Source organism: Dysgonomonas sp. Shenzhen-Wh21, from assembly GCF_043392705.1.
Taxonomy (GTDB): Bacteria; Bacteroidota; Bacteroidia; order Bacteroidales; family Dysgonomonadaceae; genus Dysgonomonas.
Genome location: NZ_JAIXHZ010000229.1, coordinates 1 through 43496, shown reverse-complemented (window position 1 = coordinate 43496; position 43496 = coordinate 1). Strand labels below are relative to the sequence as shown.

Below are 43496 nucleotides of genomic sequence, written 5' to 3'. Positions count from 1 at the left end.
CTGTGTTCATCCGGAATATCGTCCATTGTTAAGAGAATATCTAGCACGCAGCGAACAAGGACAAACTCCTGTTGACTTATATGACGGATTTGCTTTCCACGAAGCTTTCATGGAAACCGGCGATATGCGCAACGTGAAATGGACTAAAGAAAAGAAAGCTTGATCTCGATAGATTAAGTACTACAATATTATAGGAAATCCTGTGCTCAACTATTGAGTACAGGATTTTTTATTTATAAACATACATGATGTCCGTTTATGAACACAACAAGGCTTCCACGAATTAACATAAACAACTAATACACTGCACATTAAAAACAATGGCACAGTAATTGATTTTATAGTAGTAAAATAAAATGTTTTACTATAAAGCGTACAATTATGAAAACAATAAAACTTATCACATTAGCAATCATCTCATTTCTATCTATCGGAATATATGCACAGAGGAAAGTTGAGGTAACATTAAAAGAAAGACAACCACAAGAGAGAGAATCTTTAATATATAAGAATAATGAGATTACCTCCAAAATTGTATATGAATATGATTGCAATGGATACAGAACAAAACGCACATCTTATGAATGGAACAAAACCCTTGGATGGGTAGCCCTATCATTATACCAATTCGAGTATAACACCAACGATCAGATAGATAACATTTATTACACGAAATGGGACATCCGAAAAGAAAAATGGACTGATATTTCTGATCTGATAACATATAAATATGATTCGGATGGCAATCTGGCAACCATAGAGCGAACAAAAATAAGCGGTAAACCTTTAGAGTTGGTATCATTATATTAAGGAAGTGCTTGTAAGAAAATCCTGATTTGCTAGAAACAAGTCAGGATTTTTACATTTCTTATAATCTAGTTTTTATTTTAACCTTTTAAAATTAAGGTTTTATTATCTATCTCCTATCTTTGTTATTCAATAATAGAAAAGTATTCAATGGAACACGTAAAAAAACCAGATTGGTTAAAAATAAAACTTGGGGGAAATAATAATTTTTCACAAACCAAACATATAGTAGAATCACATAACCTACATACAATTTGCTCGAGCGGAAGATGTCCTAATATGGGAGAATGTTGGGGACGAGGAACGGCCACGTTCATGATCGGGGGCGATATATGTACCAGGTCATGTAAGTTTTGTAACACAAAAACCGGAAAGCCTCTGGCATTGAATCCAAAAGAGCCTCAAAATGTAGCAGAATCCATCCGATTGATGAATCTGAAACATGCCGTTATCACATCCGTAGACCGGGACGATCTGCCAGATCAGGGTGCTATGCACTGGGTAGAAACAATCACGAAGGTGAAGGAAGTAAATCCGAATACAACTCTGGAGGTTCTGATCCCCGATTTCCGAGGTAATACCGAGTTGATTGATATGGTTTGCAAAGCCGCACCGAATGTTATCTCTCATAACATGGAAACAGTACGAAGCCTGACACCACAAGTGAGAAGTGCAGCTAAATACGATGTAAGCCTGTCTGTATTGAAACGGATTGCAGAAAACGGATTAAAGGCAAAATCGGGTATGATGGTCGGACTTGGAGAAACAAGAGAAGAAATCTATCAGCTGATGGACGATCTTTTGGAGGCAAACTGCTCTGTACTTACTATCGGACAATATCTTCAACCAAGCAAAAAGCATTTGCCTGTAGTAGAGTATATTCACCCGGACGAGTTTAAGAGATTAAAGAGTATTGCTTTGGAGAAAGGATTTTCTTATGTAGAAAGCGGTCCACTCGTACGATCTTCTTATCATGCCGAAAATTGCCTGTAATATTCAAACCTTACGGCAAATAATAAGGACTTTTTTCTCATCAGATAGTGTGGTGGCGAATATATAAATATCTCCACCTTCACTTATTCTTGTCTTTTTTCTGATCTCTTGAACAGAAACAGGAAAATTGCGTGTAGTTATATTCGCTTGTTTTATAGCAGATAAGTGCTGTTTTATATCTTTCTTATTGAAAGAGCATACCGTTTCAACAACAAACTTGCGCCCCTGAAATTCAGAGATCAGATCAGTAGACGTATATAAATGGCTGCTTGGGTTCAACTTCTCTAATTTGTAAATATCCGCTACGGATTTGTACATCCCCGCTTTCAATATTGAAGCATTGGGCTCGTATAGGTATTGTCCAACAGATGAAGCATAATTAACATGAGCTAAATCTTCGTCCTCTTTACGAAATGACAGTATATCAGTCTTATCCTTTTGTATATTCACACAATGAATATGCTGATCTTTCTTATTCCTGTCTTTTATAAAAAGTAATTCCTTGCACTCGTTTGCTACGCTTACAATATAAATATCAGATACGTTCCTCAAAGACTTTAGAGCTAATGAAATATCAAGCATCGGTGATAGTTTTATCATTATCCTCTCGCCCTTTGCGTCCAATAAATCTTCTATTTCAATTATATTAGGGGTACAATCTTCTATACGGAATATCTTTCGCCCTTCACTACTACGTCTTGCCGGATCAATATATATGAGATCAACAGGTAATAATTTTTCAAGATATGCTATTCCATCGGTACTTTCTACTCGAACATTTTTGAGACCCAAAACATCTAAGTTATATTTTGCAACTTCAGCCAGCTCTTCCTGCTGCTCTATATAAATAGCCTCTTTAAATTTTGCAGCTATGAAAGAGAAATCGACACCAAAACCTCCTGTAAGGTCTATCATAGAATTTCCTTCCACCAAACCCGCCTTATATCGGGCGGTCTGCTCCGAAGAGCATTGTTCCATTGAGATATGCTTCGGATATAAAATGAAATCGATATGATACCACGAAGGAACTTTCTCTTTTGCAATCTTTCGCCCTGAAATCTGCTGTACTGCCAATTGGATATCTATATCTGGATATCGCTTTGCAGATAAAGCAAGCTCATGAATATCATCACACTCATGCTCTTTTATAAAATCTATTAGTGAAGGACTTAGCATTATTTTTTCATTCTGATAAATCGGCTCAACGAACTACCTCTTTTTGTGGAGTCAGGTAATATAGGAGTAACCGTATCTCGAACAGACTTTGTCTTTAATGTAGGGAATCCAAACAGGTCTCTGAGGTTATCAAAGTCTTTCTTATATATAAGACCTACCCCTTGAGACTGCGATGTTTTTCCGGTATAATAGAATTTCTCGTTATAGTGGTTGTATGCTTTTACGCGCCATGTTCCGGCATTATTGAGCAAATATTCGATATCAACATCACTAATCATGGCTTCTTTGCCGTTATTGATATTTACATCATTGCGATATCCAAAGTTACCATTTATCAATAGCCGGTCATTCATCAAACGACTAGACAATATGAGTTCTACTTCTGTACTTGTGAAATCTTTATCACTATAACGTATATTCGTTCCGAGCTCCCATCTACTATCTATCTGGCTGACAATTTTGGTCAACTGATTCGACAGTGTAGCCGAAGCCACGGCCGCAAAGTCTGAAGTTTCGTAAGGGGTATTTGATCCTTTAGGGCTATCAAACTTAGACAAGAGCAGCAAATATGCAACTTGCCAGTTGATCATATCAGGAGTATTTATAAGACTCTTCACCTGCCGTGCCACTTCTGGATCGGCAGCAGGGAATTGTATATCAAGCCCCACGGTAGGTTGTCTCAACGGCCCTGTGAGATCCAGAACACAGTTTACCGGAATAGTAGTCTGCCCGGTTGTTTCTATTAGAGTTTGATCGAGATCTCTTAAACTAGCTGTCAGCTTATAGATAGCTGTTACATCCAAAATGGCTTCGAACGGATCACCCTTGAATTGCACTGTACTTCCATCCTCTATTGTAAACCGCCTTTCCATCAATCGTTGGAAAGTAAAATTGTAACTTCCTCTATTTATAGTATATGTTCCAAACAAGCGAGGCGCAGATTTTGAACTCCATTGAAATTGCATCGCACCACTACCCGTTCCGCTAATTACATCACCGCCCACAGGGTCCATTAGAATTTCTACTGTAGCGTTAGGAGTGGCATCAATATAAAAATTCATATTTATTTCCATGCCGGAGCTGGCTTGTATCGGCGGAGCAACCTCCGCTATATTTGGAGTGGTTATAGAATCGGTCTTCTGCTTCGACTTATAATTGATAAACGAATATTCATTTATGATATTCTCCATAAAATTCATACGGACGAGTGTCTTGTCCTCAGTTCTCATGCTAATATCTATATCTACGGCTCGTTCGTCACCCCCAATAGTCCCTTTCCCGCTACCGAATACCTTTCCATAAAAGATTGGATTTTGTTTTTGGGTGGCATTATATACAAGGAAATGATCGGCTGAGAGATCGACTAAATACATGAAATCCTTAAAGTAGTCGTGAGCCACCTTCCCGCTGGCTAAAGACTTATTATTGTATTCATCGATGAGAGTGATGTTGGTAAAGTAGATAAGATCTTTTTTCATGTAGATCGTATCCGAAAACTTATAATTTGTATTCAGAAAGTTAATCCCTATATTCCCGTCCTTAATGTAAGCCTTGCCCTCAACGGTAACATCCGAAAAGTCTCCGAACAAATGAACTTTACCTGTACCTCTACCGCTTATATTCTGAAAAACAGCCTCTGCATACCTATTCAGGAAACTGATATCGAGACTATCCGCATCAAAATTTATAGAAAGCCCCTGATGTATCGGATCTATTTCTCCGTCTACCTTTGTTTTCTTATTCTCTTTGCTGACAATCATCCCATCCAACATTATTTTGTTGGTTTCGTCATCCAGCTCACTGAATATATTTAACCGCCCAAGCTCTGTTCCATTAAACTTAAAGTCAGTGATATCTAAACGTGTATTCAGATATGGCTTGTTCTCGATGCTAGACATAAACAAACTACCTGTAGCCGCTCCACCAAACCTCAACACATCGATTGCTAATGTCTGGAATACATATTCTAAGTTGATCTTCTTCAGCTCTACCTTCAATATATCCGAAGAACTGCTTGGCGAGTAACTGCCGTTTATCTTTATCTCTTGACTTTTGTCACTTGTATATACCGAAAAATTATTAACAGCATAATGCCCATCCTGTATTTTAATATGAGATTTTTCCATCTTCCAAGTCGTATTGTTCAGCATTAGCTCGCTTGGTAGTGTTTCAATATCAATCATCAAAGGCCTTCTGTCTTCTTTGGTAAATAACGTGGAAATAGAAAAATCACCTTTAGCCTTCTGCATTCCATCATTAAGAAGAGAAATATTGGTATTTATCTTGTTGTTGGCTAATGTAGATTTTACAGAAATTTCATTTGTCACTTCTTTTTTCCCAATTATAGAGGCATCTATGCGAGTGTTGACAACATTGTCTGAATTCTCATTTTCGGCAAGGATATAGCCTGATTTTATGTTCATTCCGGCAGCTTTGATCGCCGGAGTGAAAACTTCCACTTTAAATTTATCCAAATGATTATCGTACCGTCCTACGATTTTAGCCTGATTTATGACCGTAACAGGCAGTTTAAATACAGAGCTGAATGTCTCCGTATTATTGATAGCAAAATCGAATGTGAAATTATTATTAACTACGCTTTTCTCTACCTTCTTTCCATTTACTTTTATCAATGCAGGCAAATATGGATGTAGTGTTTCTAAAATACTATTCGCCATCGTAGAGAAAGAGTAGTCACCATTGACATGTCCGTTAAGTATATCAGAGTTTATGCTTAGTGTATGTCCCAAAGAATCTATTGTAGACTTAACAAGAAACTCGTCCATCTTGAAAACTTGATTTTCTCGAAGAAAGTCTACCGAATCGATACGTATATACCCTTGCGCATTATCTATATCCTTACCCACAAAGTCTGCATCTATATTAAACGATAAATAAGAATAAGGCATATTCTTTACCAAATGCAATTTATCTAATTGGATGTCTGTCGCCTTTGCCTTGAAAACGAGTTCGGGCATATTCTTATCTGTAAGATCAAACAAACCCGCTATATCAAGCTTTCCGTTCGGGTCGTCAACCACTAACTTACCATCAATGCGCAAGCCATCATATCCGGCATCAAGCTTTATATTTTTATATGAATATTCTTTATAATCGAAGTTTGGAATAATCCCTTCGGCTTTACCTCTCAGCTTACCATTTTTTGGTTTTTCAAGATCCACTGTTAAGCTTAAAGAAGCCTTATTGAGATCTTTATTATCCAAGAATGTTCCCAAACTGAAATCGGTAGTATATACTTTACCTTTTACGTATGTTTCGATGCCCGGCTTCGGATTATTAACTCCGAAAAGCACATCTGTTTTAACCACCCCCAAATCAGTTTCTACACTACCAAAAGCGACAAGTTGATCGAGATAGCCCGAAATATCTCCTCTGAAAGATATTGCCCCAAGTTTTTTTAATTGAGCAGGCAGTTGCCCCTTTTTTGACGAGAAGTTGTCAATAATACTCGACAATTCAGTATGGGTTAACGATAATTCATCGACACTACCTAGTACATACGTCTTCGATGGGTCTCTCATGTCTCTGATTTCTGCATTTGCAATCAAATGCATCTTTTTCCCGTAATCTAAAGATAAACCCGATACAGTAAGATCATCAATCTTACCCTTGACTTGCCCGCTGATAATGATCTTATCATCAAAGTCCTTCAAAATAGGTACTAATGCAGAAACATCCTTCGGTAATATATAAGATGTAGCAACAACACAATCGATACTGGCGTAGTCCATTATCTTAGCGGTATCACTGGTAGGTGTCAGATCTATTTCACAACGACTTAGCTCTAACGAGGATGAAGGCAAGTCGAGCTCAAAATTTCTTATAGAAACTTTCTTTCCTTGAGTGATTATACGAAAGGTAAGATCAGATATATCCAGTCCGCTTTTCTCCCTAAGAGCAAACTTTTTGACTTGAATGTTCAACGAATCCGAAGTTAGAGATTTCATCGCCAACTTTGCATTCAAGTCGGATACGGCTATGTGGTTTTTGTCAAAATGATGAACAACTAAAGGCTTATCTTTTATATCGTAATAGAATTGACCATTCGTAATATTTACAGCATTCAGCTTGACTTCTATTTTCGATTTGGGCTTATCATCCTTTGGTTTAAAAGCATCGATAATATACTGTATATTCAGAGGCGAATCATCAGATTTTTTAGAAAGGTGAACCTCGAAATCGGAAAGCCATGCAGAGGTTACCACTATTTTATTTTGCATCAAAGAGATGAGATCGACACTGGCTGATATCTTATCGGCCAACAGCACTTTCTCCTGAAACTGATCATACAAGTAAACACTGTCTAACTGAACAGTATTGAATGGCTGAAAATGCAATTTACCGATACCTAGTTCAGTTCCTATTTTTGCTTTTAGTTCATCTACAATAATACCTTTAGCATATTCCTGCACAGCAGGCATATTCAACAGTCCAAATAGCAGGGTTACGAGTCCAACTATTATACCTAATACAGTGAGAAATATTTGCTTAAACCGTTTAATATCGCTTCCTTTTTAGAGATACAAAATTACCAAAAAAAGTGATTCCCTCTTACTCCTAAAACAGTTATCTTGCACTTTTAGTGTACTATTAAGATTAATTATGGAAAACCTTTTGTAAACACACTTACAAGACAGAAAGCTTTCAGATACTACGCTATAATCTATCTCCGAAGCAAGTCGGTTATCATCAAAGGATTTGTTGTCTTTATTTCGTCTAAGACTTTCTTCACCTCATCATAAGCCGAGTTTGCCGATGTAATCCGATCCATTTCATTTGCAGTAAGCCCTACCATTTGCAAGAAGGACACTTCTCCGTGCGGAGTTTGTATCTTTCCCAATTCAGGATCGGAAACAAAAGCAACCCCTACAATATTAATTTCGTCTGTAGAGTTCAGGCGAATAGGGCCATTTGCGGGTATGACATGATATTCTTCAAACCACTTACCGCTCTTTATTACATAGCGAGCAAGATTATTCATGAGGTTGACTACCCAAGTAGGGTCGTCACCATCTTCGTCAAAAGGTTTGAGGCGGAATGTAAATTCAAATCCCCATTTACTGAATTCACCTCCGGCAGCCTCTTCATTATAATAAAGTTCTGACATGCCATAGCTTACTAAGTGGCGATGAAATATATCTTTTTGCGAATCGTATATACTCACACCATCTAACGGGTCTTCCCCACCCACCATGTAATGTAGAGGAGGAGCATAATGGCGAGGTTTTTGATCTCCATAGATACCTTCCACTACCTTATCTATCTCCAGCCATCCTACAGGATCATCTTCATCGAATAAATTCTTATATTCTTTTTGCGTCATTTATGTACTATTCTATTCTTCTAAATTACCTATTTTGTTCCGAGCACTTAGCTCATAACACTCCAATATCAGTACGATACATACAAATATAATCTTTTTAGCAAATAGGAGCTGACGATATGCATAAAAAAGTGCCGGCACATGAAGGTACCGGCACATCTCTTACATTATATATCTAGTTACTCTATTGTGTATTACTTAAAATAAGTCTCATCCATGTAACTGAATTCCGATTGATCTGCCTTACGGATACCTACATAGATATCTTCCCACTGGGTAGGCCATCCGCCAAATATAGCACCTAGTCTAATTAGCTTGAATGCATGCGCACCTTTGGCCAATGCAACCGACTTATCGCTACGTGAAAACCTACGCGCTGTTCCGTTGTTATCTTTTTCGTTAGATATCAACAATTTGCCATCAATCCACAATTCATAGTCTGTACTGAAGTAGTAAACACCATCTTCAGGAATATTCATGTATCCGGTAAGAATTGTAGAATAATAGTCGTCGGCATACGGTTCTGTATAATTCGGTATTCTATGCTTAGACTTCTGCGGAGCGGCTACATACTCGGTTTCGGCAGCAGTCTTGCCTTCCAATTCTGCCACTGTTCTTGTATATCCTTTGTAGTATTCCGCTTTAAGTCCCGGCTTAGCATCCTTTTCCTTCTCTACAGGGGGTGCATACGATTGCTTTTCGATAGTAATAGTACGCACATCACTCATCTTGTCAGACAAGAGTACCGAACGTATTTTCAATGTTGTATTTTCAGTAAATGTCAACGGTTTATCATAAACCTGTGACGTCAATGCAGGCTCGCTGCCATCGGTAGTATATACCATTTTTACAGGTTCTGTTGTTTTAAATTCGAGTGTAACCTGATCTGTGAATGCTACAAAGTTACATGACGGCGCTCCCTTTTGCTCAGGTAGCGGTATATAATAATTGATATTATGCATATCAAGTCGCACACGCTGATTGTCGATACGACGTTCAAAATCTTTATAGTTTTTCTTGTCTTTCGGAGTCCAATTCAGTTCAGCCAATGCAATAATACGGGGGTAAATATCATATTCCATACCATTGCCATTATACTTATATTCAGTCCAAACATTAGCCTGCGCTCCTAAGATATGATGTTTCTTATCTTCGGCAATCTTCTCCGGAACAGGCTCATAACCATACACTTTCTCTAAATCCAAGAAGCCACCTATCGTTACCGGAAGATTTTTAGCATCACCTTGGTATTTATCCAGATACATCCATGCCCCCGGTGTCATTATCACATCATGCCCCATATTTGCAGATGCAATACCGCCTTCTTCTCCTCGCCAACTCATTACAGTAGCTGTTGGAGCAAGTCCACCTTCAAGTATCTCGTCCCAACCGATCATCTTCTTATTGTGCTTCAACAAGAACTTTTCGATGCGTTGTACAAAGTAGCTTTGCAGTTTCTCTTCAGCAGAGTGAGTCTTATCTGCCTTCAAGCCAAGTTCTTTTATACGAGCCTGACACTTAGGGCATACTTTCCATCTGTCTTTCGGACACTCATCGCCACCAATATGGAAGTATTCGCTTTCGAACAAAGGAATCACTTCTTCTATTACATTTTCCAAGAACTGGAATACAGAATCGTTTCCGGCGCAATACACATCGTTTGCCACACCCCAGAAACAACGCACATCGATTGGCTTTCCTGTACAAGACAGCTCGGGATATGCAGCTATTGCAGCTACACCATGTCCGGGCAATTCTATTTCGGGTATAACTTCTATAAAACGTTCCTTAGCGTATGCCACAACCTCTTTCACTTGATCTTGTGTATAGAAATAAGGGCCATATTCGTTTCCTTCACCCTCTGTTCTCTTTGCTCCTATCTCAGTAAGCTTAGGGTATTTCTTTATTTCGATACGCCAACCTTGATCTTCTGTCAGGTGCCAGTGGAATGTATTGATCTTGAACATAGCCAACACATCCAATTGCTTCTTAATAAAGTCTACATCAACAAAGTGACGGCAAACATCTAGGTGCATTCCTCTGTATTTGAAGCGAGGTTCATCTTTTATTGCTACTCCGGACACCTTCCATGCAATATTTTTCACAAGTGTAGGACTTTCTATTTCGGCAGGAAGCAACTGCATTATAGTTTGCATTCCGTAAAACAAGCCATGCGGTGTTTTAGCCTGAATATCTATCCCCTTTTCGGTAACGTCGAGTAAGTAGCCTTCTTCGTTAACCGGAAGATCTGCGACAATAGACAAATTAATATAATCTGTTGCAGGTTTAGTTTTTTCTATACTCAAGTTGTATCCTGTAGATGCCTTGATTTTTGCAGCAAAATAAGCAGCAACTTTTTCCACATCTGCGTTGTCCGCTACAAATACAACACTTTTTCCAAGCTTAAAAGTATCTTCTTTTTGCGTCAACTCGAGTGGTAGCGGTGTAATATTTATACCTTCATTGTATGGTTTATGAACCGTGGGTTCACTTCCTCCGCATGAAAGCATTAAAATTGTCACCATAAATAAAATGATTGGCGTAAGTTTTTTCATTAGTTTTTACAGGTTTAAAGTTTAATGATTATGGTACTTTAAGTTGATTTTACAAATATAACCATCGTTTATTGCATATCACCCATCGAATAGTTAATTAACATTTAAAAAAGTAAGCTTCCCTTCCCTTTAAATAATACTGCAACGCAAGGATTCATTGCTAATAATAAATGACATGTATCTAAAACGAATCCGAGTTATTTTGTAAACTTTTGTTCAATACCTAAAGATTTTGCTTATGCTTATGAGGCGCTAAAAGCGTAAAAAGAAGAAAAAGTATCAATTAATTATTTCAAGATATTGTGTAAGACATAAATTATCTACCGTTACACTTCTTGTCTATTTGTCGAGGCGTATATATTTTAATATTCTCAGGTTTCTTTTATTGATCAAATCTAAAGTATGATTCTTGTATTGCCGATACTCGCCAATAGTCTGAGGCAATGAAGGTCTGTTGAAATTATCAAACGGCAAAGAAAATTCGACTTGCCCTTGCTGATCAATAAAGTCTTGTAAATGAAAGAAGTCAACATAACCTTTGAAGCTAACAAACAAGGAAAAAAAGTCTTTGTAATTTATCAAAATCTTATAAAGTGGACTTTCTTCATCTCTATAAAAACGCCTAATACATTCCAATGTCAAATCGAATCTGTCACAAATCATTATACTTACACCTCTTGCTTGATTAATTGTGAAACCATTCTTTTTGTGAGCTGGAAAAATTATATGTCCGCCAATTGTCCGTACTTTTTGTTTTAGCTCTTCCCGTTCCAAATCTGAAAGCCAACCAGCAAACTTATTGCTATATTTTCCGTCAAAATGTGGACACATTCTGTCACTTGAAAAGTTCATACACAAGTTGTTTTTTATAAGCAATCTACCATAACTATCGGCTTTAATTACCAAAACAAGCATTTTTCCATTAGGCAATTCTTTACTCCATAATAACTTGTGAGCTTCATATAATTTGAGACTGTCGGTATCAGGATCACCACATTTGGTATCTTGCCGAAAGTCAAAATCTATGTTAATTAAGTTCATTTTTTAACACTCAATTTATGCTTTACTATTTTGTATCGTATCTGTCTTTACCCTCGCCAGTAACTTGATTGCTGCTGTTATTTTTTTTTAAGCTGCTTGAGTACTACCAATGGCAACTACCAACATAGCTAAAAAACTAAAGGTAAATGCATTTTACAAGGATCAAGATTTAACAATACATATTTCAATGTCACTTTTTCTGCCATAATTTAACAAGCAAAACCCCTATTATATCAGATAAATTTAGAAAAGAAAAATACCCCTACAATATAATAATAAAGGGACACTTCATATACATGAAGCATCCCTTCTCTTTTAGTCAAACTTTGCAAATAAGCGTTAGATAGCGTTTATTTCTTTCAGAACAGCATTTGTTTTGTGAACAGCTGCTGCTGATGCTTCAAATTTTTCTTTTTCGTCTGCTGTAAGTTTAAGGTCGATAACTTTTTCCCATCCGTTTTTACCTAAAACTACAGGCACACCAATACAAATATCATTTTGTCCGTATTCTCCTTCAAGAGACACACAACAAGTAACTACCTTTTTCTGATCGTGAAGAATAGCTTCTACCACATAAGCTCCGGCAGCACCCGGTGCATACCATGCCGATGTACCAAGCAATCCGGTAAGAGTAGCACCTCCAACCATCGTATCGGCAACAACCTTATCCAATGTTTCTTTAGACAAAAGGTCTGTTACAGGAATACCTTTGTATGTCGCTAAACGAGTTACAGGGATCATTGTAGTATCTCCGTGTCCACCTATTACCATACCTTCTACTTCATTCGGATTGCATCCCAATGCTTCGCTTAGGTAATATTTGAAACGTGAGCTATCTAATGCACCACCCATACCTACAACACGGTGTTTAGGAAGACCTGTCACTTTAGATGCAAGATATGTCATTGTATCCATTGGGTTGGATATGATAACAAGAACAGCATTCGGTGAGTATTTAAGGATATTTTCTGCAACACTCTTCACAATACCGGCATTTACTCCGATTAGTTCTTCACGAGTCATACCCGGTTTGCGAGGAATACCCGAAGTAATAACAACTACATCAGAGTTAGCTGTTGCTGCATAGTCGTTAGTCACACCTTTTACACGTGTATCAAATCCCAACAATTGTACAGTCTGGTTCATATCGATAGCTTTACCTTCCGATACACCTTCTTTTACATCAAGCATCACTACTTCATCAGCCACTTCATTAAACGCAAGAACGTTTGCACATGTAGCACCTACATTTCCGGCACCTACTACTGTTACTTTAGACATAATAATTTGATTTAATATATTAATTAATAATTTGATTCTTTCATATTGCAACAAGACTGAAACAGATACTAAACAATCTCGCCTAAAAGCCTAACAAATGTACATGCTTATTCTGAAATAAAGAAGATTTTGCTCGTCAAAAATACCCCTATTTTATTAAAAAAAGCGAAAGGTTTTTAAATGCCTTTTGTTCAATCTGTATAAATCCGTTATATTTGTAGTCGCAGATTTTTAACATCATCATGGATACAGAAAAAAAGAGTAATTCGAAAATATTAATTGGAATAATAGCCCTGCTTATTCTGGGAATAGGCATAGCCAGTTACTTTATATTCAACCAGAAGACTCAAATCGACGAACTGCAACAGGAAAGCGTTCTGAACAAACAGCAGTTGGAAGACGAGTACGAGAGCCTGTCGATGCAATACGAAGGGTTTAAGTTGAATATAAAAAATGATTCTCTTCTACAAAAGCTAACAAATGAACAAACTAAAGTTCAACGGTTACTTGAAGAGTTGAAGACTGTGAAAGCTGAAAATAAAGCTGAAATTTCCCGCTTGAACAAAGAGCTGGCAACGCTGCGCCAAATATTAAAGTCGTACATCACACAAATCGACTCTCTGAACAGGGCAAATGCTCAGCTCAGACAAGAAAAGCAGGAGATAACAAATAAATATCAGGAAACATCAAAAACACTGAATCAGGTAACTCAGCAAAAGCAGGACTTGACCGAAAAAGTAACCAAAGCCGCCAAGCTGGATGCCACCAATATAAGCGTGCAAGCCACAAATAGCAAAGGAAAAGTACAAAAGAAAATAAATAAAGTAGAGCAGCTGATAATCAATTTTACAATAACAAAGAATATTACTGCCGAGCCGGGTGAACGTACTATATATGCACGTATCATGAAACCCGATGACGATGTATTGACCAAAAGTAGAGCGAATACATTCGCTTACGAGAATGGAAATATCAATTACTCCATCAAGCGAGTTATAGAATACGGAGGCGAAGAAGTAGGTGTTACCATGTACTGGAATGTAGAAGAATATCTGATGCCGGGAACATACCGTGTAGATATTTTTGCTGATGGTAATAGAATAGGCAGTAGATCTTTCTCATTAGAAAACTAAAACCTTATTGATATATAAATGCAAATAGTAGAAGCTACTACAGACCATATTTATAATATCCAGGTACTATCAAATGTTATTTGGCCCGCTACATTTAGCAACATTCTTTCGCAAGAGCAGATAAGCTACATGATGGATATGATGTATAGCACCAGTGCGTTGGAAAAACAGATGAATGAGTTAAATCATCACTATCTATTAGCTGAGGAAGACGGTGAATATCTAGGCTATTTATCATACGAGCTGAACTACAAAGGCACGCCAATAACCAAAATACACAAAATATATGTACTGCCTTCTATTCAAGGCAAAGGTGTAGGTCGCTTGTTTATAGATGCGGTGAGTAAACTTGCCCTGAAGAATAACAATACGCTTCTTTCGCTGAATGTAAACCGATACAACAAAGCGATTGATTTCTATAAACGAATGGGCTTCGATTTTTTCGCAAGTGAAAATATTGACATCGGAAACGGCTTCCTGATGGAAGACTATGTGATGAATAAAGACCTGTAGCTAGTCGATGATAATATCAAATTGGTTTAGCAACCCCGCCAATCCATCTTTAGAAAAACGTGCTTTTTTGATCTGGTTCTGAGTCAGGTCTATTGAGTAATTATATGCAGTGGTAAAATCTACTTCTTGAAGATTGGTATTATAAAAGATCGCCTCGTCCAAATCAGCTTCCAAAAACTTTGATTGTTTGAGGTCGGCACTTCCAAAGTCGACTCCCTTCAATGAAGTATCTTTAAAACGAGTCTTACTCATTTTTCGCTTTTCGAAAGAGGCATAATCGAGTATGCAATTTTCAAAGTCGACATGAAAAATAAAATCGTGGCAATGATTAAATTTCACACCAAGCATTTTACAATTCTTAAAATGGATATTATTCAGAGTAGACTGGTTGAATTCCACCATCGACAAATTACAATCTATAAACGAACAGTCGGTAAAAGTACAAGCTATAAGCTTAGAGTCTGAAAAATCGCATTTCGAAAAAGTACAATTATCAAACGACTTTTTATGTAACCCTTCTACATAAGATTTACCTTCAAAGATTATGTCTTCACTAACAATCATGGACTCTCCTACTCTCTGATTATTTTCACTTCTCCGGTCTTACCCAATTTTATGATACTCGATGCTTTCGATTTACTTGTATCATCCTGCCTGTATTTTACGATATAATCTACACCTTGCTTTATCTCTTCGCTTATATCATCAAAGTTAGCCGGTGCAGGCTCCCCGCTGATATTAGCAGATGTAGAAACCAAGGCTTTCCGAAAACGCTTACACAGCTCTTGAGAAAATTTTTCTTTTGTGACACGGATAGCGAGACTACCGTCTTCTGCCATCAAATTAGGTGCAACATTTCGTGCTCCATCATAAATTATGGTCAATGGTTTTTCGGATAACTCTATCAGGTCCCACGCCAAAGAAGGAACTTCATCGATATAATAATCGAGCTTGATAGGATTATCGAGCAGAGTAATAAGGGCTTTACTATCAACCCTTCGCTTTAGTTCATATACACGATGTACAGCTTCCTCGTTGGTAGCATCACAGCCTATTCCCCATATGGTATCAGTAGGATACAAAATCAATCCTCCGGACACAAGCACTTCAAAAGCCTTCTTTATATCTTCTTCCATAATTTATTTATTATTAAGCAACTGAGAAAGGTAAACATCTTCAAACTCTTCACCTCTTTGCAGCCAGTCTTTCAAAATCCCGACAGACTGATACCCTGCTTTCTCAAACAAGCTGATACTATTGGTATTGCTTTGGGCTATATATGCATAGATTTGATGAAGGTACAAAAAGTCGAAAGCATAGTTGCTCATCAGTTCCAAAGCTTGTTTGGCAAAGCCTCTTCTGCGATAGTCGTCATCAATGAGGATGCCAATACCAGCTCTGCGGTTGTGGGCGTCTATATCGTAAAGATCAATGGTTCCGATAGTGACTTTCTCTTCTACGAGGTCTATCATCAGACGCAATTGTTTGCTTTGATATATATCCATCTCCAAAGAATCATTGATGTACTGCCTCAGCACCAGCTTGGAATACGGGGCCAAAGTATTGCCATGATACCACAAGACTGTAGAATTCTCCCAACGATATAAGATTTCTAAATCTTCGGGTTCTACGGCTCGCAAAACGATATCTTTGTTTTTCAATAGCATTTTGTAAAAGACTTAGTAGTTAATAACTTCCTCTCTCAAACATTTCACCCAAGCGTATAAAGAAATTCTTCTTTCTTCTCCTTGCTCTTTGGCTTTCTCCCGAAGACATCATTATATTTTCGAAGGAAACTTCTCCTCTTTCCATCGCTTTTATCGCATGATATATCACTCCCCAATCAGGAAGTCCGCCCAAATTGCGGTCGTCAATAAACAAATCTGCTGTTAATTTCCGAGACGCAGTTAACGAATCTTCCTCGGGATAATTCTTATTAGCTGCATAAAAATGCAACCCTTTATTTTTACAATAATCTACTGCTTCCTGCAACAGGCTGCCGTCTCGCACTGTCCAAAGAATAAGGATATGCCCATCTTGCTGCAACTGCAAAAGTGTTTCGATTGCAAAAGGAATGGGACGTCCGATTTTGGGATACTCATGTTCAACGATTGTTCCGTCAAAGTCTACTGCAATAACCATTTTATTTAATCTTTTATTTCTGATGTAGTATCGTTAGCTTCTTCTAAGGTCTTTCGGTTAGGATAACAAAAAAACAATGCAAATATAATTATAATTGTCATATACACAGAGTTCTTTGAATTAAACAGATACAGCCCTGCTATGTTTAATATAGCCGCCGCATCTAGTACAAACATCCGCAGAATATAGGCAGGAAGGTACTTCTCGAGAAACTTCTTGTGCTCCAGCTCTGCGATCCTCCGATACTGAGTATGGAATAGTTTCAATGCGATTGGAATACTAGCCAACGATATTAGAATCGTATATTGTTCAAACACAACATTCGTATTTGTAGCGGTACCAAAAGTTAAACCTTTAGAGAATAATATAAATGTTAAAACAGTCAACAGCAAAAGAATGTTCGCCCAGAATAACAACATTAATGTTTTATATAGCTTTCGTTCTTTATTCTCCATTATGATTTTTACAATTTATATGACTCATTAAACAATGTCCTGTTCAGGATAGAGCGTCCCAATGTTACTTCATCGGCATATTCTATTTCATCTCCGATAGAAATCCCGCGTGCAATCATAGAAACCTTTATGTCGAAAGATGATAATTTCTTATAGATGTAGAAGTTGGTCGTATCGCCTTCCATCGTAGTACTCAATGCCAAAATAATTTCTTTCACATCACCCTTGGCTACACGTGCCACCAGGCTTTCTATTTCCAGATCGGAAGGGCCTATTCCATCTATCGGGGATATAATACCTCCCAACACATGATACAAGCCTTTGAACTGCATTGTATTCTCAATAGCCATGACCTCTTTTATATTCTCTACAACACAGATCGTAGCTGCATCACGAGATTTATCCAAACAGATAGGGCAAATATCGTCATCACATATATTATGACAAACATTGCAATACTTTACTTCATGCTTCAATGAAACCAATGCCTGAGCGAAACCCTCTACCATAGCATTGTCCTGCCTCAACAGATGCAAAATCAACCTCAAAGCCGTTTTACGCCCTATGCCGGGAAGCTTTGCGAATTCATTTACTGCATTTTCTAATAAAGCTGATGGATATTTTTGATTCATGATGCCTGAAAATTTTCGGATGCAAAGATAAGAATTATTTAAGGGATTTTCTCACTGATTCAAGACATCTTAAATCTATTTAAATATTATAAGAAGGTATTTTTAATGCAATTAGAGAACAAAGCAGGCTACTTTCACTCTTTCTGACAACTCGGACAAAAGTAGATTGTACCACCCAGATATGCCTCCTTTACAATATCGCTTCCACAGATAGGGCATGGCTCTTTATATGTTTTTTTGGATAAAAGAGTTTTATATTTACCCCAATTACCATAAAAATCCTTTTCAGTGTCACGGCCTCCTTTATCGGTCATATTCCGCAAAGTAACCTTCAATGAATGGAACAGATCTCCTCTTTCGAGATCAGACATTGTAGATATTTTCCGTTTGGGATGTATTCCGGCTTTGAAAAAGATGTCTTGTAAAACGCCGTTTCCCAAACCGGGAATTCGTTGTTGAGTACCAAGCAAGGCCTTTACCGACATGTCTTTTTGTACACCGGCAAAGATTGAATCAAAATACGCCTCATCAAAAGCGTCGCTCAATGGAGAAATACTGTTCAAACTTCCGGCATGATATACATTTTGCAACTCTCCCTTATAGGCATATATGGCTCCATACATAGATACTGTAAAAGCAAGACATGTCATATCCTCGAACAGTATCAAGAGCTGGTGTTTCACCGGATACGTATCAGTTGCCGTATAATATTTCAGGTTTGTACCGTCACTTATCGAAATATAAGTATCCTTGTCGCAGATAATATCAACAAAGGCTCCATGCCCTCTTGCTGATTCTACTTCTCGCCCAACAAGTATATTACGATACAAAGCCGGGTTGCCATTGTACCATGTAAATTTGTGCGGACTGGTTGCCTGAATAACTTTTGCTATTCGTTTTCCTGTCAGGATGGTTTCAGCTTGTGAACTTATTGTTGCCGATTCGGGTATTTCTATCATACCTTCACTTATAGGTTAATAATATACTAGTCGTTTCAGGACGCAATCGATGATGCTTTTATATTTTCCTCAAACGAATTTAGTTTATTTTTCTCACCTGCCAACCATATTACGTCGCCTTCTTGGAACACAAAGCCGGAAGTGAAATTGATAATAGATTCATCTCCCCTATCGATACCGATCACCATACATTCTGTTTTTTCACGAATACCAGCATCTACAATAGATTTATCAATAAGCGGAGATCCGGGTTCTACAAGATACTGGGATAAGCATATATGATATTCGGCTTCTTCCTCCATGAGCAAATCCTGCTCTGTCTTTTCCTCCAAGTATTGAGACAGTTTTTGCATTTCCTCATCGGAGCCCGAAACAACTAATTTATCAAATGGATATATTCGTGTGTTCCCATCGGGTATATTGATCTTATTGCATCCTCTTACGATGGTTACAATATTTACACCCGTTCTTTGTCTAAAGTCTAACTCCCGCAAAGTTTTTCCAATATTTGAGAATGACTGAGAGATTTCAAATTCAGCGATATGTATATTCTTCGAACGGAGGTCATTCGCTACAGTTGGTAAAATAGCTGCATTTTTCTCTTTTAGTTTTTGTTTCAGGTTTAGATTTTCAAGAAATCGTGCCTCGATTCTACGAGACTGAGCCTTGAACCCTTGAGAGAATATAATCAACGTTACAACAACCAATGAGATAATAACCATCAATACTGTAAGCCTTGGGAATAGAGGAATCAATACCATTAACACTAATACAATACAAATAATAATACGGAACACAATCAACGAAACTAATGCACCTCTGTTGAGTCGGTTATCCTTCCACAGATTTTTGAACTCTTCGGAACGATTTTTCTTCATCATAATGGCACGTAAGAATGGAGCCATCAGAGTAAGTGTGATAATCGCTGCTAAAATCTGCCCCCAGATACTTCCGGGCACGTATTCTACAATATATGGCGTTATGAAATTTTGGAATACCAACAAGATAGCCAAAGATATAGTGAAATAAACAGCCACTAAAGTGAGTATACTTTTCAGTAGTTTCTTCCAGTCATTTTGCTTATTCACAGTATCGTATCCCGATGCGCCATATCCATCTTTAATCTTGGCGAATTTATCCGGAACCCTCTTTTCCAACCAGCCGTATGCCGTATCGGACAGCTTAATACAGTACGGAGTAGTGAATGTTGTAATCACCGACACTGCTACTATGATCGGATACAGTGTATCTGTAATAACACCAAGACTAACGCCCAAAGTAGCTATGATAAAGGAGAACTCCCCTATCTGTGCCAGACTGAATCCCGACTGCATCGCCACTTTCAAGCTCTCACCCGAAGCCATGACTCCTAATGTTGCAAAAATAATCCGTCCGATAAGCACAACCAAAGTAAGAATTATCACCAGCACGCCATATTCGGCAATAATAGCCGGATCGATCATCATACCCACAGATACGAAGAAGACAGCCCCAAACAGATTCTTCAAAGGTTCCATGAGGTGCTCGATATGTTTAGACTCGATTGTCTCTGCCAATATAGACCCCATTATAAAAGCACCTAAAGCAGCCGAGAAGCCAACAATAGAAGCAAAAAGAACCATACCAAGGCAAAGCCCGATTGCCACAATCAACAAGGTCTCATCATTCAAATACTTTTTCAGTTTTTTGAGTATTGTGGGTATCATATAAATACCTACAATAAACCAAATAAGCATAAAGAAAAACAGTTTTACAACACTATTTGCCAATTCACCGCTTTCTATATGCTGGCTCGATGCAAATGTTGTAAGCAAAACCATCATTATGATGGCTGCAATATCCTCAACAATAAGCATCCCGAACACGATTCCTGCAAACTTTTTCTTTTGCAGTCCCATATCATTAAAGGCCTTGATGATAATAGTAGTAGACGACATAGAGAGCATACAGCCGAGATAAATACTATCCATCCGAGTCCAATCATCTATTAGATTTACAATGAATAGCTGCCCCGCCAGGTAGCCAATTATTATCATAGAACCCAAGTTGATAAGAGTGGCAATAGAAGCTTTACCGCCAACGTCCATCAGTTTTTTGAAACTAAATTCGAGACCTAAAGCAAAAAGTAGAAAAATTACACCGATCTCTGCCCAGATGCCGACATTACTCATATCGGATATTTCAGGTAGGGTTTTGAATATAGATCTTACACTTTCATCCGATGCTCCCGATATATCTATAACGAGTTTCTCTATGAATTTTTTGAAGTGAAGACTTGCCAAAAATCCCGCAACAATGTATCCCAATACGACAGGTTGTTTTAGCCATTTGAATATAATAGTAACTATTCCGGCAGTTATTAATATAATTGCCAGATCACTTATAAAATCAGGAAGGTGAGCCATATAATTTTATTTTCTGCAATAAAAATTCAGTATAATTTGATATAAAAATATTCGTTCTTGTTAACAGAACGTACAAAAATGAGGTTTTTTCGATGTTTAAAATTATCAAAAAAAAATGATTCTCGAAAATAAATAACCAAAAAGTCATAAATTGCATCCTTCGCTACTTTTACTTATTTTATCATTTTTATTGCATCAATAATATATTTATGTTAGCTTTGGTGCTAGTTTTTTTAGGTTCGATGTAAAAAAAAACACTTACATAACATAATGATTCAAAACAATCCAGCTCTATTTTTACACTACAGACTGGAATTAAAACACAAAAAAAATGAAAAAGATTATTTTATTAATTGTTTCCGTCATTATAGCAGGAAGCTATAGTTTTGCACAAGAGAAGGCTTATGCCCCAACTTCTTTTTGGGATCATTGGTTTATACAAGGTCAGGTCGGAGGATCTTATACAGTAAGCGAATTCCATAGCAAAGCTAAGTTTGGAGATCTCATTACTCCTAATGTAGCTATATCGGCAGGGAAATATTTCTCACCTGTAGCCGGAGCGCGTTTACAAGTGGGTGGATGGCAATCGAAAAACTATCTTGAATATACGTTAAATAAACAAGCGAAAACCGGAACTTACAAAGTGGATTATATACAAACAAGCGTTGATGGTTTGCTTAATTTAACAAATCTATTCATGCCGTATAGCCCCGAGAGATGTTTCAACCTGATTGGTATTGCCGGTATCGGTTATGCTCATGGTTTTGGAAAAGATAATATCGAAGGACTGGGAAGCATAGGCAGGACGAACAGTATTATACCACGTGTCGGATTTCAAGGAGACTTCCGTATAAGCGAAGCGGTAAGCCTTAATCTGGAAGTAATAGGCAACCTATATCCTGATAACTTCAATGGCGTGGTAGCCGATAAAAAATATGATGGTATTGTAAGCGCTCTTATAGGTCTTACTTACAACTTCACCAAAGGCGGGTTTAAGATGGTTGACGAAGCAGACCCTGCTGCAATCAGGTCGATGAACGATAAGATCAACGAACTAAGAGGACAAATAGGAAGCAAAGATTCGGAAATCAGCAGATTAAAACAAGAGCTGGCCGTTAAACCTGAACCTCAGATTGTAATAGAAAAAACGAAAGAGATCAAGGAACAAACAGAAGTATTGATGAATGCTGTTGTTGTATTCCATATTGGTAGTGCTAAACTTGAAAAGAACCAAGACATCAACATTTACAATGCAGCTCGTTATCTAAAGGATAATCCACAGGTAAATGTTATAGTTACAGGATATGCCGACAAGAGCACAGGTACTGCTGCTATAAACCAAAGACTTTCTGAACAACGTGCTGAGGCTGTAGCCAACGTGCTTGTAGAAGAGTATGGTATCTCAAGAAGCAGAATAACAACCAAAGCCAGCGGAGATAAAGAACAACTATTCCCTACAGATCAGTGGAACCGTGTTGTCGTATTTACTGCCGTTACAAAGTAAAAAGTTCCTCCAAAAAATAAACAAGAGGCTGTCTCACTTTCGATGAGACAGCCTCTTGTCATATAAGAACATTCAATTATTTTTCTTTTTCTACAATCTCCGAATCAATAAGCTTTACAGGCTTTGATTTTTTGCGAAGCTTCATATTCAGAAACTCTACCAGCAAAGAGAATGCGATGGCAAAATAGATATATCCTTTAGGTATCTCTCCCACCACTGATCCAAATATAGAAAGGTTAGATAAATGTGCTGCTTCTACTATTAGCATAACCCCTATCAATATCAGAAATGAAAGACCCAACATCTGAATAGTGGGATGCTCATTTACAAATCGACTTACCGGCCCGGAGAATAACAGCATTACCATTACAGCCAAAACAACTGCCGTTACCATTATCGTCATAGCACCCACATAGCCAAACTCACTGAAGCTGACAAGTCCAACAGCAGTAAGTACACTATCGAAAGAGAAAACAATATCAAGTGCTACGATCTGAGCAATAACTCCCCAAAAATTAGTTTTTGATTTAGCTGTAACCGAATCACTTTCACCTTCTAGTTTATGATGTATCTCGGTCACACTTTTGTATAATAAGAAAAGCCCTCCTACTAATATAATGATACTCTGCCCCGATATAGACCCATCAAACCATTGTGTATCAAAACTAATAATGGGATTGGTGAGCTTCATCAGCCACGATATACAAAACAGCAAGGCAATGCGAAAAAGCATAGCCAAAATAAGCCCTACAGTACGTGCCTTAGGCTGCTCTTTGGCAGGAAGCTTAGCTGATACTATAGACAAAAATACAATATTGTCTATACCAAGTACAATTTCCAGAAAGGATAAAGTCAGAAGTGCAATCCACGCACTAGGCAAAAAGAACGTTTCCAGAATTTCCATCTTTATTTTTTTGTGTCAAAATTAATAAACATTTTGACACAAAAAAGAATCAATGTTTTTTTTCGAGATAGTCTTTTATAACAGCATTTCCGTCTGTCTTTATCAAACCTAGCATATACTGAATCTTAAGCTGCAGTTTTTTTAGTTTTGTTTTTAGTTTTGTCTTCAATTTTGCTTTCTTAATACATTCTCAATAGACAAATATAAGATATAAAATATACATCCACAATTTATTAGGTTAAATATTAACTTCGTTTAGTTTTATTTTTATCACGTCTACATATTAAAAAACATATTTATAAAATATGATGTATCTTTGTTTAAATATCTATAAATACATATAATCTCACAATATACATGACCATAAAGAAAAAGATAATCAACGACCCTGTTTTTGGCTTTATTACGATACCGAACCTATTTTTATATAAATTGATTCAGCATCCTCTACTCCAGCGGCTAAACCGTATCAGGCAAATGGGATTAGCTTTTTTTGTATATCCCGGAGCACAACACACACGCCTACACCACTCTATAGGAGCTATGTACCTGATGGATGAGGCAATAAAGGTTTTACGGATAAAAGGGCACGAAATAACAGACGACGAGGCAAATGGAGCGTTAGCTTGTATATTGCTGCATGATGTAGGACATGGCCCGTTCTCTCATGCTTTGGAGCATACGTTGACAAATGGTATCCATCACGAAGATTTTTCTTTGGCACTTATGAATTACCTAAACAAAGAGCTAAAAGGAGAATTAAGCACATGTATATCAATATTCAAGAATGAATATCCAAAGAAATTCCTGCATCAGTTAGTTAGCGGGCAGCTCGATGTTGATCGCCTCGATTATCTTCGACGAGATAGCTTTTTTACAGGTGTAACGGAAGGAAATATCGGTTCGGCTCGTATCATAAAAATGCTTGATATAAAAAACGATAAACTGGTAGTAGAAGCAAAAGGTATTTACTCTATCGAAAACTTTTTGACCTCACGCCGATTGATGTATTGGCAGGTGTACCTTCACAAGACGGCCGTTGCCGCCGAAAAGATGTTAATAAAAGTTCTGATACGGGCTAAAGAATTAACAAACAATGGAGTTAACTTATTTGCATCTCCTGCTTTGCAGTATTTCTTGCAAAAAAACATAGATAAAGCCTATTTCGAAAAGAAAATGGATGAAGTACTGCTTCACTTTGTTAAGTTAGATGATAATGATATTTGGAGCGCACTCAAGGTGTGGGCTGATCACGATGATGTAGTATTATCAAAATTGAGTGATTGTCTTGTTAACAGAAAATTGTTCAAGATAGAAATTACGAATGAAGAGCTTCCGGCCTCTTATATACAGAAGTATATAGAGCGATATATGAGTGAATTTAATATTACAGAAAATGAAGCGGCCTATTTCTGTTCCTCAGATGTTATCTACACCAATATGTACAATGAAGTGGATGACAGCATTGATATTTTATATAATGATGGGACGATAAAAGACATTTCCGCTGCTTCGGATATGCTGAATATACAATTGCTATCAAAAAAAGTAGAAAAGCACTATTTTTCTTATCTTAAGATATTACCGACAAACAATTAAAATAAAGATATATTACTTTTGTACTTAATTATGAATATAGTACAGGTCGAACAATATATAGACGAGCACCAACTATTAGAAGACGGTAGCAAGGTTATTGTAGGGGTTAGCGGTGGAGCCGACTCTGTCGCTCTACTGGATATCCTGCACTCGTTGAAATATAAGTGTGTGGTGGCACATTGCAACTTTCATCTTCGGGGAGAAGAGTCTAATCGTGATGCTTTTTTCGTAGAAGAATTATGCCAGAAGTACAACCTTAAATACGAAAGGGTAGATTTTGATACAGAGGCCTATGCCGAGATTCATTCCATCTCGATAGAAATGGCAGCAAGAGAATTGCGATATAATTGGTTTGAACAAATAAGAACAATCCACCTGGCTGATAAGATTGCGGTCGCACATCATCGTGACGATTCGGTAGAAACCATACTTCTAAACCTCATAAGGGGAACAGGGATAAGAGGATTGACGGGAATAGCTGCCCAAAACAATAACATTATTCGCCCCCTTCTATGCCTCAGCAGAAAAGACATCTTAGAATATCTTAAAGACAGGGGATTGAAATATGTAGATGACAGTACCAATAATGAGGACTTGTATACACGAAATAAGATAAGGCTAAATATTATCCCATTGCTGGAGACAATCAACCCATCGGTAAAAGATTCTATTATCCGCACAGGCGAGCATTTATCGCAGGTGGAGAGTATCTATAATTTTTATATCCAACAGGTAAAGGCAGATGTGTTGAGTGACGATAGCATCAACATCAGAACGCTGATTAAATATTTAGAGCCGGAAGCGATACTCTATGAGTTGCTTGCTCCTTACAATTTTAATACAGCAACAGTAAGACAAATTTTTGAATCGATCATAAGTCAGTCCGGAAAGATATTTTACTCCGACACGCACAAGCTGATTAAGGATAGGGAATTCTTTATAATAAAAAAAAGAGAGAAGCTCTCAGTAGACAGCTTTCTGATAAGGGAAGAAGATCGCTTGATGAGCTATCCATTACAACTATCTATCGAAACAATCCAAATAGATAATGGCTTTGTAATAGAAAAAAATAAAAATATTCTCTATCTGGATAAAGATAAAATAAAATTTCCGTTAACACTCAGAAGGTGGCATCAAGGCGATTGGTTTATTCCATTCGGGATGAAGGGCAAGAAAAAGGTCAGCGATTATTTCACCGATCAGAAGTTTACTTTGTTCGAAAAAGAAGAAGCCTGGCTACTTTGCTCAGAAAATGATATTGTGTGGATTGTCGGCGAACGTTCCGACGATCGATTTAAAATAGACAAATCTACGACGCAAATCCTAAAGATACAGATAACAGATAATCCATTATAAAAAAAGCACCTCTATTATAAAAAATGACGAATATCTTTTATAAATCTACTTAATGGCAAAAGATTAAAAAATAAGGATATTATGTTCAAGTTAATATAAAAACTAAATATTTTTAGTCTTTTCTTTATATTTTGCCTTTAAATCATCAAGGGTTGTCTGATGCACGTGTATATATTTTTCACCTGATTTCAACTTAGCTTCAATCTCTTTTTTCAAGTCATTATCTATTATTGATAAAGCAATATATTTTGTAAAGAATGTTATTTGCTTTTTAATGTATCCATTCATAATATACCAAGACTCTTTTTCCCTTTTTTCGTCTATTATCTTTTGTTTTTCTATTTTTCTCAAAAACATCTCATTTTCTCTTTGAAACTTCGCATCTTCTCTGAGTAATTTTCTAGCCAAAGCTAAAGTTTCTCTTTCTTCTGCTTTTTTTCTCTTTTCAGCTTCTTTTTGCGCTGCTTTATGAGCTTTTGAAATACCAGATATTATGCCAATTCCTAGTTTAAATAGACTATTAGCGGCTTTACTAGAACTCTTTTTTCTACCAAAAGGATTTCTTGAATATCCTATACCCATAGTTTATAGAATTTAAGGTTTATTCTACAAACTTAAAAAAATCATTTATTATCCTCTTGTTTCTTCTAAGAATTTTTCAATATTATCGATTGATTTTATTTTTCTAATCCTCTCAATCTCTTTAATAAATCTACTATTTTATCAGAGGTGCTTTTTTATTTAGTTTGATATTTATTTCAATTCGTATCCGGCTCCCTTAGCGTATGCTTTTTGGGTATTTACCAACTGCTCAAAACTCGCATTATAAGCATCCATTTTAGCATCATATTCGTCCGAAATCTTATCAAACTCTTCGTCCGAAGATTCTTCTGTTAAAGTCGTAAATTTCCTTCCGGCTTCTACGATTGCTCTTAAATCTTGGTATGCTTTCAAAGCAGCATTTTTAAATTCCTCTGCACCTTTTGGAGCTTCTAAGGCCTTCACAATATTCAGTTCAGCGTCTATCTTTACCAATGCACTATCTGTTGCAGCAGCAATACTTTCATAAGAACCGGAAGCAATAGCCGCAGAAAGAGTCTCTGTATACGAATCGCTTACATGAGAAATCGTCTCATTCGCCTCAACAATCGTATCGTTAAATTTAACAGGAGATGTTCCACCACAAGAAGTTAAAATAAGACTTACTGTGAGTAATGATAATAATAATTTTTTCATTTCTAATTATGTTAAGATTTTTAATAAGAAATCAAAGATAGCTAAAACATATATTGAAGCCAATCTTTTAGGAAGATAAGGCTCTCTTCTTAGCCAAGAACTCTTTGATTCCTCCGATATGCTCACGCACTTTTTTATCCGAAAATTCATATACTTTTGTCACCAGCCCGTCCAAAAAATCACGGTCGTGGGAAACAAGGATAACTGTTCCATCATAATCTAGCAAAGCATTCTTCAGAACCTCTTTAGTCTTCAAGTCCAAGTGGTTTGTAGGCTCATCGAGAATAAGCAGATTTACAGGCTCAAGCAACAGCTTTATCATAGCTAAGCGTGTTCTCTCCCCTCCCGAAAGTACTTTTACTTTCTTCTCCGAATCGTCCCTGTTAAACATAAACGCTCCCAGAATATTACGAATTTGAGTACGTATATCCCCTTCGGCAACCCGATCAATGGTTTCAAAAACTGTCAGATCCTCATCTAACAAATCAGCCTGGTTCTGTGCAAAGTAACCAACCTGTACATTATGTCCTAAAAGTATACTGCCATCGTATGATGTTTCGCCCATCACGCATTTTACAAATGTAGATTTTCCTTCTCCGTTCTTTCCTGCCAAAGCAATTTTCTCGCCACGCTCTATCATTAGATTGGCATTTTCAAAAACCAGATAGTCATCATATTTTTTCGTTACCATATCTACCGTCAACGGATAATTACCCGAACGTGTAGCCGGCTGGAAGCGAATACGGATTTGCGATTTGTCTTCTTCATCTATTTCCACACGTTCCATCTTTTCCAATTGGCGGATACGGCTTTGCACAAGCACCGCTTTAGCCGCTTGCGCTCTAAAGCGTTCTATAAATTCTTCTATCTCGGCTATCTGTTTTTGCTGAGCCTCCCATGCATGTATTTGCTGTTGGCGACGCTCCTGTCTCAGTTCTACATATTTAGAATAGTTTACCTTATAGTCGTAAATACGCCCCATCGTCAACTCAATCGTACGTGTAGTTACCGCATCGATAAAAGCACGGTCGTGGGAAATAAGAACCACAGCTTTTGCCTGAGTATTTATAAAGTCTTCGAGCCAACCAATAGATTCTATATCAAGGTGATTTGTAGGCTCATCGAGCAACATCACATCGGGATTACTCAACAAGAGTTTAGCAAGCTCGATACGCATACGCCATCCTCCACTAAACTCATTGGTAGGACGATCGAGATCGGCACGCTTAAAGCCCAGACCAAGTAATGCTTTTTCTACTTCACCTTCAAAGTTGACATCTTCTACCATCGCCAAACGTTCGTGGGCATGAGTAAAATCATCAATCAGTTTGGCATAATCATCAGATTCATAGTCGGTACGTGTTTCCAACTGCTTATTCATATCCTCGATCTTTGCTTGCAAATCGAAGATATAAGAGAATGCTAAAGATGCTTCTTCACGGACAGTACGTTCATCGGTAATTTTCATTACCTGAGGAAGATACCCAACGGTAACGCCATCAGGCCCGGTTATTGTCCCTCTGAAGTGGGTATTGACACCTGCCAGAATTTTGAGCATAGTACTCTTCCCTGCCCCATTCTTACCAACAAGCGCAATTTTATCTTTATCATTAATTATATAGCTGATATTATCGAACAATACTCTATCCCCTAACTCAACTTTTAAGCTGTCAACAATTAACATCGAATCTGTATTTTATTTTTTGAAGGTGCAAAGGTAGAGAAAAATAAGACACGAAATATCAAAACGAATTACTGTTAATCGTTATCGTTGGAAATAGCAAAGAGAAGAGACGGCCATCTCCTCTCTTCTGAATAATAAAAAGATAAGTAATATTTTTTTAGCCTTACCTTACTTGAATGAAGTAAATTTCAGGCAAACAGGCATATCCAGTTCTATATCCTTATATGTATTTTCTAAAAGGCCAGTAACCCTGTCTATAAGAAATATTTGGATGACATCATTATCGCGACTTGCCACCAATAAGAATTTACCATTCGGAGTAATCACGAAATTACGTGGATGCACTCCTGTTTCCTGATAGCCAACTTTGGTTAACTTACCATCTACCTGATTTATAGAGAATATTGCGATACCATCTCCTTTCAGGCGGTTGGATGCATAAAGGAATTTGCCGTCAGGCGACACATGAATATCGGCACTACCCTTTGCGCTAAGCGTATCAGCTTGGATTGTTTGAATTTGAGTCAAATTACCGGCGTTAGCATCGTAGTTGAATGCGATAACAACGCCCGACAGTTCATTGATAAGGTATGCATACTTTCCATTCGGATGAAAATCAAGATGCCTTGGTCCCGATCCGGGTGCTACATCAAAAGCGGCAGGTGTTCCTACTTTGAGATAGTTCCCCTCATTACTTTCATTTATACCAAATTTATGTATTTTGTCTGTTCCCAAATCATCGGCGAACAAATATTTCCCATCAGGAGAATAGCGTACACAATGCAGGTGAGGAGCTTTCTGACGCTCTGCATCTGCCCCTTTTCCTGTAAAACGAATCAATTGAGTAGCCGTAGTCAGCGTTCCGTCACCATTAATATTAAAGGCTGTAATACTACCACCCGAATAATTAGCGGTAACAACATGCTTGCCGGTTTTGTCGAGCTCTATATAACAAGGATCAGCACCACCTGTCAATTGCGAATTTAGAAGTTTTAGAGTGCCATCTTTCTTATCGAAAACGAAAGCATTGGCCGCAGCTTTTGCGTCTCCAGTTTCGGAAACAGAATAAACATGCGTACCTTCTTTATTGATAGTAAGGTATGATGGATTGGTCACCTTAACCACACTTTTATATTTGGAAAAACCTGAAACGGTATCAAATTGATAAACATAAATACCTTCGCTCTCGCCTGTTGTATATGTACCCACCAGCAGGTACAAACTTGTTTCGTCTGAGATAGTTTCTGCACTCATATTTGTTGTATCCGACGGATCAATATTTGAATTATCCACATTTGTTTTTTGTTTGCAAGAAATAAGGGAAAGAACAGCGAAAGCTGTAAATAAAATATATTTACGCATAATACTCTATTTTATGTAAAAGATGAACCTGAAAATGTTTACTAGAACAAAAGAAGGCAAAAATTATCAGTTTACGGCATTTTTTCAATACAAAATTCAAAAGAAATATTTTGCTTTAATAAGATTAAAAAGCTATCTTTGTCGGCTGAAAAAGAAGAAACAATTTAAACTACTATAAAATGAAGAAAGATATTCATCCAGCAAACTATCGTCCGGTTGCTTTCAAGGATATGTCAAACGATGAGGTATTTATTTCACGTTCAACTATCAATGCTAAAGAAACTATCGACATAGATGGTGTTACTTATCCATTGGTGAAGCTTGAAATCACAAGTTCTTCTCACCCGTTCTATACAGGAAAACAAAAACTTGTAGATACAGCAGGACGTGTTGATAAGTTTATGAACCGTTACGCTAAGCGTACACAACCAAAGAAATAATTGTAATTTAATTACAAGTTTAACTAAAAAAGGCTATTCGAATGAATAGTCTTTTTTAGTATGTATATGTCAATTATTTTAACCAACTACCTTTTCTAATTTAGTTATAGTCTCGTTGCCTAATTTGGTCTTCGATTCGATATGCTTCAATACAGTTTCCACAAAAGGATTTTCCTCAAAAATACCACGCACTTGTTCAAAGTCTATTTTTTGCTGATGCTTGTCTCCATCGACCCCAAAACCCGTATGAGAAGATAAAGAGAATTCCTTCTTAGCATCATCGTAAATCATTCTATCCAGTTCTACAACAGCTTCTTTCCATTGACTAACAATATTAATAATATCCTGAGCCGTAATTGTATCCAAGGACAGATTATAATATTGCTGTATCTTATCCCATGCCCAAGTCCATTCCAATGAGTAATAGTTTTTATGCAGTTGCTCAAAAATAGCATTCATTTCACTCACATGTTTTATATTATCTGATTCTATATCATCTATAAGCTTATCTATCTCTGAACGAGGGACAAGCATACCGCCCACATCACTCCATTCATTCAGTCCCACTTCGGTGTCAGGTTTCAAACATTCCCTGATCTCCTCATTGCTAGTGTATGAACACTTCGATAAGCGTGAAATAATAGAGTTCCCAAGAAACTTGTTAATAGCCATATTGTACAATTTCAATCCTCTCTTCAGAGAAGTTCCTTTGATACGGCAACTCTGATATGTGTACGATCCCGATGTTTCGCCACAGGTCTCTTTCAGCCCTTCCAATATTTCGATCGCCTTAAACATTTTCTGTATTGTATAGGGACTCAATAGGTTGAAGTTTATCTGATCTAGTTTTTCAGGATCTTTTCGTCTATCTCTTTTCGGAAATTTCTGTGCATCACGAATCGTACCTACACTTCGCAAATTAATACCGGGAACCAATACCGACTCATCTTTATCCTCTATCAGATAAGAGAACGGCATATCGGAGGTATCTGCATTATAATAGTGGCGTCCCATAATAAGAGAAAAAGCTCCGATGCGTGAAGGCCATAAGATATACGAATTACTGGTTGTTTTTCCTCCACGCTCTACAATACCCTGATGGATAGGCCCCAGTTTGTACATGTGATTACTCTGGTTAGATCCCGAACCTGCATTCATAAAAGAAAACATTCCGGCAATCAAGAGTGTAGACTTGTGATGAGTCACAGTATAAGGCCCGGCAAATAAAGCACAGGCTTCACCATTCTCACCCTGACAATTGCTAAAGAATAAAGAATCGCTCGCCGAATAGGTATGCCCTAATTGGCATGATTGCCCTACAAAGCAGCGGGTAAGCATCGTCCCGTCTTCAACCCGTGAACCCGAACAAACAATAAAGTCGTTCGCCATTACGCTATATCCGATATGAACAGGATCATACTGATTACTGTTAATGCTTCCATTTTCCAGATGGCGTGCTCCTTCTATTGTGGCGTAATCCCCTATGTGTACATTTTTTATTGCTCCTGCATTTACAATCGTCACATTATCTCCTATGTAGCCAAAATCAGAGGTACGTTCTTTGGCATAATCAGCGACCATACCCTGAAGTTTTTTTATCAATACAGGTCGATGACGATAAAAAGAAAGAATATACGCAAAATGAGCACTCAGTTTATCATAGATCATAACCTCGCGCCCGCCCGTTTCGTTTAATACCGAAACCTCTATTCCATTTCCAAACGATGATTGTCCTTCTACATAGAGATGATGTATGTTTTGTATGCGCACATTGTTGCCAATACGATAATTGGCTATATAATTCTGTACATTTTCGATAAGCACATTATCACCTAATTCACAATTATGGAGGCAAGTATGTTTCAGACCTGAATGCTTTTTCAGCCCTCCCGGCAATGTGAATTCATCCTCAAAAACACCTAGCTTAACTTTGCCCGAAAAATTGGTATGTTTAACATAGTCCGGTTTGAAATTTTTATGTACCGAAATATTGTTCCAGTTATCGGCTAAGCAACCCTGACTCTCGAGTCTTGTTATTTCTTCCGGGGTTAGATTTCTGTAATCCATATATTATATTTAGATTAAAGCTTGAATAAAAAAACGATTTGTATACATCTTACAATAATACACACCGTATTTTTATCAACTGAGACAAATTTAATAATAATGTCTTTCAGTACTATCGAAATTCTATCTTTTTAATAAGAAACCCCGATTATAGTTTAATTTATAATCGGGGTTTCTTACTTTATATTAATTCGCATCCGCTACTTCAATATCCTCTATCGGTGTGGATAAGCCCTCTATCCGCCGCTGTAAGCTATATTTACTTATCAGATCGACAATTTCAGGGTCGAGAGGTGCGCGATAAACCTTCGACGGATCTAACTCGCAGGCACGCATCAAGTGATCGATTGCCTCATTATCCTTATTTGAACGAATCGACAGTATGGCTCTCAAATATTCTGTGTTTCCTGTTTCAGGCAAACCATCCAATACTTCTTTAGCCTTGGCATTATACCCCATACATATCAAGCACAATGCCGTATTGTAATCGGGATAATCGGACAAAATTTCCAAAGCCTTCCAATACTCTCTGTCTTGCAGTAGTTTCAATCCTTTTTCGTAGTTTGGTCTTTCCTGAACATCCAGCGCAGTTTCTTCGGTCATACCCGGACGATGCATATTAAACTCGAACGTCGCTTTATTTAGCAACGGATAGATAGAATCTCGAATCACCTTATAGTCGTCCGCAAAATCTTTCTTTATCTTGGCTTCCGTCTCATCGGGATCTATAGCCCCTTCGAGAAGTGCAAGAATCTGTGTCTTATTCATTATATCATTTCGCTGCTGAATCTGGTTTGCTAATGTATTCCAGTCTTCTCCTCCAAACTCGACCTTAATAACATTGTTGGCATCATTCACTTCGCCCGACAGTGACTTAACAAAGTACTCTTTTATCGCATCGGCTCGTTTTTCGGTTAATTTATAGTTTTTGTCGTATGATCCATCCAGCGCTGTAGTTACTCTAAGAACAATACTGTCGACAACAAACTTACCATCTTCAGTAAATGCACGGTATGTATTTAACACATTATTAATTTGGGCTTTATTATCCTTATAATTGATACCAAAAGCAGATTGCCCGGGCTGAAACTTCACATACGTAGTCAAACGATTGTATGCATCCCTATACAGTTTTGTTCTTTTATAGATCAGTGAAGTGTCTACCAACTGCGACAATGACGATATAAAATACGAAATCGTATCTCCGGGTGCCATCATATAACGGCTTCTATCCACAGCATCTACACGCCCATTCATTGTCAAGCTAAGTTTTTTAAGACCCACTGTTACCGGATGATCTTGCTTATATAGATATACAAAATCACGACCCGTATCTATGATTGTATCCAAACGAACACCTTCTTCGTAAGGAAATGGTATCATTTCTTTTGCCACCTCTCCTTTACGCTCTTTCTTCATCTCATTTTCGGCAATAGCCTCAAACAGATATCTGTTTTGAGCTATTTCGATAGAGTCACTTTCGGTGAGTACATTGTTTATTATATCATCCAACGAACGCCCTTCTTCGTACGCTTCACGAAATTTTGCCGGCATCTTCATATAGCTTACCTCAAAGTTCTTATCATCCAACACAAGAGCTTTTGCATTCTTATTGAACTTCTTCATGTATTGAGCAAACAAGCCCACGGTATCTTTACCATTAGCCATATCGCGGATCACCTGTTCGCGTGCCTTACGCACATATTCATTATAAAAGCGTTGACGATATCCTTTGAGTTTAGCTAGCTCGGCTGCGTCAAATTTACTTTTCTCTGTCTTCCATTTCTCATATTCCATCTGCTTGCTCCACTCCCTGTAATATTCTTCATAATACAAGTTCTGGCGATTTCTGATATCTTTTTCAGCTCCGTCTCTATCGAAGAATACCTCGTCATATTTATCATTTCCGACAATAGACTTCATATAATTATCATATTCGGCATAATCCTGCTTTTGCTTTGCAAGAAAAGCTTCACCTTTAAGTACTACATCTTTCAGTGGTATAATAGAATCGTTGTGGAACAGTTTAGGAGATAGTGTCATTCTGAAATTTTCAGACAAAAGCTCTTTAGGAACTCTTACTAAAAAATCTACTTTTACTCGTCCATTGCGCTCAGGCGTAAAGCGAGACTTAGCCGTAACCACAACTTCTGATAGTTGTTGCACCTCGTTAAGGCTGGTTGCTTTTTTACCTTCTCGGTCAACAGACTCTGTTATATTTTCAGCATTAGTAAATGTTACTTCTTCAGAAACAGTCCTTGTGCCTCTTACATCCACCCCCTTCTGAAATGGAAGTTCTATTGTTGCTCTTTTCAATTGCTGCATAAATAATGGCTTCACCATTGCTTCTTTGGGCTTATCTTTGGAATAAGAAAAGCCTCGCCCTGCAACATCCTCTCCACGGGAAGCTCTTATATTACGAACCGACTCCGAAGATTTACATGAGAGCATGATGAATGATGTTATTACCAGAAAAAGAATAGAAAAACATGTTGTCTGGACAACACGTGTAGTAATGTTTGTTTTCATAAGTTTGCTTTCGTGTATCATTAAACAATAATGATCTGTATATTGTATAGTTTTTGTAAAAACAGTGCAAAGATAGACAATGTCTACCAATATTTAAACAAATAAAATTTAATTTTTCGGAATAAAACAAAAGCCGACCATCTTTTCTATCAGAATAATAGTCATTTAGCTCTACGCACCTCTCCAAAACAGATATTAGATAAGTCTTTCAGCAATATGTTAAAAAACAAAGAATGCCGGATATTTATAACCCGACATTCTCTTTCTTATTCATCTTTATTATCGATAAGAGTTTCTTTCTTCTTTTTTATTCGTCCTGCCTTTCGCAGTGCCTGATCAAGTATATATTGAATTTGTCCGTTAGTACTACGAAACTCATCGGCAGCCCATTTTTCTATTGCTTCCATCATCTCCGGATCGACTCGCAAGACGAAACTTTTAACTGCTGATTCCTTTTCTTTCTTAGCCACAATTATATATTTATTGATGAAGCGTTCCGGCATTTACAATTGGTTGTGCTGCTTCGTCGGCACATAACACGACAAGCAGATTGCTAACCATTGCAGCCTTACGCTCTTCATCCAATTCCACAATTCCTTCTTTCAAAAGTTTATCCAATGCCAGTTGAACCATACTTACAGCACCTTCTACTATCTTTTCGCGAGCAGCAATAATCGCATCAGCTTGCTGACGACGAAGCATTACACTCGCAATTTCGGCGGCATACGCCAGATAATTGATGCGTGCTTCTATTACTTCTATACCCGCAATCGCCAAGCGGCTATTCAGCTCCTCTTCGAGCTTCTCACTGATTTCACCATTATCGGAACGTAATGTTACATCACCGTCTTTGCTTTCATTGTTGTCGTATGCATACATACCGGCTACCTGACGTAAAGCAGCATCGCTTTGTATCTTTACAAAGTTCTCGTAAGCCTGCATTCTGTTCGAAGATTGAATATAATTATTCACTGAACCCATAACTCCCGAGATAGAAGATGTATCGATATCAAACATCGCCTTATACGTATCTTTTACTTTCCAAACCAGCACAGAACCGATCATAATAGGATTACCAACTTTATCGTTCACCTTTATAGGCGGCACATCGAGATTACGTGCTCTGAGTGTCAGTTTCTTTTTATTATAAAAAGGGTTCACCCAAAGAAAACCGTTGTCGGTAATAGTCCCTTTATATTTCCCAAAGAAAATCATTATTCTGGCTTCGTTAGGCTCTACAACCATAAATCCTAAAACGGCAAAAGAGCATAAAAACATACAACATACAGCTATAAACACTAAGGGAATATAACCTAAGCTAAAAGACCAGATACTCGCTACCAATACTACAATAATGATAAATAAGGCTAGGAAGCCTGAAATCTTAGTGCCTTTAAAATCTTTCTCGAGTGTTTCCATATTTATTATGATATTAAAATGATATCATAAAAATAAATATAATTTTGAATAGCACAAAACAATTTACAAAAAAAGAGCCTTATTATTCAACAAGACTCTGAACGTATATATATAATATTAATCAATTCGATTCAAATTCGAGTATCTCACCATACTCTGCCAACTTATCGAAAGCTCCTTGCAAGTCTGTTTGTCCAAAGTAAACTCTAAAACAATTGATAACTCCACCATGAGCAAAAACAACAACAGAAGAATAATCCTTCTTTACCAATTCGTCGATGAAAGATGCAACACGTGCATACATCTGATCGAAAGATTCGCCATTGGGTGTGGGTGTCCTGATCCAGTCCTTGTCCCATTCTTCCATATCAATGCGATCCCATTCTTTCATCTCCCAATCACCAAAGTGCAATTCTTTCAGGCGATCGTACAATTGAATATCGGTAAAACCACAATATTCAGCAAGGCGCTTCGCTCGGCTTAGCGGGCTTGAAAAAACAGCATCAAACTCCAAGTCTTGCAACTTTTGCTTCACCACCTCAGCTTCGCTCTCAAAGGTCTCTTTTAGCGGTACATCCGTTTGTCCGTAACAAACACCATTAACTCCTACAGCCGTGTGGCGCACTATATATATTTTCATATTTAAACTTACGTATAGATAATAATTCTCCCTAGCATAATTTCAGGATAATACTTATCCCCAGAAAGAAAGACAATTCGCATAATAGAAACATTGCACCGCAACAATCTCCTGTATACCCTTGTATCTTTCTTCTCATGAGTAAAATCAATCCAAGGAAAACAAAGATAGGAAATATTATAGCCGCCCAAAAGTGAATATTTAATAATAAAACGAAAGGCAGCAAGCCAAACAAAGCCGAGATAAGAGCCGTGCGCAAAGACATTTTCTTATATACTGTTTTCGATTTACTAGTTTCCGCATTTCGGGCATAAGGAAGAAATAAGGTAATTTGTGAACTGATAAGCTTGCATAACGGATCGCCCACCAAAATTACAGTACAAGCCAAATACAGACCTAGATTTTCTAAAAAAAAATAAAAGAATAAGAAGTAAAATATCAAGCTGATTACTCCATAAGTACCGATGTGCGAATCTTTCATTATCTCCAATATGCGTTCGCGGGTAGTACCACCGCCAAAGCCATCGAAGAAATCGGCAAAACCGTCTTCATGCAATGCTCCTGTAATGAGCAAGCGGCTAAGAAGAGCCACAATAATGGCAATGGAGTAAGGTAAGATCTGAGCAGCGCACCACAGCACCCCTGCCATAACGCCGGCAGTAAGCCAGCCTACTACAGCCCAGTAGTTTATCACCTGCTTAAAATATTCGGCAGGGACATTAAATGCTTTTATACGCCAAAAAGGTAAGCGTGTAAAAAAGACGAGTGCTGCTGCTATTTGTTTCATCAGTTATAAGGATTACCTTTCGGAAAGGCAAGTTGCAATTTTAAAAATATTTCGTTACTTGGATTTCTTTAAATGAATTCATCTCATTTATCATACGCACGGCCGAATCGACGATAGGATATGCGCAAATAGCACCTGTTCCCTCTCCCAACCTAAGTCCTAAACTAAGAATAGGTTTTGCATTCAGATACTTCAACACTAGCTTATGTCCGGCCTCATCTCCCTGATGCCCAAAGACAGCATAGTACAGAACATTGTTATTCAACTTTGATGCCACCAACATACAGTTTGTCATAATAAAGCCATCGATAAGAATTATCATTTTCAGTTCGGCAGCCTTGAGCATAGCACCTACAGTCATCACCATTTCATAACCACCGAAATAACGCATAATATCTTCGACAGAAGCATCACCGTTGTAATTATCCATCGATTGCTTCAACACCTTATACTTATGGTTGATAATATTGCCTGTATGATCACAGCCTGCACCAATACACTGATCCAAAGGGATACCTGTGAGGTATGTCATCCATAGCGAAGACGAAGAGGTATTTGTAATCCCCATTTCGCCAAAGCTAATCACGTTACATCCCTCATCAAAGCAAGCTTGTACGCATTCTGCACCCGATTGTATGGCTTGTTCCATTTCCTCTTTAGTCATTGCAGCTTCATGCAGATAATTCCGTGTGCTTTTTCGGATCTTCTTGTGAATAATCGGATCTTCGGGCTTGAAGTCGAAATTAACACCGGCATCAACAACCTTTAGATTCAATCCGTGCTGACGTGCCAAAAAGTTGATTCCTGCTCCTCCATTCCAAAAATTTGCTATCATCTGATAGGTTACCTCTTGCGGCGATGGGCTCACCCCTTCTGCTGCAATACCGTGATCTCCTGCAAATACGATGTGACAAGGATTTGTCAACTTCGGATTCAAAGATTGTTGTATCCAACCGATTTGCATAGCCAACTCTTCGAGTTTACCCAAAGAACCTTTAGGCTTTGTGAGGTTATCAATTTTTTCTTGTAAGTAAGAGCGTACTTCGTCTTCCGGTTTTTCGATGTTAAATTGTTGCATTGTATATTTAGTTTCTTTTAGATTTTAATTTTACAGACGCTTTTCGTTGCTATGCTGTTGGCTCAAAATATCTGGTTTTGAAAGATTCGTCGTATTCGACAAAATGTTATGTTATTAAAAACAAAAACGACAGAATTTATGATCATTTCACTTTCAGGGGAATACCCGAAACCATCAGATAGACCTCATCAGCGTTTTCGGCAAGATATTGATTGAGCCAGCCTTGCAAATCGGCAAATTTACGTTGCAAGTCGTTTTGAGACATTTCGCCCATGCCTATTTCGTTTGTAACAAAAATAAACACAGCATCTTGAGCAACAAGCTTTCTGAATTCAGATTTCAGAGCGGTAAGAGCAGCTTCAACATCCGAATTCAGATCGAAGAAAAAATTCGTAGCCCATAGCGTAACACAATCTATAAGCACTACTTTATTGTCAAAGGAATGCTCACTCAAGAATTTCTCTTCTTCTACATTTATCCAATTATCTGCCCGCTCGGCTTTGTGCCTTTCTATCCGCTGACGATGTTCGTCATCCCATATTCGCGAAGTTGCCAGATACACTGGATTGGGAGACAAAGACAATGCTAACTGTTGTGCATAGCTGCTTTTACCCGAACGTTGCCCTCCTGTTATAAGGGTTATTTGCTTAGCCATTTATTTTCTCTTATACAAAAAATCTTTCCAGCGTTCTTCTACGTCACCTGCTTTATACATTTCGTAACGAGCCATTGTGAAGAACAAATCGGACAAACGATTTATAAATCGCATAACGGCTGCAGGAACTTCATCCTGCTTGTTTAAAGTCCACAAGCGACGTTCGGCACGACGAGCCACAGCACGAGCCAACTGCAAGTTTGCTGAAACAACTGTCCCCCCGGGTAAAACGAATGTTTCGCTGGGTCCCATTTCATCTGTCATTTTATCCATGCATTCTTCGCAAAATTTATCCAGATTTTCATCCAGAACATTTTGGTTTGTAGCTCTTATATCCGATGGTGTAGCCACCTGAGACATGACAACCATTATCTCTGTTTGTATCTTGAACAGAATAGGCTGCCACTCATGATCTGAAGATAAGTGAGCCCGAACGACACCTATTACAGAGTTCAGCTCATCGATTGTACCATTGGCTTCAATTCGTGGATGATCTTTACTCACACGTTTTCCTCCAAAGATTCCAGTTTTACCTTTATCTCCTCCTCGGGTATATATTTTCATTTTTTATGGTATGTATTATATTATATATTAAAGAATTTCCTTCTGTCATTCTGAAAGATATTAAAGAAGTCAACACGACAAGATTAACTCCCATATAAAGTCTAACAAAGATACAACAAGTAGAGATGAATCTATCCCATTTTTTAGGCTTTTTCATATAATTTATCTAATAGGATGAGTAGACAAAAGAATGGAAAGGGAAGAGAAAAGTAACAGCAATAAAATAGGAAAAGAGCTGTTACCTTTGTTACTTTTTAACAATTAATTCGTGCTTAACAATACATTCTCTATCTCACTTTTTAGTTTATCTTTGTCTGTAATTTAATTCGTTAACGTCAACCTCATGCGATTAAACATTTGCATCGTTTCAATTTTTATCTGTCTCTTACTGGCAACCTCATGTACCGAAAAGAAGGTAGTATTCAACCAACGGGAATTTATCTCTCTTTCGGGAAAATGGCACTGCGACCTTGGCGAAATAAATCTGCCCGGAAGTGTAGATGAAAGTCGTCTCGCACCCCGCAATAGTGACACTCTGAGTACAGGGCAGCTTACCCGGTTGAATCCTTATGTAGGAAAAATGAAATATACCAAAGAGATTGAAATACCGGCAGGTTCAGCTCAGAAAGAATGGCGACTGATCATGGAGCGAACAAAACCCTCTACGGTGTGGATAGACAAAGACAGCATAGGAACAAGCTCGCTGATATTATCACCTCAGATATACAATCTTGGAAAATTAGCCACAGGAAAGCACACTGTGACTATCGTAATAGACAACAGCCCTGCTTCTGTACCACAAGGAATACATGGCTCGCATGCTTGGACGGATGCGACACAAACAAATTGGAATGGCATAATCGGAAAATTCGGACTCGAAGCCAATGATGGCATTCTCATTAGCAACCTTCAGGTTTATCCAAATGTTTCTTCCAAAACAATACCAGTTGTAGCACAAATCAAATCGTCAGTAAGTGGAAAAGCCGAAATATCGGTTCAGGGATACCTATGGAATACAGCACAAAATATTGCTATACCCGAGCAAGTTATCAACATAAATCTAAAAGAGGGGTTGGAAACATATAAGTTTGATATCAACGTCGGCAACAAACACGTTTTGTGGAGTGAGTTTGATCCTGCCCTATACAAGGTTAATTTCGAAATAAAAAGTCAGAATATAAAAGACAGTTACACTATCGACTTTGGCATCAGAGACTTTTCAGCAAAAGGAACGCAGTTTGAAATCAATTCTCTAAAAACATTTCTACGGGGCAAACACGATGCCTGCGTATTTCCTCTCACCGGCTACCCGCCGATGAATAAAGAAGAATGGAAAAGACAAATGCGCATCGCCAAAGAATATGGGATAAACCATTACAGATTTCACTCGTGGACACCTCCGCAAGCGGCTTTTGATGCGGCAAACGAAGAAGGAATATATATGCAGGTGGAACTGCCATACTGGGGAGCAATGGATACGACAAATACCGACCTCAACAAATTCTTGATTAACGAAGGTGAGCATATCCTTGTCACTTATGGTAACAATCCTTCGTTCGTTATGATGGCTTTGGGCAATGAACTTGGAGGCGATGTAGAACTCACGCGTAACATTGTAACGAAATTCCGTGCATCCGACCAACGTCATCTCTATGCCTTTGGTGCAAATAATATGCTGGGTACTGCCGGACAACAACAAGGTGAAGATTTCTTTGTCACATGCCGTGTTGGCGGACAGGTAGGTTCCGACGATTACTCAACTCATACACGTGCGACCTTCTCTTTTGCCGATGCCAAAGACGGAGGGTATATGAACGCTACATACCCTTCTACCGCCATCACTTTCTCGAAAGCTGTAGAAAACTGTACTATACCGATTATAAGCCATGAGAATGGTCAATTCCAGGTATATCCCGATTATAACGAGATAAAAAAATATACCGGAGTACTGTATCCTTACAATATGGAAATATTCCGCAAACGCCTTCAGGAAAATGGACTTCAAGATCAGGCTGATGCCTTCCATAAGGCTACGGCACGTTTTGCTGCCCTCTGCTATAAGGCTGATATAGAAATGTGCCTTCGCACACCAGGATTTGGAGGATTCCAATTACTGGATTTACAGGATTATCCGGGGCAAGGAAGTGCCTATGTAGGTATACTGGATGCTTTTATGGATAATCCTGTAAATCCAGTAATTGGAATCCTCCAAATCCTGGTGTGCGAAGGCACATTT

At 37.8% G+C, this 43496-nt stretch carries 37 protein-coding genes; 9 read left to right on the top strand and 28 right to left on the bottom strand.

What is annotated here, in order from left to right; genetic code table 11:
- The first annotated feature begins 381 nt into the window (after positions 1-381).
- Entirely contained in the window at positions 382-810 is a 429-nt protein-coding gene (locus tag LDB17_RS15460; RefSeq protein WP_252636783.1) for a hypothetical protein, read from the top strand.
- A gap of 147 nt (positions 811-957) precedes the next feature.
- Positions 958-1800 (top strand): lipoyl synthase, encoded by an 843-nt coding sequence (gene lipA, locus LDB17_RS15455; protein ID WP_135105022.1) that lies wholly within the window; start codon positions 958-960, stop codon positions 1798-1800.
- Between the two features lie 3 nt (positions 1801-1803).
- Here lipA and LDB17_RS15450 read toward each other — a convergent pair whose 3' ends face one another.
- From LDB17_RS15450 to mdh, 6 genes are all read right to left on the bottom strand, one after another.
- Positions 1804-2976, bottom strand: coding sequence for an SAM-dependent methyltransferase (locus tag LDB17_RS15450; RefSeq protein WP_252636784.1), 1173 nt, complete (start codon positions 2974-2976; stop codon positions 1804-1806).
- Positions 2976-7418: a translocation/assembly module TamB domain-containing protein gene (locus LDB17_RS15445; RefSeq protein WP_252636786.1), complete on the bottom strand. Its 4443-nt coding sequence runs from the start codon at positions 7416-7418 to the stop codon at positions 2976-2978. The genes LDB17_RS15450 and LDB17_RS15445 overlap by 1 nt, the downstream gene beginning before the upstream one ends.
- A gap of 242 nt (positions 7419-7660) precedes the next feature.
- Entirely contained in the window at positions 7661-8320 is a 660-nt protein-coding gene (locus tag LDB17_RS15440; RefSeq protein WP_252636788.1) for a suppressor of fused domain protein, read from the bottom strand.
- 194 nt (positions 8321-8514) lie between these two features.
- Entirely contained in the window at positions 8515-10875 is a 2361-nt protein-coding gene (locus LDB17_RS15435; protein WP_252636790.1) for a family 20 glycosylhydrolase, read from the bottom strand.
- A gap of 339 nt (positions 10876-11214) precedes the next feature.
- A complete protein-coding gene (locus LDB17_RS15430; RefSeq protein WP_252636791.1) occupies positions 11215-11916 on the bottom strand; it encodes a DUF6994 family protein in 702 nt (233 codons plus the stop codon).
- A gap of 339 nt (positions 11917-12255) precedes the next feature.
- Entirely contained in the window at positions 12256-13197 is a 942-nt protein-coding gene (gene mdh / locus LDB17_RS15425; RefSeq protein WP_252636793.1) for a malate dehydrogenase, read from the bottom strand.
- A 242-nt stretch (positions 13198-13439) separates the two neighbouring features.
- On the opposite strand from mdh, the gene LDB17_RS15420 reads away from it, so the two are divergent.
- Together LDB17_RS15420 and LDB17_RS15415 are read left to right on the top strand one after the other, a co-directional pair.
- Positions 13440-14330, top strand: a complete 891-nt coding sequence (locus LDB17_RS15420) for a hypothetical protein (RefSeq protein ID WP_252636795.1) — start codon at positions 13440-13442, stop codon at positions 14328-14330.
- Positions 14331-14348: 18 nt separating this feature from the next.
- Positions 14349-14843: a GNAT family N-acetyltransferase gene (locus tag LDB17_RS15415; protein ID WP_252636797.1), complete on the top strand. Its 495-nt coding sequence runs from the start codon at positions 14349-14351 to the stop codon at positions 14841-14843.
- Here LDB17_RS15415 and LDB17_RS15410 read toward each other — a convergent pair whose 3' ends face one another.
- The 8 genes from LDB17_RS15410 to LDB17_RS15375 all read right to left on the bottom strand — a co-directional run bounded on the left by LDB17_RS15410 (position 14844) and on the right by LDB17_RS15375 (position 21436).
- Positions 14844-15407, bottom strand: coding sequence for a pentapeptide repeat-containing protein (locus LDB17_RS15410; RefSeq protein ID WP_252636799.1), 564 nt, complete (start codon positions 15405-15407; stop codon positions 14844-14846).
- A gap of 8 nt (positions 15408-15415) precedes the next feature.
- Entirely contained in the window at positions 15416-15979 is a 564-nt protein-coding gene (locus tag LDB17_RS15405) for an L-threonylcarbamoyladenylate synthase (RefSeq protein ID WP_252636800.1), read from the bottom strand.
- A gap of 3 nt (positions 15980-15982) precedes the next feature.
- On the bottom strand, positions 15983-16510 hold the full coding sequence (locus LDB17_RS15400) for a GNAT family N-acetyltransferase (protein WP_252636801.1): 528 nt from the start codon (positions 16508-16510) through the stop codon (positions 15983-15985).
- 19 nt (positions 16511-16529) lie between these two features.
- On the bottom strand, positions 16530-16985 hold the full coding sequence (locus LDB17_RS15395; protein WP_135105011.1) for a BT0820 family HAD-type phosphatase: 456 nt from the start codon (positions 16983-16985) through the stop codon (positions 16530-16532).
- Between the two features lie 5 nt (positions 16986-16990).
- Entirely contained in the window at positions 16991-17440 is a 450-nt protein-coding gene (locus LDB17_RS15390; protein WP_252636803.1) for a hypothetical protein, read from the bottom strand.
- 8 nt (positions 17441-17448) lie between these two features.
- Complete coding sequence (recR, locus tag LDB17_RS15385) at positions 17449-18072, bottom strand: recombination mediator RecR (protein WP_252636805.1); 624 nt, start codon at positions 18070-18072, stop codon at positions 17449-17451.
- A gap of 134 nt (positions 18073-18206) precedes the next feature.
- Entirely contained in the window at positions 18207-19031 is an 825-nt protein-coding gene (locus LDB17_RS15380; protein ID WP_252636807.1) for an endonuclease VIII, read from the bottom strand.
- A 35-nt stretch (positions 19032-19066) separates the two neighbouring features.
- The gene (locus LDB17_RS15375; RefSeq protein ID WP_252636809.1) at positions 19067-21436 is read right to left on the bottom strand and encodes a cation:proton antiporter; all 2370 of its coding nucleotides are present in this window, start codon (positions 21434-21436) and stop codon (positions 19067-19069) included.
- A 331-nt stretch (positions 21437-21767) separates the two neighbouring features.
- Here LDB17_RS15375 and LDB17_RS15370 point away from each other — a divergent pair, with 331 nt between their 5' ends.
- A complete protein-coding gene (locus LDB17_RS15370) occupies positions 21768-22940 on the top strand; it encodes an OmpA family protein (RefSeq protein WP_252636811.1) in 1173 nt (390 codons plus the stop codon).
- 76 nt (positions 22941-23016) lie between these two features.
- Here LDB17_RS15370 and LDB17_RS15365 read toward each other — a convergent pair whose 3' ends face one another.
- A complete protein-coding gene (locus LDB17_RS15365; protein WP_252636813.1) occupies positions 23017-23844 on the bottom strand; it encodes a TerC family protein in 828 nt (275 codons plus the stop codon).
- Between the two features lie 357 nt (positions 23845-24201).
- Here LDB17_RS15365 and LDB17_RS15360 point away from each other — a divergent pair, with 357 nt between their 5' ends.
- Together LDB17_RS15360 and tilS are read left to right on the top strand one after the other, a co-directional pair.
- A complete protein-coding gene (locus LDB17_RS15360; protein WP_252636815.1) occupies positions 24202-25443 on the top strand; it encodes an HD domain-containing protein in 1242 nt (413 codons plus the stop codon).
- 30 nt (positions 25444-25473) lie between these two features.
- Positions 25474-26799, top strand: coding sequence for a tRNA lysidine(34) synthetase TilS (gene tilS, locus LDB17_RS15355; protein WP_252636817.1), 1326 nt, complete (start codon positions 25474-25476; stop codon positions 26797-26799).
- Between the two features lie 102 nt (positions 26800-26901).
- Here the strand turns inward: tilS and LDB17_RS15350 are convergent, their stop codons facing one another.
- The 4 genes from LDB17_RS15350 to LDB17_RS15335 all read right to left on the bottom strand — a co-directional run bounded on the left by LDB17_RS15350 (position 26902) and on the right by LDB17_RS15335 (position 31081).
- Positions 26902-27381, bottom strand: coding sequence for a hypothetical protein (locus LDB17_RS15350; protein WP_252636819.1), 480 nt, complete (start codon positions 27379-27381; stop codon positions 26902-26904).
- Positions 27382-27552: 171 nt separating this feature from the next.
- Positions 27553-28035: a hypothetical protein gene (locus LDB17_RS15345; protein WP_252636820.1), complete on the bottom strand. Its 483-nt coding sequence runs from the start codon at positions 28033-28035 to the stop codon at positions 27553-27555.
- Between the two features lie 67 nt (positions 28036-28102).
- Complete coding sequence (locus LDB17_RS15340; RefSeq protein ID WP_006843088.1) at positions 28103-29719, bottom strand: ABC-F family ATP-binding cassette domain-containing protein; 1617 nt, start codon at positions 29717-29719, stop codon at positions 28103-28105.
- Between the two features lie 168 nt (positions 29720-29887).
- Entirely contained in the window at positions 29888-31081 is a 1194-nt protein-coding gene (locus LDB17_RS15335; protein WP_252636822.1) for a lactonase family protein, read from the bottom strand.
- Between the two features lie 179 nt (positions 31082-31260).
- On the opposite strand from LDB17_RS15335, the gene LDB17_RS15330 reads away from it, so the two are divergent.
- Complete coding sequence (locus tag LDB17_RS15330; RefSeq protein WP_006843090.1) at positions 31261-31521, top strand: type B 50S ribosomal protein L31; 261 nt, start codon at positions 31261-31263, stop codon at positions 31519-31521.
- 78 nt (positions 31522-31599) lie between these two features.
- On the opposite strand, the gene LDB17_RS15325 is transcribed toward LDB17_RS15330, so the two are convergent.
- The 9 genes from LDB17_RS15325 to LDB17_RS15285 all read right to left on the bottom strand — a co-directional run bounded on the left by LDB17_RS15325 (position 31600) and on the right by LDB17_RS15285 (position 41260).
- Positions 31600-33588, bottom strand: coding sequence for a DUF4954 family protein (locus tag LDB17_RS15325; protein WP_252636824.1), 1989 nt, complete (start codon positions 33586-33588; stop codon positions 31600-31602).
- 186 nt (positions 33589-33774) lie between these two features.
- A complete protein-coding gene (locus LDB17_RS15320; RefSeq protein WP_252636825.1) occupies positions 33775-36117 on the bottom strand; it encodes a hypothetical protein in 2343 nt (780 codons plus the stop codon).
- A gap of 266 nt (positions 36118-36383) precedes the next feature.
- Entirely contained in the window at positions 36384-36620 is a 237-nt protein-coding gene (locus LDB17_RS15315; RefSeq protein ID WP_252636826.1) for an Arc family DNA-binding protein, read from the bottom strand.
- Positions 36598-37536 carry an SPFH domain-containing protein gene (locus LDB17_RS15310; protein ID WP_252636827.1) on the bottom strand — a complete coding sequence of 313 codons (939 nt, stop codon included), beginning with the start codon at positions 37534-37536 and terminating at the stop codon, positions 36598-36600. The genes LDB17_RS15315 and LDB17_RS15310 overlap by 23 nt, the downstream gene beginning before the upstream one ends.
- A gap of 121 nt (positions 37537-37657) precedes the next feature.
- Positions 37658-38176 (bottom strand): alpha-ribazole phosphatase, encoded by a 519-nt coding sequence (cobC, locus tag LDB17_RS15305; protein WP_252636828.1) that lies wholly within the window; start codon positions 38174-38176, stop codon positions 37658-37660.
- Positions 38177-38207: 31 nt separating this feature from the next.
- Positions 38208-38963 carry an adenosylcobinamide-GDP ribazoletransferase gene (cobS, locus tag LDB17_RS15300; RefSeq protein ID WP_252636829.1) on the bottom strand — a complete coding sequence of 252 codons (756 nt, stop codon included), beginning with the start codon at positions 38961-38963 and terminating at the stop codon, positions 38208-38210.
- Positions 38964-39003: 40 nt separating this feature from the next.
- Positions 39004-40041: a nicotinate-nucleotide--dimethylbenzimidazole phosphoribosyltransferase gene (cobT, locus tag LDB17_RS15295; RefSeq protein ID WP_252636830.1), complete on the bottom strand. Its 1038-nt coding sequence runs from the start codon at positions 40039-40041 to the stop codon at positions 39004-39006.
- A gap of 142 nt (positions 40042-40183) precedes the next feature.
- Entirely contained in the window at positions 40184-40696 is a 513-nt protein-coding gene (gene cobU / locus LDB17_RS15290; RefSeq protein WP_252636831.1) for a bifunctional adenosylcobinamide kinase/adenosylcobinamide-phosphate guanylyltransferase, read from the bottom strand.
- Positions 40697-41260 (bottom strand): cob(I)yrinic acid a,c-diamide adenosyltransferase, encoded by a 564-nt coding sequence (locus LDB17_RS15285; protein ID WP_135104991.1) that lies wholly within the window; start codon positions 41258-41260, stop codon positions 40697-40699. It abuts the gene before it with no gap.
- 343 nt (positions 41261-41603) lie between these two features.
- Here LDB17_RS15285 and LDB17_RS15280 point away from each other — a divergent pair.
- Positions 41604-43496 (top strand): glycoside hydrolase (locus tag LDB17_RS15280; protein WP_393925129.1); only part of this gene is annotated, 1893 nt, incomplete at its 3' end.

Bases quoted from the DNA above. Each gene is read 5' to 3' on its own strand.
- cobS (WP_252636829.1), bottom strand. From the start codon at position 38,963: ATGAAACAAATAGCAGCAGCACTCGTCTTTTTTACACGCTTACCTTTT.
- LDB17_RS15285 (WP_135104991.1), bottom strand. From the start codon at position 41,260: ATGAAAATATATACCCGAGGAGGAGATAAAGGTAAAACTGGAATCTTT.
- LDB17_RS15375 (WP_252636809.1), bottom strand. From the start codon at position 21,436: ATGGCTCACCTTCCTGATTTTATAAGTGATCTGGCAATTATATTAATA.
- LDB17_RS15360 (WP_252636815.1), top strand. From the start codon at position 24,202: ATGACCATAAAGAAAAAGATAATCAACGACCCTGTTTTTGGCTTTATT.
- lipA (WP_135105022.1), top strand. From the start codon at position 958: ATGGAACACGTAAAAAAACCAGATTGGTTAAAAATAAAACTTGGGGGA.
- LDB17_RS15380 (WP_252636807.1), bottom strand. From the start codon at position 19,031: ATGATAGAAATACCCGAATCGGCAACAATAAGTTCACAAGCTGAAACC.
- LDB17_RS15365 (WP_252636813.1), bottom strand. From the start codon at position 23,844: ATGGAAATTCTGGAAACGTTCTTTTTGCCTAGTGCGTGGATTGCACTT.
- LDB17_RS15330 (WP_006843090.1), top strand. From the start codon at position 31,261: ATGAAGAAAGATATTCATCCAGCAAACTATCGTCCGGTTGCTTTCAAG.
- LDB17_RS15310 (WP_252636827.1), bottom strand. From the start codon at position 37,536: ATGGAAACACTCGAGAAAGATTTTAAAGGCACTAAGATTTCAGGCTTC.
- LDB17_RS15370 (WP_252636811.1), top strand. From the start codon at position 21,768: ATGAAAAAGATTATTTTATTAATTGTTTCCGTCATTATAGCAGGAAGC.
- LDB17_RS15420 (WP_252636795.1), top strand. From the start codon at position 13,440: ATGGATACAGAAAAAAAGAGTAATTCGAAAATATTAATTGGAATAATA.
- LDB17_RS15350 (WP_252636819.1), bottom strand. From the start codon at position 27,381: ATGGGTATAGGATATTCAAGAAATCCTTTTGGTAGAAAAAAGAGTTCT.
- LDB17_RS15445 (WP_252636786.1), bottom strand. From the start codon at position 7,418: ATGCCTGCTGTGCAGGAATATGCTAAAGGTATTATTGTAGATGAACTA.
- LDB17_RS15400 (WP_252636801.1), bottom strand. From the start codon at position 16,510: ATGCTATTGAAAAACAAAGATATCGTTTTGCGAGCCGTAGAACCCGAA.
- mdh (WP_252636793.1), bottom strand. From the start codon at position 13,197: ATGTCTAAAGTAACAGTAGTAGGTGCCGGAAATGTAGGTGCTACATGT.
- LDB17_RS15440 (WP_252636788.1), bottom strand. From the start codon at position 8,320: ATGACGCAAAAAGAATATAAGAATTTATTCGATGAAGATGATCCTGTA.
- recR (WP_252636805.1), bottom strand. From the start codon at position 18,072: ATGAATCAAAAATATCCATCAGCTTTATTAGAAAATGCAGTAAATGAA.
- LDB17_RS15390 (WP_252636803.1), bottom strand. From the start codon at position 17,440: ATGGAGAATAAAGAACGAAAGCTATATAAAACATTAATGTTGTTATTC.
- cobT (WP_252636830.1), bottom strand. From the start codon at position 40,041: ATGCAACAATTTAACATCGAAAAACCGGAAGACGAAGTACGCTCTTAC.
- LDB17_RS15405 (WP_252636800.1), bottom strand. From the start codon at position 15,979: ATGGAAGAAGATATAAAGAAGGCTTTTGAAGTGCTTGTGTCCGGAGGA.
- cobC (WP_252636828.1), bottom strand. From the start codon at position 38,176: ATGAAAATATATATAGTGCGCCACACGGCTGTAGGAGTTAATGGTGTT.
- cobU (WP_252636831.1), bottom strand. From the start codon at position 40,696: ATGGCTAAGCAAATAACCCTTATAACAGGAGGGCAACGTTCGGGTAAA.
- LDB17_RS15320 (WP_252636825.1), bottom strand. From the start codon at position 36,117: ATGAAAACAAACATTACTACACGTGTTGTCCAGACAACATGTTTTTCT.
- tilS (WP_252636817.1), top strand. From the start codon at position 25,474: ATGAATATAGTACAGGTCGAACAATATATAGACGAGCACCAACTATTA.
- LDB17_RS15325 (WP_252636824.1), bottom strand. From the start codon at position 33,588: ATGGATTACAGAAATCTAACCCCGGAAGAAATAACAAGACTCGAGAGT.
- LDB17_RS15415 (WP_252636797.1), top strand. From the start codon at position 14,349: ATGCAAATAGTAGAAGCTACTACAGACCATATTTATAATATCCAGGTA.
- LDB17_RS15430 (WP_252636791.1), bottom strand. From the start codon at position 11,916: ATGAACTTAATTAACATAGATTTTGACTTTCGGCAAGATACCAAATGT.
- LDB17_RS15460 (WP_252636783.1), top strand. From the start codon at position 382: ATGAAAACAATAAAACTTATCACATTAGCAATCATCTCATTTCTATCT.
- LDB17_RS15435 (WP_252636790.1), bottom strand. From the start codon at position 10,875: ATGAAAAAACTTACGCCAATCATTTTATTTATGGTGACAATTTTAATG.
- LDB17_RS15340 (WP_006843088.1), bottom strand. From the start codon at position 29,719: ATGTTAATTGTTGACAGCTTAAAAGTTGAGTTAGGGGATAGAGTATTG.
- LDB17_RS15345 (WP_252636820.1), bottom strand. From the start codon at position 28,035: ATGAAAAAATTATTATTATCATTACTCACAGTAAGTCTTATTTTAACT.
- LDB17_RS15315 (WP_252636826.1), bottom strand. From the start codon at position 36,620: ATGCCGGAACGCTTCATCAATAAATATATAATTGTGGCTAAGAAAGAA.
- LDB17_RS15335 (WP_252636822.1), bottom strand. From the start codon at position 31,081: ATGCGTAAATATATTTTATTTACAGCTTTCGCTGTTCTTTCCCTTATT.
- LDB17_RS15410 (WP_252636799.1), bottom strand. From the start codon at position 15,407: ATGATTGTTAGTGAAGACATAATCTTTGAAGGTAAATCTTATGTAGAA.
- LDB17_RS15450 (WP_252636784.1), bottom strand. From the start codon at position 2,976: ATGCTAAGTCCTTCACTAATAGATTTTATAAAAGAGCATGAGTGTGAT.
- LDB17_RS15395 (WP_135105011.1), bottom strand. From the start codon at position 16,985: ATGGTTATTGCAGTAGACTTTGACGGAACAATCGTTGAACATGAGTAT.